This window comes from Arthrobacter oryzae, from assembly GCF_031454875.1.
GTDB classification, from domain to species: domain Bacteria; phylum Actinomycetota; class Actinomycetes; order Actinomycetales; family Micrococcaceae; genus Arthrobacter; species Arthrobacter oryzae_D.
Genome location: NZ_JAVDRQ010000005.1, coordinates 1 through 57,671 on the forward strand (window position 1 = coordinate 1; position 57,671 = coordinate 57,671).

Annotated in this window: 47 protein-coding genes, 2 tRNA genes and 1 riboswitch; of the genes, 30 read left to right on the top strand and 19 right to left on the bottom strand. The window is 66.6% G+C overall.

Features of this window, described 5'->3' with window-relative positions:
- Positions 1-114: 114 nt before the first annotated feature.
- On the bottom strand, positions 115-747 hold the full coding sequence (locus J2805_RS10045; RefSeq protein WP_104172170.1) for an O-methyltransferase: 633 nt from the start codon (positions 745-747) through the stop codon (positions 115-117).
- 313 nt (positions 748-1,060) lie between these two features.
- Here J2805_RS10045 and sigE point away from each other — a divergent pair, with 313 nt between their 5' ends.
- The 3 genes from sigE (at position 1,061) to J2805_RS10060 (ending at position 3,300) form a co-directional block, all read left to right on the top strand.
- Positions 1,061-1,690: an RNA polymerase sigma factor SigE gene (gene sigE / locus J2805_RS10050; RefSeq protein WP_309975721.1), complete on the top strand. Its 630-nt coding sequence runs from the start codon at positions 1,061-1,063 to the stop codon at positions 1,688-1,690.
- 161 nt (positions 1,691-1,851) lie between these two features.
- Positions 1,852-2,817 carry a hypothetical protein gene (locus J2805_RS10055; RefSeq protein WP_309975722.1) on the top strand — a complete coding sequence of 322 codons (966 nt, stop codon included), beginning with the start codon at positions 1,852-1,854 and terminating at the stop codon, positions 2,815-2,817.
- A gap of 81 nt (positions 2,818-2,898) precedes the next feature.
- Complete coding sequence (locus J2805_RS10060) at positions 2,899-3,300, top strand: Sec-independent protein translocase family protein (protein ID WP_309975723.1); 402 nt, start codon at positions 2,899-2,901, stop codon at positions 3,298-3,300.
- A gap of 38 nt (positions 3,301-3,338) precedes the next feature.
- Here the strand turns inward: J2805_RS10060 and J2805_RS10065 are convergent, their stop codons facing one another.
- From J2805_RS10065 to J2805_RS10075, 3 genes are read right to left on the bottom strand one after another with little or no spacing between them, the layout of a single operon-like run.
- On the bottom strand, positions 3,339-4,466 hold the full coding sequence (locus J2805_RS10065) for an Mrp/NBP35 family ATP-binding protein (RefSeq protein WP_309975724.1): 1,128 nt from the start codon (positions 4,464-4,466) through the stop codon (positions 3,339-3,341).
- An 11-nt stretch (positions 4,467-4,477) separates the two neighbouring features.
- Positions 4,478-5,194: a DUF1003 domain-containing protein gene (locus tag J2805_RS10070; protein ID WP_309975725.1), complete on the bottom strand. Its 717-nt coding sequence runs from the start codon at positions 5,192-5,194 to the stop codon at positions 4,478-4,480.
- Complete coding sequence (locus tag J2805_RS10075; protein WP_309975726.1) at positions 5,175-6,458, bottom strand: magnesium transporter MgtE N-terminal domain-containing protein; 1,284 nt, start codon at positions 6,456-6,458, stop codon at positions 5,175-5,177. Before J2805_RS10075 ends, J2805_RS10070 begins: the two co-directional genes overlap by 20 nt.
- Before the next feature lie 76 nt (positions 6,459-6,534).
- Here J2805_RS10075 and J2805_RS10080 point away from each other — a divergent pair, with 76 nt between their 5' ends.
- Positions 6,535-7,413, top strand: coding sequence for a YflT domain-containing protein (locus J2805_RS10080; RefSeq protein WP_309975727.1), 879 nt, complete (start codon positions 6,535-6,537; stop codon positions 7,411-7,413).
- A 62-nt stretch (positions 7,414-7,475) separates the two neighbouring features.
- Here the strand turns inward: J2805_RS10080 and J2805_RS10085 are convergent, their stop codons facing one another.
- Positions 7,476-9,068, bottom strand: coding sequence for an aminopeptidase P family protein (locus J2805_RS10085; RefSeq protein ID WP_309975728.1), 1,593 nt, complete (start codon positions 9,066-9,068; stop codon positions 7,476-7,478).
- Positions 9,069-9,128: 60 nt separating this feature from the next.
- Here J2805_RS10085 and J2805_RS10090 point away from each other — a divergent pair, with 60 nt between their 5' ends.
- Positions 9,129-9,977, top strand: coding sequence for a PHP domain-containing protein (locus J2805_RS10090; RefSeq protein WP_309975730.1), 849 nt, complete (start codon positions 9,129-9,131; stop codon positions 9,975-9,977).
- A 78-nt stretch (positions 9,978-10,055) separates the two neighbouring features.
- On the opposite strand, the gene J2805_RS10095 is transcribed toward J2805_RS10090, so the two are convergent.
- The 4 genes from J2805_RS10095 to thiE form a co-directional block, all read right to left on the bottom strand.
- Positions 10,056-10,928, bottom strand: a complete 873-nt coding sequence (locus J2805_RS10095; RefSeq protein ID WP_309975731.1) for a DNA-methyltransferase — start codon at positions 10,926-10,928, stop codon at positions 10,056-10,058.
- Positions 10,929-10,936: 8 nt separating this feature from the next.
- Positions 10,937-12,676 carry a DEAD/DEAH box helicase gene (locus J2805_RS10100; protein WP_309975733.1) on the bottom strand — a complete coding sequence of 580 codons (1,740 nt, stop codon included), beginning with the start codon at positions 12,674-12,676 and terminating at the stop codon, positions 10,937-10,939.
- A 288-nt stretch (positions 12,677-12,964) separates the two neighbouring features.
- Positions 12,965-14,458: an RNB domain-containing ribonuclease gene (locus J2805_RS10105; protein WP_309975735.1), complete on the bottom strand. Its 1,494-nt coding sequence runs from the start codon at positions 14,456-14,458 to the stop codon at positions 12,965-12,967.
- A gap of 60 nt (positions 14,459-14,518) precedes the next feature.
- On the bottom strand, positions 14,519-15,181 hold the full coding sequence (gene thiE / locus J2805_RS10110) for a thiamine phosphate synthase (protein ID WP_309975737.1): 663 nt from the start codon (positions 15,179-15,181) through the stop codon (positions 14,519-14,521).
- 26 nt (positions 15,182-15,207) lie between these two features.
- A riboswitch (TPP riboswitch) is annotated at positions 15,208-15,327 on the top strand.
- Here thiE and J2805_RS10115 point away from each other — a divergent pair.
- From J2805_RS10115 to J2805_RS10130, 4 genes are all read left to right on the top strand, one after another.
- Positions 15,320-16,663: an FAD-dependent oxidoreductase gene (locus J2805_RS10115; protein ID WP_309975739.1), complete on the top strand. Its 1,344-nt coding sequence runs from the start codon at positions 15,320-15,322 to the stop codon at positions 16,661-16,663. It overlaps the preceding riboswitch by 8 nt.
- Positions 16,660-16,896, top strand: a complete 237-nt coding sequence (thiS, locus tag J2805_RS10120; RefSeq protein ID WP_309975741.1) for a sulfur carrier protein ThiS — start codon at positions 16,660-16,662, stop codon at positions 16,894-16,896. The genes J2805_RS10115 and thiS overlap by 4 nt, the downstream gene beginning before the upstream one ends.
- 5 nt (positions 16,897-16,901) lie before the next feature.
- Entirely contained in the window at positions 16,902-17,726 is an 825-nt protein-coding gene (locus J2805_RS10125; RefSeq protein WP_309975743.1) for a thiazole synthase, read from the top strand.
- 28 nt (positions 17,727-17,754) lie between these two features.
- Positions 17,755-18,420, top strand: coding sequence for a 4a-hydroxytetrahydrobiopterin dehydratase (locus J2805_RS10130; protein WP_309975745.1), 666 nt, complete (start codon positions 17,755-17,757; stop codon positions 18,418-18,420).
- Between the two features lie 33 nt (positions 18,421-18,453).
- On the opposite strand, the gene J2805_RS10135 is transcribed toward J2805_RS10130, so the two are convergent.
- From J2805_RS10135 to J2805_RS10145, 3 genes are read right to left on the bottom strand one after another with little or no spacing between them, the layout of a single operon-like run.
- On the bottom strand, positions 18,454-18,756 hold the full coding sequence (locus J2805_RS10135) for a hypothetical protein (protein WP_309975747.1): 303 nt from the start codon (positions 18,754-18,756) through the stop codon (positions 18,454-18,456).
- Positions 18,757-18,805: 49 nt separating this feature from the next.
- Positions 18,806-19,030 (bottom strand): DUF3107 domain-containing protein, encoded by a 225-nt coding sequence (locus tag J2805_RS10140; protein ID WP_309975749.1) that lies wholly within the window; start codon positions 19,028-19,030, stop codon positions 18,806-18,808.
- Between the two features lie 51 nt (positions 19,031-19,081).
- Positions 19,082-19,750, bottom strand: coding sequence for a TetR/AcrR family transcriptional regulator (locus tag J2805_RS10145; RefSeq protein WP_309975751.1), 669 nt, complete (start codon positions 19,748-19,750; stop codon positions 19,082-19,084).
- Positions 19,751-19,834: 84 nt separating this feature from the next.
- Here J2805_RS10145 and moeB point away from each other — a divergent pair, with 84 nt between their 5' ends.
- The gene (gene moeB, locus J2805_RS10150; RefSeq protein WP_309975752.1) at positions 19,835-21,034 is read left to right on the top strand and encodes a molybdopterin-synthase adenylyltransferase MoeB; all 1,200 of its coding nucleotides are present in this window, start codon (positions 19,835-19,837) and stop codon (positions 21,032-21,034) included.
- 239 nt (positions 21,035-21,273) lie between these two features.
- On the opposite strand, the gene J2805_RS10155 is transcribed toward moeB, so the two are convergent.
- Positions 21,274-22,611 (bottom strand): glutamyl-tRNA reductase, encoded by a 1,338-nt coding sequence (locus J2805_RS10155; RefSeq protein ID WP_309975754.1) that lies wholly within the window; start codon positions 22,609-22,611, stop codon positions 21,274-21,276.
- A 158-nt stretch (positions 22,612-22,769) separates the two neighbouring features.
- On the opposite strand from J2805_RS10155, the gene hemE reads away from it, so the two are divergent.
- The 10 genes from hemE to hemL all read left to right on the top strand — a co-directional run bounded on the left by hemE (position 22,770) and on the right by hemL (position 33,905).
- Positions 22,770-23,891, top strand: a complete 1,122-nt coding sequence (gene hemE, locus J2805_RS10160) for a uroporphyrinogen decarboxylase (RefSeq protein ID WP_309975756.1) — start codon at positions 22,770-22,772, stop codon at positions 23,889-23,891.
- Between the two features lie 4 nt (positions 23,892-23,895).
- Positions 23,896-25,404, top strand: coding sequence for a protoporphyrinogen oxidase (gene hemG, locus J2805_RS10165; RefSeq protein WP_309975758.1), 1,509 nt, complete (start codon positions 23,896-23,898; stop codon positions 25,402-25,404).
- A 66-nt stretch (positions 25,405-25,470) separates the two neighbouring features.
- A complete protein-coding gene (locus J2805_RS10170; protein ID WP_309975759.1) occupies positions 25,471-26,394 on the top strand; it encodes a hypothetical protein in 924 nt (307 codons plus the stop codon).
- 128 nt (positions 26,395-26,522) lie between these two features.
- A complete protein-coding gene (hemQ, locus tag J2805_RS10175) occupies positions 26,523-27,224 on the top strand; it encodes a hydrogen peroxide-dependent heme synthase (RefSeq protein WP_309975760.1) in 702 nt (233 codons plus the stop codon).
- Positions 27,221-28,492 (top strand): ferrochelatase, encoded by a 1,272-nt coding sequence (locus J2805_RS10180; protein ID WP_309975762.1) that lies wholly within the window; start codon positions 27,221-27,223, stop codon positions 28,490-28,492. The genes hemQ and J2805_RS10180 overlap by 4 nt, the downstream gene beginning before the upstream one ends.
- Positions 28,489-29,487 (top strand): hydroxymethylbilane synthase, encoded by a 999-nt coding sequence (gene hemC, locus J2805_RS10185; protein ID WP_309975763.1) that lies wholly within the window; start codon positions 28,489-28,491, stop codon positions 29,485-29,487. Before J2805_RS10180 ends, hemC begins: the two co-directional genes overlap by 4 nt.
- Before the next feature lie 18 nt (positions 29,488-29,505).
- Complete coding sequence (locus J2805_RS10190) at positions 29,506-30,423, top strand: uroporphyrinogen-III synthase (RefSeq protein ID WP_309975764.1); 918 nt, start codon at positions 29,506-29,508, stop codon at positions 30,421-30,423.
- Positions 30,420-31,400: a porphobilinogen synthase gene (hemB, locus tag J2805_RS10195; RefSeq protein ID WP_309975765.1), complete on the top strand. Its 981-nt coding sequence runs from the start codon at positions 30,420-30,422 to the stop codon at positions 31,398-31,400. The genes J2805_RS10190 and hemB overlap by 4 nt, the downstream gene beginning before the upstream one ends.
- The gene (locus J2805_RS10200; RefSeq protein ID WP_309975767.1) at positions 31,400-32,548 is read left to right on the top strand and encodes an LLM class flavin-dependent oxidoreductase; all 1,149 of its coding nucleotides are present in this window, start codon (positions 31,400-31,402) and stop codon (positions 32,546-32,548) included. The genes hemB and J2805_RS10200 overlap by 1 nt, the downstream gene beginning before the upstream one ends.
- Positions 32,549-32,561: 13 nt before the next feature.
- Complete coding sequence (hemL, locus tag J2805_RS10205) at positions 32,562-33,905, top strand: glutamate-1-semialdehyde 2,1-aminomutase (protein ID WP_309975769.1); 1,344 nt, start codon at positions 32,562-32,564, stop codon at positions 33,903-33,905.
- A 104-nt stretch (positions 33,906-34,009) separates the two neighbouring features.
- Here the strand turns inward: hemL and J2805_RS10210 are convergent, their stop codons facing one another.
- From J2805_RS10210 to J2805_RS10225, 4 genes are all read right to left on the bottom strand, one after another.
- On the bottom strand, positions 34,010-34,852 hold the full coding sequence (locus J2805_RS10210; protein WP_309975771.1) for a MetQ/NlpA family ABC transporter substrate-binding protein: 843 nt from the start codon (positions 34,850-34,852) through the stop codon (positions 34,010-34,012).
- Between the two features lie 145 nt (positions 34,853-34,997).
- Entirely contained in the window at positions 34,998-35,669 is a 672-nt protein-coding gene (locus J2805_RS10215) for a methionine ABC transporter permease (RefSeq protein WP_309975773.1), read from the bottom strand.
- Positions 35,666-36,715 (bottom strand): methionine ABC transporter ATP-binding protein, encoded by a 1,050-nt coding sequence (locus tag J2805_RS10220; RefSeq protein WP_309975775.1) that lies wholly within the window; start codon positions 36,713-36,715, stop codon positions 35,666-35,668. Before J2805_RS10220 ends, J2805_RS10215 begins: the two co-directional genes overlap by 4 nt.
- Before the next feature lie 310 nt (positions 36,716-37,025).
- A complete protein-coding gene (locus J2805_RS10225; RefSeq protein WP_309976299.1) occupies positions 37,026-37,775 on the bottom strand; it encodes a 3'-5' exonuclease in 750 nt (249 codons plus the stop codon).
- A 180-nt stretch (positions 37,776-37,955) separates the two neighbouring features.
- Here J2805_RS10225 and J2805_RS10230 point away from each other — a divergent pair, with 180 nt between their 5' ends.
- From J2805_RS10230 to J2805_RS10240, 3 genes are all read left to right on the top strand, one after another.
- Positions 37,956-38,372, top strand: a complete 417-nt coding sequence (locus tag J2805_RS10230) for an MGMT family protein (protein ID WP_309975777.1) — start codon at positions 37,956-37,958, stop codon at positions 38,370-38,372.
- Between the two features lie 107 nt (positions 38,373-38,479).
- Complete coding sequence (locus J2805_RS10235; RefSeq protein ID WP_309976301.1) at positions 38,480-41,824, top strand: ATP-dependent helicase; 3,345 nt, start codon at positions 38,480-38,482, stop codon at positions 41,822-41,824.
- Positions 41,821-45,456: an ATP-dependent helicase gene (locus tag J2805_RS10240; protein WP_309975779.1), complete on the top strand. Its 3,636-nt coding sequence runs from the start codon at positions 41,821-41,823 to the stop codon at positions 45,454-45,456. The genes J2805_RS10235 and J2805_RS10240 overlap by 4 nt, the downstream gene beginning before the upstream one ends.
- Here J2805_RS10240 and J2805_RS10245 read toward each other — a convergent pair.
- Positions 45,428-46,723 carry a macrolide 2'-phosphotransferase gene (locus tag J2805_RS10245; protein ID WP_309975781.1) on the bottom strand — a complete coding sequence of 432 codons (1,296 nt, stop codon included), beginning with the start codon at positions 46,721-46,723 and terminating at the stop codon, positions 45,428-45,430. The genes J2805_RS10240 and J2805_RS10245 overlap by 29 nt on opposite strands.
- A 176-nt stretch (positions 46,724-46,899) precedes the next feature.
- On the opposite strand from J2805_RS10245, the gene nudC reads away from it, so the two are divergent.
- The 3 genes from nudC to J2805_RS10260 are packed head-to-tail and all read left to right on the top strand — an operon-like array spanning position 46,900 to position 50,902.
- Positions 46,900-47,991, top strand: a complete 1,092-nt coding sequence (gene nudC / locus J2805_RS10250) for an NAD(+) diphosphatase (RefSeq protein WP_396134290.1) — start codon at positions 46,900-46,902, stop codon at positions 47,989-47,991.
- Positions 47,992-48,047: 56 nt separating this feature from the next.
- Positions 48,048-50,228 (top strand): ATP-dependent DNA helicase UvrD2, encoded by a 2,181-nt coding sequence (locus tag J2805_RS10255; RefSeq protein ID WP_309975783.1) that lies wholly within the window; start codon positions 48,048-48,050, stop codon positions 50,226-50,228.
- Positions 50,228-50,902 carry a M48 metallopeptidase family protein gene (locus J2805_RS10260; RefSeq protein ID WP_309975785.1) on the top strand — a complete coding sequence of 225 codons (675 nt, stop codon included), beginning with the start codon at positions 50,228-50,230 and terminating at the stop codon, positions 50,900-50,902. The genes J2805_RS10255 and J2805_RS10260 overlap by 1 nt, the downstream gene beginning before the upstream one ends.
- 61 nt (positions 50,903-50,963) lie before the next feature.
- On the opposite strand, the gene J2805_RS10265 is transcribed toward J2805_RS10260, so the two are convergent.
- Positions 50,964-52,475 carry a zinc-dependent metalloprotease gene (locus J2805_RS10265; protein WP_309975786.1) on the bottom strand — a complete coding sequence of 504 codons (1,512 nt, stop codon included), beginning with the start codon at positions 52,473-52,475 and terminating at the stop codon, positions 50,964-50,966.
- A gap of 220 nt (positions 52,476-52,695) precedes the next feature.
- Here J2805_RS10265 and J2805_RS10270 point away from each other — a divergent pair, with 220 nt between their 5' ends.
- The 4 genes from J2805_RS10270 to J2805_RS10285 all read left to right on the top strand — a co-directional run bounded on the left by J2805_RS10270 (position 52,696) and on the right by J2805_RS10285 (position 57,526).
- Positions 52,696-53,856, top strand: a complete 1,161-nt coding sequence (locus J2805_RS10270) for a YlbL family protein (protein WP_309975788.1) — start codon at positions 52,696-52,698, stop codon at positions 53,854-53,856.
- Positions 53,857-54,015: 159 nt separating this feature from the next.
- Positions 54,016-57,027 carry a UPF0182 family membrane protein gene (locus J2805_RS10275; RefSeq protein ID WP_396134292.1) on the top strand — a complete coding sequence of 1,004 codons (3,012 nt, stop codon included), beginning with the start codon at positions 54,016-54,018 and terminating at the stop codon, positions 57,025-57,027.
- A gap of 167 nt (positions 57,028-57,194) precedes the next feature.
- Positions 57,195-57,268 (top strand) — tRNA-Met (locus tag J2805_RS10280).
- 181 nt (positions 57,269-57,449) lie between these two features.
- Positions 57,450-57,526, top strand: a tRNA-Met gene (locus J2805_RS10285).
- Positions 57,527-57,671 lie beyond the last annotated feature (145 nt).

Genomic DNA, 57,671 nt, shown 5'->3' on the forward strand with positions numbered 1-57,671 from the left:
GCGCTGCTCCTCGGACAACGAACTTCTTCCATGCATAAAGCTGCTCCCTAAAAGTTAGAACTGATTTCTCAGTCCAACTTTCGGGGAGCAGTTCAGAAGGCTACGGGCCCTTCTTTATTTCTTGACCGCCACCAGGAGTCCGTCGCCGGTGGGGAGCATCGCCGAGGCCAGGCGATCGTCGTCGCGGATTGACTTGCCCACCTGGCGAAGGACCGCAGTAGTGGAGTCGCGGGCCGCCGGGTTGGCCACCCGGTCCTTGTCCAGGGCGTCATTGATGATCAGGAGACCGCCGGATTTGAGCAGCCGGATGGCCTGCTCTACGTATCCGGGAATGTTCGGCTTATCCGCGTCGATGAACACCAGGTCGTAGGCGCTGTCCGTCAGGCGCGGCAGGACGTCTCCGGCCCGGCCGGAAATGGTACGGGTGCGGTTGGCCGGGCTTCCCGCTTCCTGGAAGGCCTCGCGCGCAGCCCGGAGATGTTCGACGTCGACGTCGATGGTGGTCAGCACCGCCTGGGGGCCGAGCCCGCGAAGGAGGCAGACGCCGGATACGCCCGCGCCGGTTCCGATCTCCACTGCGGTCTGCGCCTTGGATGCCGCTGCCAATACCGTCAGTACCGCGCCAACGCCGGGTCCCACAGGAGTGACGCCCAGTTCAAAGGAGCGCTCACGAGCATGCAACAGGACTTCATCCTCGGCAGGCAGATCTTCTGCGTAGGACCAGCTCGTGGACTTATCGGCGCTCATGAGGATTCGCTTTCTGGGCGGCAGGGGGATTGTTTCTAACAGCGTACTGTGTCCGGCGGTGCCGGGCCCGGAGGTGACGGCGCGGCAGGCTGTGGCTGCCCGCAGATGTGACCGGAACCACCGTTCGCCAGTGCGAAGCGAAGGTTGGTTCCGCCCAAGGCTGAAGGTTGGCGAAAGTCAGGAAATTCCCAGCCAACTTTGAAATGATGGTTATCCGCTCATCCAGGAGGTGATCGGCGCCGAAGCACTGGTGTCAGTCCGACTGGTGCCAGAACCGCCCAGGCGTTAGTACCATCCACGAGGGGAGTGGACGATGTCAGCATCAGTTGTGGCACCTGTCCCGGCAATTGAAGATCCAGTCGCCCAGCCGGAAGCCGAGTGGGTCAGGCCCACATGGGAAGAAGTGGTCACGAACCACTCCGCCAAGGTCTACCGTCTTGCCTACCGCCTGACGGGCAATAAGTACGACGCCGAGGACCTCACCCAGGAGGTGTTCGTCCGCGTCTTCCGGTCCCTGGAGAACTTCAAGCCCGGCACGCTCGATGGCTGGCTCCACAGGATCACCACCAACCTTTTCCTGGACCAGGCCCGGCGCAAGAGCCGCATCCGCTTTGATGCCCTCGCCGACGACGCCGAATCCCGGCTGCCCGGCCGCGAACCCGGCCCGGAACAGAGCTTCGAATTCAACAACCTGGACCTGGACGTGCAGGCCGCCCTGGAGGAACTGCCGCCGGATTTCCGTGCCGCCGTCGTCCTCTGTGACCTTGAAGGCCTGTCCTACGACGAGGTGGCCGAAGCGCTCGGCGTCAAACTCGGAACCGTGAGGTCACGCATCCACCGCGGCCGAACCATGCTTCGTGAGAAGCTGGCGCACCGGGACCCCCGGACCAGGCAGTCCCTCAAACCGCGGCTCAAGATGCCGCGCATCGCCGGCATCCTCTGATCGGCTCCATGGGTCAGCTGAGAAACCTGCTGCGTGGCCTTGGGGGCAACTGTTCGCGCGGATTCCTGACACGGGGCAGGCGCGGCCGCAGCGCGCAGCACATACAGTCCTGTCCTGAATGCGCGTCCCAACTTTGGCGTGAGCGCCAGTACCTGGAGCGGATGCGGCGCGCGGCCATCCCCGCCGCCAGCGACGACCTGACGGCCAGGCTGCTTGCCCGGACGCAGCAGCTCGCCATGGCGCCGTCCGCCTCGGCTTCCCGGCCGACCGTTCATGCTTCTCCCGCGGTCAAGGCGCTCGGCCTGGCAGCAGGCGGAGCTGTGGCTGCTGCCGGGGTGGTCGCCGGGGCGGCTTACTTCCTCGCCGGTGATCCCACGCCCAACGCGGCCGGGGGTTCCTCGTCCCTGTCCCAGCAGCAGGCGGCCGCTTTCGGGCTGCAGTCCTCGGAGGGAATCTTCCCGCCAGACGGTGCCGTTTCGCCCGGAACGGCAGTCACCGGCACAGGTTCCCCGGACGCCGGTGACGCGAGTGCCGCGCCGCTGGGGACAGCCGGCATGCTGACGTCCGTGGAACTTCAGGGCCTCCGCGCACAGGGGTGGTCCTGCCCGGAGCTCGGGGGCCTGGGGTTCCACGTGCTGTGGGCGCGCCGTGAGGTCGTATCAGGGCAGGGCGTCCTGGAGCTGAGGCTAACGGACGGCCGGCACTTTGCTACTGTCCTGGAACAGCACCCGCAGGCACCCCAAACAGGCGGTGCGGCAGCTGTGGCAGTCAATTCCCCGCCCACGAATATTTTGACGGGACGCCCCGCTGCCGAAGACGGATTTGTGCCTGCCCCGGAAGGCGGGGCTCCTGCCGGCGGGTCGCTGTGGATCAACCCATCAGCCCCCTGGAAAGCCATTTATCAGACCTCCGATGTGACGTTTACGTACATTTCGGATCTTCCCGCGGACGCAGCCGACGACGGTCTGGCAGAGCTGATGAGCGCGGGTTCCGCAGCAGCCGTGCGCAGCGTGGAAGGTGGCCCGGCAGGGCCCGGGACGGACAATGCCGCCGTGCACGCTGCGGAGGACCTGCCTGCGAGGCTGAAGCGCGGCCTGGGGCGCATCATGGAGCTTTTCACACCATGAGCCACCCGTCCTTTGCGCCGTCCAGGGTGCTGCCCGCGTCCGAATCGTCAGCAGCACGCCGGAGAGGGTAATCTTCCTAAAGTGTTTGGAATCAACGGCCCGGAGTTTCTCCTTCTGCTGATCATCGGCGTCCTGGTGATCGGACCCAGCCGCCTGCCCGAATACACCCAGAAACTGGCGAACCTGGTGAAGGAAGTCCGCCGGATGGCGTCCGGCGCCCGGGAACAGATCAAGGACGAAGTCGGCATCGACATCGACGAAGTTGACTGGAAGAAATACGACCCGCGCCAGTACGACCCGCGCCGGATCATCAAGGAAGCGCTGCTCGACGACGACACCAAGCCGGTGAGTGCAGGCGCCCCCGCCGCTGTTGCGGCAGTCGCCGCGGCGTCCGCCGCCTCCTACGCCGAAGAACGTCCCGCACGCGTCATCGAGCGGCTGGCCGACGGCGAGCAGGCACCGTTCGACTCCGAGGCCACCTAAGCCGGGCTCTCACAGCTCAACCACGGGTCCGTCAACAGTCACCTCGGCTGGAGGCCCAGCTTCATCCCCGTCAAACCGCGCGGCCTCGCCGCAAGCTGCCCCGCGATCCCAGTCAGTGCCTTGGCCGCCGGCGTTTCCGGCCTGCCCAGCACGATCGGTTCGCCCGCGTCGCCGCCCTCCCGCAACAGGATGTCCAGGGGAATCTGGCCCAGGAGCGGCACGTCCGCCCCAACGGTCGCGCTCAGCCGCTCGGCGAGGACAGCCCCGCCGCCGCTGCCGAACAGTTCCATCCTGCCGCCGTCGGGCATTTCAAGATAGGACATGTTCTCCACAATGCCGGCCACTGACTGACCCGTCTGCGTCGCGATGGCGCCGGCGCGTTCGGCGACGTCCGCGGCCGCCGTCTGGGGTGTAGTCACAACCAGGATCTCGGCCTTCGGCAGCAGCTGCGCCACCGAGATGGCGATGTCCCCGGTCCCCGGCGGCAGGTCCAGGAACAGGGCGTCCAGGTCGCCGAAGTAGACGTCGGTGAGGAACTGCTCAAGCGCCCGGTGCAGCATGGGCCCGCGCCAGGCCACGGGCTGGTTGCCCTTGACGAACATGCCGATGGAAATGACCTTCACCCCGTACGCGACCGGGGGGAGGATCATGTCGTCCACGCGGGTGGGGGACTGGTCGATGCCCATCAGTGCCGGCACCGAAAAGCCGTACACGTCGGCGTCGATAATGCCGACACGCAGGCCCTGGGCAGCCATGGCGCAGGCGAGGTTGACGGTGACCGAGGACTTGCCCACGCCGCCTTTGCCGCTGGCCACCGCGAACACTTTCGTCAGGGAACCGGCCTGGTTGAAGGGGATGCCGCGCTGGCCCCCGTGTCCCCGAAGCTGCTCCTTCAGGGCATCGCGCTGCGCCTGCGTCATGACTTTCAGTTCGACGTCGACGCCGGTAACGCCCGGGACTGCGGACAGCGCCGCCTCAGAGTCCGCGGTGATGGTGCCGCGCAGGGGGCAGCCGGCGATGGTGAGCAGCACCGCGAGCCGGACCCGGCCGTCGTCGGCAATGTGCACCGACTCCACCATGCCGAGTTCGGTGATGGGGCGCCGCAGTTCAGGGTCGATGACAGTGGCCAGTGCAGCGTCCACTGCCTGGGCCAGGGGGGTGTCCATGCAGTCAGTGCTCAGCTTTCGGGGGGATTGAGGTGTGCAGGATAGCCGGGGTGGTCCGGCTTGATCTTAGGGATCTGCTGGGTCCGCGGGTTGCGCTGTTTGTCGCGGCGTTCCTTCAGCTTCTCTTTGACTTTGTCCTTGGGCGACTCGTGGCTGCCGGCGCCGGACGGGTCATGGGTGCGGAGTTCCTCCTGCGCCTCAAGCATGTCCTCCAGGAGGCTGCGCAGCTCGGCGCGGACGTAGTCGCGGGTGGCAACCTCGCGCAGCGCGATGCGGAGGGAGGCCAGCTCCCTGGTGAGGTACTCGGTGTCCGAGAGATTGCGTTCGGCGCGCTGGCGGTCCTGCTGCAGCGAGACGCGGTCACGGTCATCCTGGCGGTTTTGGGCGAGCAGCAGCAGGGGAGCCGCATAGGAAGCCTGGAGGGACAGCATCAGGGTCAGCAAAGTGAATCCGAGCTCACGTGAGTCGAACTGCCACTCCAGCGGAGCCCACGTATTCCAGGCAAGCCAGACCACGACGAACACCGTCATGTAGACCAGGAACTGCGGCGTGCCCATGAAGCGGGCGAAACCTTCCGTGGCATGGCCGAAGGCGTCCGGGTTGGGAGAGAACTTGGGCAGGATCCGCTGGCGTCCGCTCAGTGGTGTGTCCAGGCCGCCAGTGATCTTTGCTCCCGGACGGTGTCCGGTGTTCCTCGTGGAGCTGAGATCAGCCAATGCGGCCTCCAAGTTTCCTTATCGGGGCGTCATCATCGTGGGCGCGCCAGTCATCCGGGAGCAGGTGATCCAGCACATCGTCAACAGTCACCGCCCCGACAAGCCGGCCGTCCTCGTTGACCACGGGGAGGGAGTTCAGGTTGTAGGTGGCCAGGGTGCGGGCCACCTCGCTGATGTGGGCCTGGTCCGAAACGGGTTCCAGATTTTTGTCCACCAGGTTGCCGAGCGGCTCAGGCGGCGGGTAGCGAAGGAGCTGCTGGATATGGACCACGCCCAGGAACCGGCCCGTGGGCGTTTCCAGCGGCGGCCGGGCAATGAAGATAGACGACGCCAGCGCCGGGGAGAGCTCCTCCCGCCGGACGTGGGCCAGGGCTTCGGCCACTGTGGCTTCGGGCGGCAGGATGACCGGAACAGGCGTCATGAGGCCGCCGGCGGTGTCTTCGTCGTACTCCAGGAGGCGGCGGACGTCCTCGGCACCTTCAGGCTCCATGAGCTGGAGCAGTTCCTCAGCCTGGGCCGACGGGAGCTCGGCGAGGAGATCCGCCGCGTCGTCCGGGTCCATCTCCTCCAGGACGTCGGCGGCGCGGTTGACATCGAGGGCGGAGAGGATCTCCACCTGGTCGCCTTCAGGCATCTCCTGCAGGACGTCCGCGAGCCGTTCATCCTGCAGTTCACTCGCCACTTCGAAGCGGCGCTTGTCGCTCATTTCCTGGAGCGCTTCGGCGAAGTCGGCGGGTTTCAGGTCCTCGTGTGTTGCTACGAACTGGGTGGCAGCCTGGGGCTCCGTCCTGGCACCCTGCTGCGCGTCAGCCCAGTCGATGATCATGGTCTCGTTGCGGCGCAGCCGGCTGAGCGGCGAGAGGGAGTGTCCGCGGCGCACGAACAGCTTGCTCACAAACCAGTCGCCAGATCGGTGCCGGTCCATCGCGATGTCCTCGATGGTGGCGTCGCCGCTGCCGTCCGCCAGGGTCACACGGCGGTCGAACATTTCGGCCACAACCAGTGTTTCCGCGCCGCGCTGTTCGAAGCGGCGCAGGTTCACCAGGCCGGTGCAGATCACCTGGGTCTGGTCGATCGAGGTGATGCGGGTCATCGGGACGAATACCCGCTTCTTGCCGGGTACTTCCACCACGATGCCCACGACGTGGGGTGCGCCCCGGGTGCCGCGGGAGAGCACGACAACATCGCGCAGCCTGCCGAGCCGGTCGCCCAGGGGGTCGAAGACATCCAGTCCGAGAAGGCGCGCAACAAACACCCGCGAAAGATTTGTGCTCACTTGTACAGGCTACCGAGTCTGCTCTCTTTTAGCTGAATTTCAGCCTGCGTACAGCCAGATGGGCAAGAATGGATGTATGTCAAACATTTTTGGTGCTCCCAAGGCCGGTGGCCCCAACGGGCCGGACGAATTCCGAACGGTTCCGACCGGGGACACCGTGGGTTCGTATACCTCCTACCTGGACGCCCAGAAAGCGGTGGACTATCTCGCGGACCAGCAGTTCCCCGTCCAGCTGGTGTCCATCGTGGGCAACGACCTGAAGATGGTGGAGCGCGTCACCGGCCGCCTCAGCTACCCCCGGGTCGCTTTGTCCGGTGCACTGAGCGGCATGTGGTTTGGCCTGTTTGTCGGCGTAATGCTGTCCTTCTTCTCGCCCACCGGCGGTTACTTCTCGATTGTCACGTCGGTACTCATGGGCGCGGCGTTCTTCATGCTCTTCGGCATCGTCACCTACGCAATGCAGCGCGGGAAGCGCGATTTCACCTCAACAAGCCAGGTGGTGGCCACCAACTATGACGTCGTGGTGGCTTTTGAGGCTTCCCATGAGGCACGGCGCATGCTGCAGCAGCTGCCCATGACCCCGTCAGACGCGTCCGTAGGGGCAGCGTCGTACGGTCAGGGCGGCTACCAGAACCAGCCGTTCCAGCAGCCCGGGCACCAGCAGGGCCCGCAGCAGGGGCCCGGACCGCAGCGTCCCGCCGGCTGGAACGATCCTTACGGCCAGAGGTCGCCTGAGCCGGGGAACCAGCCGCCCGCCGGCGCCCATGCGGCCGGCGCACCCGGCCATGAAACGCCTGCCGTCGCGGAACACCCCCAGCACCGGGCGGCTCCGGCGCCGGCCGTGCGTTACCCGGACCTGCCCGACGGCAGGCCGCAGTACGGAGTTCGCGTAACCGACGCACCCAAGGAGGAAGGCCCCAAGCAGGAGCCTTCCGACGGCAACACCCAGCAGTAGCCCGGGGGACACCTAAGGCCTCCGTTCGGACCAGATCCGGACGGAGGCCTTTTGCGTGGGCCTTACGGCTGCTGCGGGTCGATCTCCTGGTAGATACCGGCCATCCAGGACTCGACGTCGTCGGCCTTGCGGGGGAGGGCCGCGCTGAGGTTGACGGGGCCGTCCGCAGTCATCAGGATGTCATCCTCGATCCGGACGCCAATGCCGCGGTACTCCGCAGGAATCGCGAGGTCCTCGTTCTTGAAGTACAGCCCGGGTTCGATGGTGAACACCATGCCGGGCGTGAGGACGCCGTCCAGGTAGAGCTCGCGCTTGGCCTGGGCGCAGTCGTGCACATCCAGGCCAAGGTGGTGGCTGGTGCCGTGCGGCATCCAACGCCGGTGCTGCTGGCCCTCGGGGCTGATGGCCTCCTCGACGGACACCGGCAGCAGACCCCATTCGGCCAGGCGCTCAGCCAGGACCGTGGTGGCGGCGGTGTGGATGTCCCGGAACTTGGTGCCCGGCCGGGCTGCCGCGAAGCCCGCGTCAGCTGCGTCCAGGACGGCTTCATAGACCTTCCGCTGGATGTCCGTGAACGTGCCGTTCGCCGGAAGGGTCCGGGTGACGTCGGCGGTGTAGAGCGAATCAGCTTCAACGCCGGCATCCAGCAGCAGCAGTTCGCCGGACTTGACGGCACCCGTGTTCCGGGTCCAGTGCAGTACGGTGGCGTTATTGCCGGAGGCCGCGATGGTGTCGTAGCCCAGCTCGTTGCCTTCCTCCCGGGCACGGGCGAAGAAGGCGCCTTCGACCACGCGCTCGCCCCGCCGGTGCGTCAGGGCGCGTGGAAGGGCCTTGACCACTTCGGTGAACCCCTCCACAGTGGCGGCCACGGCGATCTGCATCTGCTCGACCTCCCACTGGTCCTTCAGCAGGCGGAGCTCGGAGAGGGCTTCCGTGAGCTTCTCGTCGAGGGCATCGAGCACACCCAGGTCCAGGTTGTCCGGGTCCTTGGCCGTGTTGTAGCGGGCCGTGTCCACGAGGGCGTCGATGTTCTCGTCCACCTTGCGGACCAAACGGATGGAGATCCCGCCGATTTCGGGAGCGCCCACGTTCTTGGTGATGGCGAGCTCAAGCTGCTCGATGTGCGCGGTGGCGAGGCCCAGCCTCCGCTCGAATTCCGCCAGCGTGGGGCGCGCCCCGATCCAGAATTCGCCGGAGCGGGAGTCGGCGTAGAACTGCTCGGTGTCCCGGCCGGCCAGGGGGCGGAAGTAGAGCGTGGCGCGGTGATTCCCGCCGTCGTCGCCCTTTCCTTCTTCAACCGGTTCCAGGATCAGCACGGCATCCGGCTCATGGTCCAGGCCCAGGCCTGTCAGGTGCGCGAAGCCGGAGTGCGGCCGGAAGCGGTAGTCGCAGTCGTTGGAGCGGACCTTCAGCGGCCCGGCAGGGATGACCAGGCGTTCGCCCTTGAACAGGCCGGAAATGGTGCGGCGTCGGGCGGCGGCGTGGTCGGCTACGGCGTCCCGATCGGGGAGCTCTTGTGCCGACGGCGCCCAATTGCTGGCCATAAAGGCCTTGAAAGCGTCGGAACTGGGCCGCTGCGAGCGGTTGTTGACGCGCTCATCGAGGGGCTGATTTGCTGTATTTTCACCGTTGTAGGCGTTATCTGCATCGTTCACCGTCCCATAGTCTCACCAGCGGACCGGCGCTAGCCACCGGCCATCTACTAGGCTGGGCAAGTGAGGATTGATCTGCACGCCCACTCGAACGTTTCCGACGGCACTGAGGCGCCCGCAACGGTGATGGCGGCCGCGGCAGCGGCGGGCCTGGACGTGGTGGCACTGACCGACCACGACTCCACCGACGGCTGGGCCGAGGCCTCCGTGGCGGCCCGCGCGGAAGGTGTTGCCCTGGTTCCCGGCATGGAAATTTCCTGCCGGACGGCTGAAGGCATCAGCGTCCACCTGCTCAGCTATCTCCATGACCCGTCGCATCCCGGACTGCTGGAGGAAATCACCAAGGCCAAGGACGCACGCCTCACCCGGGCCGAACGCATGGTCACCCTTCTTGCCGAGGACTATCCGCTGAGCTGGGACGATGTCATCCACCACGTGGCACCCGGCGCAACGCTGGGCCGGCCGCACATCGCCGACGCCCTGGTGGCAGCCGGTGTGGTCGGGGACCGGTCCGAGGCCTTCGCGTCGATCCTGACCTCCCATTCCCGGTATTACGTTCAGCATTACGCCCCTGATCCGGCCGTGGCTGTGGCGCTTGTCCGGGCCGCGGGCGGCGTGCCGGTGTTCGCGCACCCGGTGGCTTCCGCACGGGGCCGCGTGGTGGGCAAGCGGACCTACCTGGCAATGATCGACGCCGGCCTCGCCGGCCTGGAGATCGAACATCGCGACAACACTGAAGACGGCAGGACGTTCCTCCGGGCACTCGCCGAGGAGCATGGCCTGCTGGTGACGGGCTCCTCCGACTACCACGGGACGGGCAAGCCGAACCTGCTGGGCGAGAACCTGACCTCACCGGACGTCCTGGCCCGGATCGAAGAGCAGGCCAGGGGCACCGCCGTCGTGCGTCCGTGAACGGCCCGCCCCCTGATCTGACCCAACTGACTGGCAGTTAACGCGCCGAAAAGCCCGTTTGACGACGTTAAGTGCGAGTCAGTTGGGCGGGAACGAGGTGAACGTCGCCTTGGCGGCGAGCCGGTGAGCCATGACGTCGATGGCCGGCTGGTTCTGGTCCACGCAGACGAATTTCCGGCCAAGCTTCGCGGCCACGGCTCCCAGGGTGCCGGAGCCCGCGAAGAAGTCGAGGCACCAGTCGCCCGGACGGCTTGAGGCAGCTACCACGCGGCGGATCAGGCCTTCGGGCTTCTGCGTCGGGTACCCGGTCTTTTCCTTGCCGGTGGGCGAGACGATGGTGTGCCACCAGACGTCCGTGGGCAGCTTGCCCAGCTCCCTCTTTTCGGGAGTCACGAGTCCGGGCGCCATGTACGGTTCACGGTCCACTTCGGCGCTGTCGAAGTGGTACTTGGCCGGGTTCTTGACGTACACCAGGATGTTGTCGTGCTTGGTGGGCCAGCGGAACTTGGCGCGGGCACCGTAGTCGTAGGCCCAGATGATTTCGTTCAGGAAGCACTCGCGGCCAAAGATGGCATCCAGCATCACCTTGGCGTAGTGCACCTCCCGGTAGTCCAGGTGGAGGTACAGGGTGCCGTCATCCGCCAGCAGCCGCCAGGCTTCCACGAGCCGCGGTTCCAGGAAGGACCAGTAGTCGCTGAACGCGTCGTCGTAGCTGTGCAGGGCGCCCTTGATCGTGTCGTAGGAGCGGCCCTTGAAGCCCACGCGGTCGCCGTCGCCGTCCGCATTGCGCACCATGGTGGTCTGCTGGCGGCGCTGGGACCGGCCCGTGTTGAACGGCGGGTCGACGTAGATGAGTGTGAAGGCGCCGTCCGGCAGCGTGGGGAGGTACTCGGCGTTGTCCGCGTGTACCACCAGGTTGCTGCCGTCCGGCGCCCAGACGGTGTCAGTCATTGAGGGTTTTAGGCCTCGGTGTCGCCACGTTGTGCGCCGTCCTGCACTGCGTTTCCGCCGCCCACTACTTCGCCGTTGCGGCGCCGGGTGCGCGTGCGGCGGCGGGCGCGGGTAGCGCGGTCCACCTCGGCCGGCGCGGTAGCCGTTGCGGCCGCGGGTGCTGCCTCTGCAGCCGGAGCTGCCGCGGCGCCGCTGTCGGATGTACGACGACGGCGCTCACCTGAGCGTCCGCTGCTGTCCCGGCTGCCGGCCTCGCTGCGCCTGGAATCGCGTGCGCCTGACCGTCCGCTGTCCCGTCCGGTTCCCCGGCCGCTGTCCTTCGCACTGTCACGGCCACCGTCGCGGCTACTGCCGCGCCCGGGCTTCTTGCCGGTCTCGCCCAGGTCCTCCAGGACCTCGGCATCGACGCCGGCCAGCACGCGCTTGTCGCGGGGCAGGCGGCCCTTGGTGCCTTCGGGGATGTCCAGCTCTTCGAACAGGTGCGGCGAGGAGGAATAGGTTTCCACCGGCTCGGGCACGCTCAGGCCCAGGGCCTTGTTGATCAGTCCCCAGCGCGGCATGTCGTCCCAGTCGACGAACGTAACGGCGGTGCCCTTGTTGCCGGCGCGGCCGGTGCGGCCAACGCGGTGCAGGTAGATCTTCTCGTCTTCGACGCACTGGTAGTTGATCACGTGGGTGACGTCGTCGACGTCGATGCCGCGGGCCGCGACGTCGGTGGCCACCAGGACATCCACCTTGTTGTTGCGGAACGCGCGGAGCGCCTGCTCGCGGGCGCCCTGGCCGAGGTCGCCATGGATGGCGGCTGCGGCGAACCCGCGGTCCACGAGTTCCTCGGCAACCCTGGCGGCCGTGCGCTTGGTCTTGGTGAAGATGATGGTGCGGCCGCGGCCGCGGGCCTGCAGGATGCGGGCAACAACCTCGATCTTGTCCATGCTGTGGGCACGGTAGATGAGCTGGCGGATGTCGCGCTTGGTCAGGCCCTCGTCGTCCGGGTCGGCGGCGCGGATGTGGGTGGGCTGCGTCATGTAGCGGCGGGCCATGGCGATAACCGGGCCGGGCATCGTTGCCGAGAACAGCAGGGTCTGGCGGACGGCCGGGGTTCCGGCGATCAGCGTCTCGACGTCGGGCAGGAAACCGAGGTCAAGCATTTCGTCGGCCTCATCCAGGATGACGATCTTGACGTTCTTCAGGCTCAGGTGCTTCTGCTTGTACAGGTCGATCAGGCGGCCGGGCGTACCGACAACAACTTCGACGCCCTTCTGCAGGGCATCCACCTGCGGCTCATAGGCGCGGCCGCCGTAAATCGTGGCAATGCGGGCGTTGCGCTTCTTGGCGGCGTTTTCCAGGTCCTTGGCCACCTGGACGGCCAGTTCGCGGGTGGGCACGATCACGAGTGCCTGCGGTGCGCCCGGGACTGCCAGCTTGTCGAAGCCGGGGTCATCGCGGCCCACCACGCGCTGCAGCGCGGGAATGCCGAAGCCCAGGGTCTTGCCGGTGCCGGTCTTGGCCTGGCCGATGATGTCGTGGCCGGCAAGGGCCACAGGCAGGGTCATGGCCTGGATGGGGAAGGGGTGGGTGATCCCGGCATCGGCCAGGGATTCCACGATGTCGGCGCGGACGTTGAAGTCGGCGAAGGACTTTTCCGCTATCTCGTGCGGTTTTTCGTCCGAGATGATGGTCTCTTCGGGCTCGATCGATTCCGTGCCGGTGTCGTCGGTCAGAAGTTGGTGCGTATGCAATTCACTCACAGGGGAGTTTCCTTATTCATTTGGGCATTGGCGCTGCCTGCTCAACGGGGCCGGCCGCGAGGCCGTTCCGGAGCACGCTCGGGCGCGCAAGCAAATCCAGTGGAAGCCGATCGCGGGCTATCTAAATGCTGGCACTGGGGACCAGCGGGTGTGTCTCAAGATCGCGTAGGGGCGGGCTTGTTGAATTCGTAAATTGAGGAAATCAACGACCGGGCATCCATTACTACTCATTCAGTCTAGCCGTTGAGCGCAACTTCCCTGACTGACGCCCCGTGCACGCCGCGTAAGTCAGTCCGCCAGCTCCAGCTTGATCTCGCGCGTGGCAATGTCCGAGGAGAGCAGCCTGACCCGGACCGTGGTGCCGGATTCGAGCTCACCGGGGCACCTGGCCGTCACCGCAGGGTCGGCGATCTGGATGATACCGGACGGTCCGTTGCCGTTTCCGTTGCCGCCGTTCCCGTTAGCCTTGCCGCCGTTCCCGTTAGGTTTGCCCGGCTTCGACCCCGAGATGACCACGGCGTCGAACTCCTGCCCCACGTGGTTGATCAGCAGGGCAGCCTCCACCGTGTCGAGGGCCAACCGTTCCATCCGTGCCGCCAGCTGGTCCGAGGCTGCCATGATTTCAGGCAGGGAGGGGAGCGCCTCGCGGGCCCAGTCGGGGACAGCCGTGCCGTTGCTCAGCGCTTCACAGATCACCAGGACGAAACGGTCGATCAGCCGGCGCAGCGGGGCCGTGGTGTGCGCGTAGGCCGCCCCGATGGCCGACTGGATGGCGTCGTCCGGCACGGTGCCGTCAAAGGGTGTGTAGCCCGCGCCCCGGAACAGCATGCCCGCGGAATGCAGGATGGCAAGCTGCCGAGGGTCCATGGGATCAAGGGACCGGAGGTACTCGCCGTAGCTGGCCTGGCCGTCCCACGGCTTTCCGAGTGCGTGCGTCTGCCGCTTGAAATGCAGGAGCGAGCGTTCGTCCGGGGCCGGCATGGTGCGGAGGATGCCCACCTTGCCTTCGAGCATCAGGTCAGCGGCGGCCATGCCGGTCATCAGGGAGATCTGCGCGTTCCAGTCCTCCACCGGGAGGGAAGGTGCCGCGACAATGCGGTAGCCGCCGTCGGGCAGTTGCTGGATTTCCTGATCCGGCATGTTCAGGCTGGCGCCGCCGCGCAGTCTCTCCAATTCCACGCGCTGGAGCCCCACCTCCTTGAGGAGCTGCAGGACCGGGCCCGCTTTGCCCGAATCGAGGTCCTCCTGGACGTCCTTATAACTGAGTTTCGCCCGGCTCCGGATCCTCGCCCGACGCACCAGCACGGACTGTACCTGCGCTGCATGGTCCAGCTCGAACTCCCAGACAAACGCGGCGCACAATTGGCCTGCAAGCAGGCTGCCGGCGCTTTCGCTGATGATTTCCGGATGGAGCGGAATCCGTCCGTCCGGGGCGTAGAAGGTCTGCCCGCGGCGGCGGGTTTCGGCATCGAGTGCCCCGCCGGGCTCCACGAAGGACGGCACGTCGGCGATGGCATACAGCACCTTGTATCCCCCGCCGGACCGTTCAATGAAAAGGGCCTGGTCCAGGTCGGTGGAGGAAGGGGGATCAATGGTCACGAATTCCACATCCGTGAGGTCGAGGTCCGGCATCTTGTGCTCCGCAATGGCAGCAAGCGCATCCTGGAGGACATCATCGGGGAAGGGCCCGGGCAGTTCCAACTCCGTCCGGAGCGCGTGCAGCGCCTCGGCCAGCCGGTTGGTCTGTTCGTGGACACTTGGAGTCAGGCGATGATGTGACACGAAAGTCAGGTTAGCTCGATTTGCGCCATTAGTCTTGGACGAAGAGCGGATCCCCTGCTGCTAGGCGGCGTCGAGCGCCTCCAGCAGCGACTTGGCCGCTCCGGCCGGATCGTCAGCGTCGGTGATGGCGCGGACCACTACGATCCGCCGGGCGCCCGCTGCCACGACCTGCTCAACGTTGCCCATGTCGATGCCGCCAATGGCGAACCAGGGGAGTGGGGGACTGCCAACGGTCCCGGCTGCCGCGTAGCGGATCAGGCCGAGGCCCACGGCGGCCCGGCCAGGCTTGGTGGGAGTGGCCCACACCGGTCCGACGCAGAAGTAGTCCAGCCCGCCGGGACGCGCTGACGCGGCGATGGCCGCGTCGATCTGCTCCGGGCTGTGCGTTGACAGGCCAATCACGGCGTCATCGCCGAGGAATTTCCGTGCCGAAGCCAGGGGGAGGTCCTTTTGCCCGATGTGCAGTACGGGGGCGCCGGCGAGCGAGGCGATGTCGGCGCGGTCGTTGACCGACCAGAGCCGGCCGTGACGGCGGGCTGCAGCCTCGAGCACTTCCAGCAGCTCCAGCTCCTCGGCGGCTTCGATGCCCTTGTCGCGGAGCTGGATGATGTCGACGCCGCCGGCGTAGGCGGCATCAACGAAGTCCTCAAAATCGCCACGGTCGGTGCGGGCGTCGGTGCAGAGGTACAGGCGGGCGCTGGTGTGGAGGGCTTGCTCGGTCATGGCACAAGCCTAGTTCCTCTAAACTGGGGAGGTACCGCGGGAGCCCGCTGAAGCTGTCACAAAGCTGCAGGGCTGAGAGGGCGTCAGAGCCGACCGCTTGACCTGATCCGGTTAGTACCGGCGTAGGGAAGGATGACAATGACCCCGCAACCCGCAGCAGGCAGCGCCACTGCGCACGCCGCGCCCCCTCGGAAAATCAGCGCCGACGTCGCCGTTATCGGCGGAGGGATCATCGGCCACGGCATAGCGTGGGAAGCCCGGCAGTCGGGCAGGTCCGTGGTGGTCATCGATGACGCACCGGGAACGGGCGCGAGCTGGGCCGCCGCCGGTATGCTGGCGCCGGTAAGCGAACTCCACTACCAGGAGGAACAGCTCCTGGAACTGATGCTCCACGCATCGGCGCTGTGGCCGGCCTTCGCCGGCCGCCTGGAGCCCGGACCCGAGTCACGGCCTTCGTCACAGGATCCCGGCGCCACCGGCACCGGATACCTCACGACGTCGACCCTCGCCGTGGGTGCCGACGCCGCCGACCGCCGGGCGCTCGCAGACCTGCGCGGCGCCCAGCAGGCCAGCGGCCTCACGGTGGAACCACTGACAGTCAGGGAGGCACGGGCCCGCGAACCCTTGCTGAGCCCCGGAATCTCCTGTGCCTTCGACATTCCAACGGACCACCAAGTGGACCCCCGCAGGCTCCTCGCACGGATCGCGGAGTCCCTGGCAGGTTCCGCCGTCCGTGAACGGGCAGCCGGCCTGCTCTGGGAGGACGGCCGGGTCAGCGGCGTCAGCCTGGCCGGGGGAGGCAAAGTACTCGCCGGGGAGACCGTCGTTGCCAACGGGCTCGCGGCTGCGGCCCTGGCCGGGCTCCCGGAAGGCCTGAAGCTCCCGCTCCGCCCGGTCTACGGCGACATCCTGCGCCTGCGTGTTCCCGCCTACCTGCAGCCGCTGGTGACATCGACCCTCCGCGGCATGGTCCACGGGGTCCCGGTCTATATCGTTCCCCGGCAGGACGGCACGGTGGTGATCGGGGCAACGCAGCGGGAAGACGCCCTCTCCGCTGCGGACTTTGAAGGCGCCGGCACAGGGCCTGCGGCACCTCCCGGGGCCGCCGGTTCCGCCGTGTCAGCCGGCGGCGTCTACCAGCTGCTCCGCGACGCGCAGGCACTGGTGCCGGCAGTCGCCGAGTTGGAACTCCTGGAGGTCACGGCAAGGGCGCGTCCGGGAACGCCGGACAACGCGCCGCTGTTGGGGCGGGTCGCGGACGGTACCGGCGGGGACGTTGCGGGACTGGTCATTGCCACCGGATTCTTCCGTCACGGCGTCCTGCTGACGCCCGCGGCTGCAGCCATCTGCAGGCAGCTTATGGACGGCAACGCCGACCCGCGCTGGGCGCCGTTCCGGCCCGACCGCTTCTCCGGTCCTCCGGCAGCATCGCCATCGCCCGTGAACACAGTCACAATTGACCCGAACAAGGAAACGGCATGAACATCAAACTGAACGGCACGGTCCACGCGGTCGAGGACGGCGCGTCCGTCACCACCCTCATCAGCCAGGTCACCGGCAGGAACCTCGCCCCCAACGGGCAGGCTGCCGACGGCCAAAAACTGGGAGTCGCGGTAGCAAGGAACTCCGAGGTAGTGCCGCGCAGCCAGTGGTCCATCACGCCGCTCACCGAGGGCGACGACGTCGAACTCGTTACAGCGGTCCAGGGAGGTTGAGCAATATGACAGGAACAACGGTTGCCGGCGTGGCCAATGCGGCACAGGCACGGCAGGCGGCGGACCCGTTCATTGTGGACGGCGTCACGCTGGGATCCCGGCTGATCCTGGGCACCGGCGGTGCGCCCAGCCTGGACGGCCTGGGGGCGGCGCTGATCGCGTCCGGTACCGAGCTGACCACGGTGGCCATGCGACGCTACTCGCCGGCCGAAACAGGCTCGCTGTTCCAGCTCCTGGTGGACCACAACATCCGGGTCCTGCCCAACACCGCCGGGTGCTTCACTGCCCGGGACGCGGTCATGACGGCGGAACTGGCGCGCGAGGCGCTGGAAACGGACTGGGTCAAGCTTGAAGTGATCGCCGACGAACACACGCTCCTGCCGGACGCGGTGGAGCTGGTGGAGGCCACCGAGCAGCTGGTGAACCGCGGGTTCAAGGTGTTCGCCTACACCAATGACGATCCCGTGCTGGCGCTGCGGCTGGAGAACCTCGGAGCCACCGCTGTGATGCCGCTCGGCTCACCCATCGGTACGGGCCTGGGCATCCTGAACCCGCACAACATAGAACTCATTGTGTCCCGGGCATCCGTTCCCGTGGTGCTGGACGCAGGCGTCGGCACCGCGTCCGATGCCGCGCTCGCCATGGAACTGGGCTGCGACGCCGTCCTGCTGGCTACGGCAGTGACCCGTGCACAGAACCCGGCGATGATGGGCGAGGCCTTCAAACACGCGGTCATCGCCGGTAGGCTGGCGAAAGCGGCCGGCCGGATTCCGCGCCGTGAGCACGCTCTCGCGTCGTCGGCCATGGAGGGCCGGGCGGAGTTCCTCTAGCAGTCCGAGACCATCCAAGGGAGCCATGGTGACCGGCAAGGAAGATGTTCTTACCCGAGCCCGGATCGACGCCGCGCTGGCGGACCTGCCCGACTGGAGGTACCGGCTGGGCGGCCTGGTGACCGTCTATAAGGCGCCGACGGCGGCCGCTGCCCTCGAGCTGATTGCAGCGGTCGGCCGCCTGGCCGAGGAGCAGAACCACCACCCGGACCTGGACTGGCGCTACAACAGGGTCTTCATCCGCTTCACGTCGCACGACGCCGGCACCGAGGTGACACAGCGTGACGTCGCCGCCGCGGCAGCCGTCAGCCAGGCGGCGGCTGCCGCCGGGGCGGCAGCCGAGCCGGGGCTGTACCGGACGGTTGAGGTTGTGATCGACACTGACGATCCGGCCGGGATCTCCGAGGTCTGGCGCACGGCGCTGGGGTACCGCAAGGGCAGGTACGGGGACCTGGCCGACCCCTACGGCCGCGGACCGGGCCTCTGGTTCCAGGAAACGCCCACCCCGAACGAGAACCGCTTCCACCTGGACATCCACCGGAGCAAGGCGGAATCCGGCCCGGCGCTGGAGAAAACCGCGGCCACCGGCGCCTTAATGAACCATGACCACGCACCCAACTGGGTGGTGGTCACGGATGCGCAGGGAAACCGCCTGTGCCTCTGTACCGAGGAAGGCCACGAACCGGATCTGTAGCTGACCCGGCCTCCCGCCCTTAGAGCCGCAAACTTAGAGCCGCAGCGCGGCCGTCAGTTGCCTTGTGTCGTGCAGTGCGCGCCGCCGGCCCAGGAACACCGCGGCCGCGAGTGCCGCCCCGGTGCCCAGGACCATGGGCAGCACCCAAGGAATCCACGTCAGGCCCGGCTGGTAGCCAAGACCTGCCGCCATGAAGACAATCCAGCTCAGCATGCCCACGGTGGTGGCAACTCCCGCCGGCACGGCGATGCCGTACTTCGCATGCCGCCGGTCGTTCGCCCAGACAACAAAGCCTGCGGCCACGGTGACCAGGGCCACGATTACCAGGGAAAGCATCCGGTGAACTCCTTGCTGCAGAGCGGGTGGGTCAGAGTGAAGCGGTGGCCTAGAGCTGGCCGAAACCGACGCGTCGGGCTTCCTCGGCCCCGATTTCAACGTAGCCCAGGACGTTGGCGGGAATGATTACCACACGGCCCTTTTCGTCAGCCAGGCGAAGTTCGGCGCCCTTGGCGATGGATGCCTCGACGAGCTTTGCCACAGCGTCAGCATCCTGAGCCGATTCCAGCACAATTTCGCGGCCGATGTTCTGAATGCCGATCTTTACTTCCACAGCGAGGCCTCCCAGCCAATCAAAGTTCTAAAGGTGTTCTCTATTTGTAGTCTAGGTTTCCTTGGGGAAGCGCGAGATTCCGCGCCAAGCTAAACGATAGATCAGGTCACTGGCCACATCGAGGTCCAGGTTTCCGTCTGTTTCGAGCCAGTAGCGTGCACTGACCTGTGCCATGCCGGCGAGTCCGCGGCCCAGCAGCTGCGCCTCCAGGGGCGGCAGCTTGGTATCTTCGGCGATCACGCGGGCCACGGCGTCGGCAAATGTCTTATTGAACGTTTCCAGGCGGGAACTGACGTCGGGATCGTTGATGAGGTCCGATTCAAACACGAGGCGGTGGGCCTGGTCGTCGCTGGCTATAAAGCGGTAGTAGGCCCGCATGACCGCCTGGACGCGCTCGTCATTGTCCGTGGTCGAGCTCAGGGCACCCAGCATCAGGTCCGTCAGCGCGCTCAGGTGGCTGTCCAGGAGGGCGAGGTAGAGCTCACGCTTGGAAGGGAAATGCTGGTACAGCACCGGCTTGCTGACGTGGGCGGTTTCGGCGATCTCGTCCATGGCGGCGCCGTGGTAGCCATTGGCGACGAACACTTCCTGGGCAGCCGCCAGCAGCTGGGCGCGCCGTTCGTCACGCGGGAGCCTTGCCGAACGCGCACCGCCGGCCCGCGTCTGTCCCGCAGCTGGCTTCCCGGCTTGTGTCCGGTCAACCGGTGCCTCGTGAACCACTGTTGGCCTTCTTTCCGTTGCAGTTACCTACACTTTACGCGCGGGTAATATGACCTGGCGGCATCTTCGGGCATACATTGAAGTATGGCTTCCATGTTCACCGCAACCGCTGTCCCTGCAACCCTGGATCCGCTCGTGGAACCGGCGGAGGCACTGACTGCCGAAGAGGTCGAGCGGTATTCCCGCCACCTCATCATTCCCGAAATCGGCACAGTGGGCCAACGCCGGCTGAAGAACGCGAAGGTCCTGGTCATCGGGGCCGGCGGTCTGGGCTCGCCTGCCCTCCTTTATCTTGCCGCCGCGGGGGTGGGAACCTTGGGAATCATCGACGACGACGCCGTTGACCTGAGCAATCTGCAGCGGCAGGTGATCCACGGGGTTGCGGATGTGGGACGGTCCAAGATCGAATCGGCCCGCGACTCCATTGCGGCCCTGAACCCTTTGGTAAATGTCCGGCTTCACAATGTCCGGTTGGATGCTTCGAATGCACTGGAGCTTTTCGCGGACTACGACCTCATTCTCGACGGCGCAGACAACTTCGCTACCCGTTACCTGGTCAACGACGCCGCCGCCATCCTCGGAAAGCCCTACGTGTGGGGCTCCATCTTCCGGTTTGACGGCCAGGTCAGCGTGTTCTGGGAGAAGCATGGGCCCACCTACCGCGACCTTTACCCGGAGGCGCCGCCGGCAGGCTCGGTGCCGTCCTGCGGCGAGGGCGGGGTCTTCGGGATGCTGTGCGCTGCCGTTGGGTCGCTCATGGTGACCGAGGCAGTCAAGCTGATCACCGGCGTCGGGCGCTCCATGCTGGGGCGCGTCGCCCTGTTTGATGCCCTTGGCGGAAGCTGGCGTGAGATCAAGGTGGCGCGGGATCCGGAGGCTGAGCGGATCACCGAACTCACCGACTACGAGGCGTTTTGCGGGATCGTGCCCGAAGCTGCCACAGCCAAGGAAAACACCGTCACGGCCACGCAGCTGGCGACGATGCTGGCCTCGCGCCAAGCCGGCCTGAAGGACTTCGACCTCGTGGATGTACGTGAGCCGGGAGAGCACGACATCGTCAGCATCGACGGCTCCGTGCTCATTCCGCAGGGCAGGATCCTCGCGGGGGAGGCTTGGTCCGAGCTGCCGCAGGACAAGGACATCGTTTTCCACTGCAAAGCCGGCACTCGCTCGGCAGCTGTTATGGCCGCGGCCCGCAAGGCGGGTTACCAGCGGGTCAGCCATCTCGACGGCGGCATCCTCGCCTGGGTTCGGGAAGTGGAACCGGGCAAGCCCGTCTACTAGACGGTTACCCTATCGCGACGCTCTCTCACTTTTCGCCCGAATTTCAACGACGCTCTCTCACTCTCTTGAAAGGAGTGGGAGAGCGTCGTGTTGATGGCTGCAATAAGTGGGAGAGCGTCGTGTTGATGGCTGCAATAAGTGGGAGAGCGTCGTGTTGATGGCTGCAATAAGTGGGAGAGCGTCGTGTTGATGGCTGCCATAAGTGAGAGAGCGTCGCTCTGTGAGTCAGGCAGCGTTGCTCAGGCGGTTTCGCGCCGGGGGGCGGACACCGGAGCTGCCTGGCCGTGGTCCACCGGGCATTCTGCCACCGGGGCGGCCGCGGGCTGTTCGACGGTGATGCCGTAAAGCGCCTCGAGCGCCGCAATGTACTGTTCCTGCTGGCCGTTGGAGGCAAGTTCGCGGGCCCGGACGGTGGGCACGTGCAGAAGCTGCTTGACCATCCGGCGCAGTGCGAACTCGACTTCCTCGGCGGCGGCCGTGCAGCCGTGACGCGCCCGGACCTTCTCCATCTCAGCGTCCAGGACGTTCATCGTGTGACGGCGCAGCGCGACGATTGCCGAGTCCACGGAGCGCGCTTCGCGCTCCTGCTCAAAGGCTGCTGCGGCGCCGGTGACGATGCCGCTGGCCTGGGCCAGTGATTCCGCCTGCTCCTGCGGAGCGGCGAGCCGCACGGATTCGAGCGTGAGCAGCTCAACGCCGTCGAGCTCTCCGACCGCCGGATCGAAGTCGTGGGTGAGCGCAAGGTCGATGGCGATCAGCGTTTGCGGGGAGTCCGCCCGCACCCGGGCGAGCTCGTCCGCTTCGACGCGGGTGTCGGAGCCGCTGCACCCGATCATCACATCCGCTGCGGCCACAGCGGACGGCAGCGAGTCGGCGTCGAGGGCCTTGCCGCCCCGGGTGGCCACGAAGCCCTCGGCGCGGCCGGAGGAGGAAAAGACGGAGATGTCCTTGCAGCCGCGTTCACGGAGCAGTGACATGGTGGCGCCGGCGTAGGCGCCGGTGCCGAACACCACGGCCTTTTTGGTGGACCAGTCAGCGTTTTCGGAAAGGTCCGTGGCGAGGTCCAGGGCAACCGAGACAATGGACAGCCCGCGCGAGCCGAGGGCTGTCTGCGCGCCGACGTCCTTGGCCGTCTTGGACGCGGCCTGGAAAAGCCGGATGAGGCCTGAGCTGGCAGTGCCTTCGTGCTGGGCGGTGATGAGGGCGCGGCGCACCTGGCCGGCGATTTCGCGTTCGCCCACCACTGCCGAGTCCAGACCTGAGCTCACGGCGAAAAGGTGCTGGCTGACTTCCCCGCCGGTGCGGGTATTGAAAGACTTGGAGACCAGCTGCTCGTTGAGGCCGGTACGTTCGCTGATCTGGGCCACCAGGGCGGCCCGGGCGGCTTCCACGTCGTCTGCATGGGACGCTTCACCATAGATTTCGAAGCGGTTGCAGGTGGCAAGCACCACCGCACCCGTCACTGCCGGCGACCCGGAGAGTGCGGATGTAGCCAGCTCGGAAGCGCCGGTGCTCAGTTGAGCAACGGTCTCGAGGTCGATGTCGGCGTGTGTAGCCACCAATGAGAAAAGAACCACAGCATCACAATCATAGCTTTTTCGTTGCGGCGTAGAACAACTATCCCCAGTGGGGAACAGCACGGGGCCCTGTGATTCCTGCCACGCCGGCCCGCGGCTGGCTTAAGGTGACAGGCTGTCGTTATCTTTTGCAGGCGAATTTAGGGACAATCGGAGTCATGACTTCAAGCGCTGCAACCTCCGACGGCACGGTCTCCACCGTCCCGTCCTCCGCTGCCACCCTGGATGCAGGGCACCCGCTAATGGACGGCCGCACGGCTGACTCGCCGCTCATCACGGCCTACCGCGGCGGCAAGCCGTCCCGCCGTCCCGTCTGGTTCATGCGCCAGGCCGGCCGCTCCCTGCCCGAGTACCTGAAGGTGCGCGAAGGAGTGGCAATGCTGGACTCCTGCCTGCGTCCCGAACTGGCCTCCGAGATCACCCTGCAGCCCGTTCGCCGGCACGACGTTGACGCCGCCATCTTCTTTTCGGACATCGTGATTCCGCTGAAGCTGGCAGGCGTGGGTGTCGACATCGTTCCGGGCGTCGGCCCGGTTCTGGACAAACCCGTCCGCACTGCCGAGGACGTCGCGGCACTGCCGCAACTGACATGGGAGGCGCTGGAGCCGATCCGGGAAGCCGTCCGGCTCACCGTGGCCCAACTCGGCAAGACGCCCCTGATCGGGTTCGCCGGCGCGCCGTTCACCTTGGCCGCGTACATGGTCGAAGGCAAGCCCTCCCGCGACCACCTCGGCCCCCGCACCATGATGCACGCCGATCCCGAGACCTGGAATGCCCTGGCCAACTGGGCGGCGGACGCCTCGGGCATGTTCCTGCGCGCCCAGCTGGAAGCCGGTGCCTCCGCGGGGCAGCTGTTCGACTCCTGGGCAGGCTCTCTGGGCCTGGCAGACTACGAACGCTTCGTGGCCCCCGCCTCCGCCCGTGCCCTGGACCACGTCCGCCATCTGGGCGCACCGCTGATCCACTTCGGCACCGGCACCTCGGAGCTCCTGGTGGCAATGCGCGACGTCGGCGTCGACGTGGTGGGTGTTGACTACCGGCTTCCCCTGGACGAAGCCAACCGCCGGCTGGGCGGCACAGTCCCCCTGCAGGGCAACATCGATCCCGCGCTGCTGTCCGCCCCGTGGGCAGTCCTCGAAGCCCACGTCCGGGAGGTGATCCGGGCAGGTTCCGCGGCGCCGGGCCACGTGCTGAACCTGGGCCACGGCGTACCGCCCGAAACCGACCCCGATGTGCTGACGCGCGTCGTCGAGCTTATTCACTCGATTTCCCCGGAGTAATGCGGTGAGCGCAGCCACGCCGGAACCGTCCGTTCAAACGGCAGTGGTGGTGGGCGGCGGCATCTCCGGCCTGCTCGCGGGGCTGGAACTGGCCAAGGCCGGCCGGGACGTCACCGTCCTGGAGGCCGGCGACGCCTGGGGCGGCTGCGTGGGCAGCCACGTGGTGGGCGGCCTGACGCTGGACAGCGGGGCGGAGTCCTTCGCAACCCGCTCAAGCGCCGTGGCGGATCTCGCGGCCGAACTCGGCATCGCCGGTAACATCGTGGCGCCCCACCCGGGAGGGGCGTGGGTGCAGCTGCCCGAAGGCGCCCGGGAACTTCCCAAGACCGGTGTCCTGGGCATCCCCGCCAACCCGTGGGACCCCGAAGTGCGCAGGACCCTTGGGTTCGCGGGATCCCTCCGTGCTTCGCTGGACAGGTTCCTGCCCGCCTCCGCGGGGACCCGCGCCGCCGTCACCAGTGTTTCCGACCTGGTCCGCGCTAGGATGGGCCGCCGCGTCCTGGAACGCCTCGTTGCACCGGTGGTAGGAGGCGTGCACTCCGCCGACCCCGGGCTGCTCGACGTGGACATGGTGGCGCCCGGGCTCCGCGCCGGGATCCGGACCCACGGTTCCCTCGCCGCAGCCGTGGCCGCCCAGCGGCGCGGCGGTACGGCGCAGGATCGGGCAGCCGCGGGGGGCCGGCCCCCGGTGCAGCCCGCCAAGGCAGGTTCCGCCGTCGCCGGCCTCCAGGGCGGCATGCATACCCTGATCGCCGCCCTCGTAGCTGAACTGCGCCGGCGCGGCGTGAGGCTGCTGAACAGTACCCGGGCCGACACAGCAGCCAGGACGGCCGACGGCTGGCGGGTCTCAGCGGGGGAGCGAACGTACGACGCCGGCCTGCTGGTGGTGGCGCTTGACGGCCCGTCGGCGGTCGCGCTGATGCAGGGGTCAGTGCCGGATTTGGCCGCGCACCGGCCCGGCGCCGGGCCGGATGTAAAGCTTGTGACACTGGTTGTTGACCTTCCCGAACTGGACCGCAGGCCACGCGGAACTGGCATTCTGGTTGCTCCGCAGACTCCCGGTGTGCAGGCCAAGGCGCTGACCCATGCGACGGCCAAATGGGACTGGCTCGCGGCCGCGGCGGGGCCGGGCACCCATGTTGTCCGGTTGTCGTACGGCCGGAGCGAGGCCGCTGGAAAGGCCGGACGCGACGCACGGCAAGCCACGGCCAGCCCGCCACTCGGCACCGAAGCGGACGTCAGTGACGAGGGGCTCCTTGACGCGGCCTTACGGGATGCGTCGGCGCTCCTGACCGTACCTGTCACGTCGAATGACGTGCTGGACTGGGACGTTGTCAGCTGGGGCGGGGCGCTGCCGTTCGCCGCGGTGGGGCACCGCCAGCGGGTGGCCGAAGTTCGCCGGGTCTGCGCCCGCGAGGGAAACCTGGTGATGGTGGGCGGCTGGCTGGCAGGAAACGGCCTGGCCGCCGTCGTGGCCGACACCAAAAGGCAGCTGGCGGACGTCCTCCACTAGCCCGCGAGTACCGTGTGCAAGGCTTCTACGCAAGTTTCTAATGAGACGTAATTCTGGCTAGGGTCGATGACTATGGTCATTCAGAAGTCCGAAGAAACTCGAACGCTGACTGGTTTCCATGGGGGTCTTCGGCGCGGCACGGCAGCAGCGGCGCTCGGAGCGGTACTAGTCCTTTCCGCAGGTGTTCCTGCATCCCACGCTGTGTCCCTCGTTCCGGCTCCGGACACCACCACAGACGCAGAAGCCACCACGTCCGCGGAGGTAGGTGTTCCCTTGCTGGACGCCGTGGCGTCAGTGGTCCTCCGTCCCACGCCCGATCCCTCGGACTCGCCCGAGCCCGGCAAAAACAAGCCGACGCGGCCCGGATACCGGACCCAGCCCAGCCCGTCACCTTCTCCGACGACCGAGCCGGATTGGTCCTCACCGTCGCCCACCACTCCGACGTCGCCGTCGCCGTCGCCGTCCTACGGCACAGTGCCGCCGACGGGAACTCCCGCCCCGTCCCCCACCGGCGGTGCGGCAGCGCCGTCCACCGGTCCCACCCAGACGCCCGGCACACCCGCGCCCGCCACCGGAGCGGCTCCCGCCGACACGCCCGCAGCGCCGTCCTCAGGGCTTCCCGGAACCGCCGCCCCTGCTGCCCCCGGAACCGGAGTGGCGGCTCCCGGAGCTGCCGCCGACGCCCCTGCCGCGGGTGGCGCATCACGGCTGCCGGCCGGCAGCCCGGCCACCGGCCCCGCATCGGCGGCACCGGCGTCCGCCTGGAACACCACCAACTTTTTCGGTCCCGCCAACATGGCCACCCTGACGTCGGCAGGCGTCATCCCGTTGTCCGGCCCTGGCTACGGAGTGTCAAGCGCTCCGGTCATGCGCTCTGCCGTCAGCGTTTCGCCCGTGGGCGACGTGTCACCGCAGGTGTGGTGGGGCGCCGGACTCGTGGCAGTGGCCTGCGCCGCAGGCGTCGCGTTCGTCCGCATGCGCAGGATCTGAGGCTGTTGCCTGCCGGTTATCGGGCCGGCTCGGCCCATATTCGGTTGTAATGTGAAATTAAGCACTTCTACGCGTTGTAGAAGTTCTCGGTTTCGACTTAGCTGCATCGAAGGGGCAGACTGGTAGCTATGAGCCACACTTCTGCCGAATCTGTCAGTAAAACCGAAGAATCAGCCGAGCAGTTCTTCACTCTCTGGACCGTGTTCAAGCGCTCCGCCGACGTCCTGCGCAGCGCCGAAGCTGCCGAGGAGTTTGACGAGCTGACGGCTCGTTTGGCAGCGGCCGGGGTGGTCCTCCGGGGAAGCTACGACGTCTCGGCCATGCGTGCGGACGCGGACATCATGGTGTGGCTACACGGTCCCAAGCCGGAGGCCCTGCAGCAGGCGGTTCGCGACATCCGCCGCAGCCAGCTCTTCGCCGGTACCGAGATCGTCTGGTCAGCCATGGGTGTGCACCGCGAAGCGGAATTCGCGAAAAACCACACGCCTGCCTTCTCCCGCGGCGTGGAACCCGCCGAATGGCTTTGCGTCTACCCGTTCGTCCGCTCCTACGAGTGGTACCTGCTGCCGGACGCCGAGCGTGGTGCCATGCTTCGCGACCACGGCATGCTGGGCCGCGAATTCCCGCAGGTCATCTCGAACACGGTGTCCTCGTTCGCCCTGGGCGACTGGGAATGGATCCTGGGCCTGGAAGCCCCCGAGCTGGTGGACCTCGTTGACCTGATGCGCCACCTGCGCGCCACCGAGGCCCGCCACCACGTCCGTGAAGAAATCCCGTTCTACACCGGCCGGCGGGTCACCGCCGCCGAGATCGCCGAGGTCCTCGCATGAGTCCGCTGGAATCCCAGGCGGCGGTGACCGCCGTCAACCCCGTCACCGAAGCCGGGCGGATGGCTCCGAAGGAGTACGACGCCGTCCTGCTCGCCTCCTTCGGCGGCCCCGAGGGCCAGGACGATGTCATTCCGTTCCTCCGCAACGTCACCCGCGGGCGCGGCATTCCGGATGAACGGCTCGAAGAGGTCTCGCACCACTACCGCGCCAACGGCGGCATCAGCCCCATCAACCAGCAGAACCGGGATCTCAAGGCGGGAATCGAAGCGGAGCTCTCAGCCCGCGGCATTGACCTTCCCGTGTTCTGGGGCAACCGCAACTGGGATCCATACATCCCGCAGACCCTCCAGGACGTGTACGACGCCGGCCACCGCAAAGTGCTGATGGTCACCACGAGCGCCTACTCCTGTTACTCCAGCTGCCGCCAGTACCGCGAGGACATCGGCATGGCACTGACCGAGACCGGCCTGGACGGGAAACTGGAAGTGGACAAGGTCCGCCAGTACTTCGACCACCCGGGCTTCGTGGAGCCCTTCGTGGAAGGCACCGCTGCCGGGCTTGCCGACGTCCGCGCCCAGCTGGCCGCATCCGGCACACCGGACGCCCCGGTCCACGTCCTGTTCGCCACACACTCCATTCCCACGCGCGACGCTGATGCCGCCGGACGCTCGGAGGGTGAGCCTCGCCGGTTCGCCGAGGATTCGGCCTACGTTGCCCAGCACCTGGCGACCGGCGCCGAGGTCATCCGCCGGGTCGGAGAAGAATCCGGCCTGACGGCGCCGTGGTCGCTCGTGTACCAGTCACGGTCCGGAGCCCCGCACGTACCGTGGCTCGAACCGGACATCAACGACGCCATCGAGGAGCTCGCCGGCCAGGGCATCAAGGGAATCGTGATCGTCCCCCTGGGCTTTGTCAGCGACCACATGGAGGTTGTCTGGGACCTGGACACCGAGGCGCTGGAGACCTGCCGCAACCTCGGCCTTGCCGCAACCCGCGTTCCGACGCCCGGCACGCACACCAAGTTCGTGGGCGGCATTGTGGACCTGATTTGTGAGCGCACCGCCGCGAACAACATCGCCGACCGGCCCCACGTCACCGACCTGGGCCCCTGGTACGACGTATGCCGCCCGGGCTGCTGCTCCAACTTCCGGGGTGAGAAGCCCACCATCGCGGGAGCCGACACCACTGTGGGCACGGGCCACGACGGATACCCGTCGGAATCACCGGCCGCTCCGGCGACGCCGTCGGCGGGACAGGAAGCACTGTGACCGTCCGTATCGGGACGCGTGCCAGCAAGCTCGCGCTCACCCAGACCCAACAGACAGCAGACCAGCTGGCTGCCATCGGCGGTTTCCCGGTGGAACTGGTCCACATCAGGACCGACGGCGACGTCCTGACCGGCTCGCTGTCGCAGATGGGCGGGACCGGCGTGTTCGTTGCGGCGCTGCGCGATGCCCTCCTGCGTGACCAGTGCGACGTCGCCGTGCACTCCCTGAAGGACCTCCCCACCGGAGCCGCTCCGGGGCTCACCCTGGCCGCAACGCCGAAGCGCGTGGACGTCCGCGACGTGCTCTGCGCCCGCGACGGCTACAAGCTGGCCGACCTGCCGCAGGGCGCCCGGGTGGGCACCGGCTCGCCTCGCCGGGCGGCGCAGCTTCGGGCTGCCCGTCCGGACCTGGACATCGTGGACATCCGCGGCAACGTGGACACCCGCTTGGGCCGCGTTCCCGGACTGCCCGGCAACGCCACCGACGAAGTGGCGGCAGGAAAATCCTGCGACCTCGACGCCGTCGTCCTGGCCGCCGCCGGCCTGGAACGCATCAGCCGGCTGGACGCCATTAGCGAATACCTCGAAACCGACGTGATGCTTCCGGCCGCCGGCCAGGGGTCGCTCGCCATCGAGTGCCGCACGGCCGACGCACCGCGGAAGCCCGGATCCACCGAGGGCTCCCAGGGGCCGCTGGCCCAGGCACTCGCTGCCCTGGACGATACGGATACCCGGCTGGCGGTAACGGCCGAGCGCGCCCTGCTGGCCCGGCTCGAGGCCGGCTGCGCGGCTCCGGTGGGAGCCTACGCCTTCCGCAAGGGAAGCATGCTCTACCTGGAGGCCGTGGTCTGCGCCGTTGACGGCAAAGCCTCGGTTCGCGACAAGCGCGCCACGGACGGCCTCACCGAGGTGGGTGCCACGCTCCTTGGCATCGAACTGGCCGAAGTGCTGCTGGCGGGCGGCGCCGCCGACATTGCGGACCTTGCCGCTTCCTGAACCGGCGGACCCCGGCACATGATGGGACGGCGCAGCGCCGGCCGCACGGAGGGCCAGCCAGGCCTGCGGGTGCTTGAGGGCGCCCGCGTCCTTGTCACGCGGAGCCCGGACCGGGCCGCGTCCCTGGTGGCTGCGCTGCGGGAAACCGGCGCCGAACCGCTGCTGCTCCCGCTCATCGACTTTGAGCGTGCGCGGGACCTGCACTCGCTGGAAGTCGCGTTTGACGCCTTGGGCGCGGGCGCGTACAGCTGGCTGGTGATCAGCAGCGTCACCACCGTCCAGGCGCTCGAAGAACTTGCACGGGAACGGGGTGCCACCCTGAGCCGGTGGCTGCCCGGCACTGTCCGGGTCGCCACCATCGGGCCAGCCACGCGCCGGGAGCTGGAAGCGCGGGGGATCACCGTTGACCTGGCCCCCGCCAGGCTCCAGTCCGGCACGGGGCTCCTGGACATCTGGCCGCAGGGCCAGGGCAGTGTATTCCTGCCGCAGGCGGACATCGCAGACAGCCGGTTGGCGGCGGGTCTGGAGTCGCTTGGTGCCAGTGTCCAGGCCGTCACTGCCTATCACACCGTGGACTATCCGGCGGATCCGGCCCGCAGCCTCAGCCCGGACGGCAATTACGGCAGCAGGGAAGTGATAACCCCTTCCGAAGCGAAAGCCGAGCTGGCCGCCGGGCGGCTCCACGCCGTCGTCGCTGCCTCACCCAGCGCCGCACAGCGCATCCATGCCAGCCTTTCGCCGCTGGGCGACTGCCGCTTCGTGGCCATCGGGCGTTCAACGTCCGCCGAGGCCGAGCGGCTGGGGCTGCCGGTTGCCGCCGTCGCTGAGCAACCCACTACGTCCGGGCTGGTCTCCGCCGTCATTGAGGCGCTGGCTCCAGGACATTCCGCATCACCACCGCCCGACTCCGAGAACCACGTTAAGGACAGATCATGAGCTTTCCGACCCACCGCCCCCGCCGGCTCCGCACCACCCCGGCCATGCGTCGGATGACGGCCGAACACCGGCTGGCGGCTCCGGAACTGATCCTCCCCGCCTTCATCCGCGAGGGGCTCACGGAACCCAACCCGATCGCTTCCATGCCCGGCGTGGTGCAGCACACCACGGATTCGCTGAAGCGGGCCGCGGCCGAGGCCGTGGAGCTGGGCGTCGGCGGCATCATGCTCTTCGGCATTCCGGCTCAGCGCGATGCGCGGGGCACCGCCTCCCTTGATCCCGACGGCGTGCTGAACAAGGCCATCCGCGACGTCCGCGCAGAGGTGGGCGATGAACTCGTGGTCATGAGCGACGTCTGCCTTGACGAATTCACCGACCACGGCCACTGCGGCGTACTCGACGCCGAGGGTTATGTGGACAACGACGCAACCCTGGAAATCTACGCCGCGATGGCCGTGGCACAGGCGGATGCGGGCGCGCACATGCTTGGACCGTCCGGCATGATGGACGGCCAGATCGGCGTGATCCGGCAGGCGCTGGAAGACGCGGGGCACACCAACACGGCCGTTGTGGCCTACGCCGCCAAATACGCGTCAGCCTTCTATGGCCCGTTCCGGGAAGCCGTGGATTCGCAGCTCAAGGGTGACCGCCGCACCTACCAGATGGACGCCGCCAACCGGCGCGAAGCCATCCTCGAGGTGGAGCTGGACCTGGCCGAAGGCGCGGACCTCGTGATGGTCAAACCCGCCATGAGCTACCTCGACATCCTCGCCGACGTCGCGGCGATGAGCACCGTTCCGGTCGCCGCCTACCAGATCTCGGGCGAGTACTCCATGATTGAAGCGGCTGCCGCCAACGGCTGGATCGACCGGCGTGCCGCCATCACCGAATCGGTCCTTGGCATCAAACGCGCCGGTGCCAACATGGTCCTGACTTATTGGGCGTCCGAGCTTGCCGGCTGGCTGAAGGAATCCTGATGAGCGCGGAGTCCATTCCGGGGATCGGCAGTTCAGCGGCCCCGGCCGCAGCTGCCACGGTCACCGCCCCGGGCGCCAGCCCGACTGCGCCCGTCGGGCCGGGGAAAGTCCTGCTCGGTCTGAACACTTTCGGCGATGTCGGGGTATACCCCGATGGGCACCCGGTGCCGCATGCGCAGGTGCTGCGGCAGCTGCTGGAGCAGGCGGAACTGGCGGACGACGTCGGACTTCACGCTTTTGGCGTGGGGGAGCACCACCGCCGGGACTTCGCCGTCTCCGCCCCCGAGGTGTTCCTCGCCGCCGCAGCGGCAAAGACCAAGCACATCAGGCTCGGGTCCGCCGTGACCGTGCTCAGCTCCGATGACCCCGTGCGCGTCTTCCAGCGTTTCTCCACCGTCGACGCCATTTCCGAAGGCCGCGCCGAAGTCATGCTGGGGCGGGGCTCCTTCATTGAATCCTTCCCTCTGTTCGGCCTGGACCTGGCGGACTATGAGGTCCTGTTCGAGGAAAAACTGGAGCTCTTCGACAAGGTCCGCGCCCAGAAGCCGGTGCACTGGGAAGGACGGACCCGCCCGCCCCTCGGCGGGCTGAGCGTCTATCCGCCGTTGGAGCATCATCTGCTGCCGGCCTGGATCGGTGTTGGCGGTACCCCGGAATCGGTCCTGCGGTGCGCCGAGTACGGCTACCCGATCATCTTCGCCATCATCGGCGGGCAGCCCCGCTCCTTTGCGCCCCTGGTCAACCTGTACCGCGAGGCGATGGCCAAGTACGGCCATCCGATGCAGCAGGTCGCCACCCATTCGCCGGGCCACATCGCGGACACCGACGAAGCCGCCCGCGAGGAGCTCTTTCCGCACTGGCTGGAGCAGCGCAACCGGATCGGAGCCGAGCGCGGCTGGGGTCCGGCCAGCAGGGCTGAGTTCGATGCCATGTGCGCGCCGGAAGGCGCCCTGTATGTAGGCTCGCCCGAGACCGTGGCACAGAAAATCGTCCTGCTCAAACGCAACCTCGGCGTTGACCGTTTCGACCTCAAATACGGCAACGGCACGCTCCCGCACACCGCCATGATGCGCTGCATCGAACTGTTCGGCACCGTAGTGGCGCCCCGGGTGGCCGAGCTCCTGTCCGGGCACGCTCCCGCAAACTGAAAGAATAGGAACCATGACTTCCAGCTCTCCTCGCAATGAGGAACTCTTCGACCGTGCACGCCAGCTCATGCCGGGCGGCGTCAACTCACCCGTCCGGGCGTTTGGTTCCGTGGGCGGGACCCCGCGGTTCATGGTGTCCGCCAAGGGCCCGTACCTGAAGGATGCCGACGGCGCCGAGTACGTGGACCTGGTGTGCTCCTGGGGTCCCGCGCTGCTGGGCCACGCCCACCCCGCCGTCCTCGAAGCAGTCCACGCCGCCGTGGACCGCGGACTCTCCTTCGGCGCTTCGACGCCGGACGAAGCCAACCTCGCCGCAATTGTCAAGGAACGCGTACCTGCCGCCGAACGCGTCCGGATGGTGTCCACGGGCACCGAAGCCACCATGACCGCCATCCGCCTGGCCCGCGGCTTCACCGGACGCGACCTGGTCATCAAATTTGCCGGCTGCTACCACGGCCACCTCGACGGACTCCTGGCAGCGGCCGGGTCCGGCGTCGCCACGCTGGCACTGCCCGGTTCCGCGGGCGTCACCGCGGCCACCGCCGCCGAGACGTTGGTGCTGCCCTACAACGACCTCGCCGCGGTGGAGGCCGCCTTCGCCGCGCACGGCAGCAACATCGCCGCCGTCATCACGGAGGCTGCACCGGCCAATATGGGCGTGGTCACGCCCGGCGAGGGGTTCAACGCAGGCCTGTCGCGGATCACCCGCGACCATGGCGCCCTGCTCATCGTGGACGAAGTCCTGACTGGCTTCCGCACCGGCTACTCGGGATACTGGGGCCTCACCGGCGGTGCGGCAGATGCCGCCGAGCCGTGGAGCCCGGATCTGCTGACGTTCGGCAAAGTGATCGGCGGCGGTATGCCGACGGCGGCCCTCGGCGGCCGGGCCGACATCATGGACTACCTGGCTCCGCTGGGCCCTGTTTACCAGGCGGGCACCCTGTCCGGAAACCCCGTAGCCATGGCGGCCGGCGTGGCCACACTGACGCACGCCACCCCCGAGGTGTACTCGTTCATCGACGCACGCTCCCTGGAGCTCTCCGCGGCGCTGTCCTCGGCGCTGGACGCCGCAGGCGTGGACCACTCCATCCAGCGCGCGGGCAACCTGTTCTCGGTGGCGTTCGGCACCTCGGCCCGCGGCGTCCACAACTATGACGACGCACAGGGCCAGGAAGTGTTCCGCTACGCGCCGTTCTTCCACTCCATGCTGGACTCCGGCGTCTACCTGCCGCCGTCGGTCTTTGAAGCCTGGTTCCTCTCGGCGGCACACGACGACGCCGCCATGAACCGGATCTTTGACGCACTCCCGGCTGCAGCCCGGGCCGCGGCAGCGGCAGCCGTGCCCGCCGCACTGTAAGGCGCTTTAACAGAAATCCCCGCCTCCCGGACGAATCCCCGCCAAAAGCGAAGGGGAAATGTCCAGGAGACGGGGATTTTCTGTTCGTGCTGAGGAGCGGATGCTTAGAAAGCCACCGTCACGTCACCGTTGGGCCATTCCTTTTCGATGAAGGCCTTGACCTCGGGGGAGTGCAGGAGTTCGTCGAGCTTCTTGATCCGGACGTCATCCTTGGAATCCTCGCGCCAGGCCAGGAAGTTCGCGTACGGATTGTCTTCCACGGACTCCACTGCGAGGGCGTCCTTGGTGCTCAGGCCGGCCTTGAGGATGAAGTTGCCGTTGATCAGGGCAAGGTCCACGGAGGGGTCCTTGAGGTCGTTGATCAGCAGTTCGGGCTGGTTCTCGGAGAAATTGAGCTTCTTGGGGTTCTGCTCGTCGGTGAGGGTCAGCACGGAGGAATCGTCCTTGATATCCTTCACGAGCCCGGCTACCTGGAGAACCTTGAGTGCCCGGACCTGGTTGGACGGGTCGTTCGTGATGGCAACCTTGGCACCGTCCTGGATGTCCTGGATGTCCTTGACCTTCTCGGAGAACGCGGCGTACGGCTCGATGTGGACGCCTTCGCCGTGGCCGAACTTGTAGCCCTTGGTCTTCACCTGGTCTTCGTACCAGGGAAGGTGCTGGTAGTAGTTGGCGTCCAGCGAGCCGTCGCTCAGCGCGGTGTTCGGCGTCTGGTAGTCCTCGATCTCCTTGATGTCCAGCTTCAGGCCGGCCTTCGGGGCGAGGTCCTCATTGAGGAACTCCAGGATCTTTGCCTGCGGGACGGGGCTGGCGCCGACGGACAGGGTGGCAGGGTTGGCGGGGTCAAGGGTCTTGACGTCGGCGCTGGGGCTGGACGAACCGCCGCAGGCCGTCAGCGCCAGGGCGGTGACAATACCGGTGGCCAGAAGGGAGAGTGATTTACGCATCTGATGCGTTCCTTTCGAATTGCTGGGAGTTCGACGGCGGGCTTTCGCCCGGCACCGTCTCCGGCATAGATGCAGCCGGCGGCTACCTGCTGCAGTGAAGAGTGCCTTGGGGCCGCTGGACGGCGGGCCGGCGGTGGCGGTGGGCTTAGCGGTGGTCCAGGCTGCGGGAGATCCGTTCGCCGACCAGTTGGATGACCTGGACCAGGACAATGATCAGGACGATGGTGACGATCATGACCGTGACGTCGAATCGCTGGAAGCCGTAGTTGTACGCCAGCTTCCCGAGTCCTCCGCCGCCCACCAGGCCTGCCATGGCCGAGTATCCCACCAGGGTGACCACTGTTGTGGTGGTGGCCGCGACGAGGGCCGGAAGCGATTCGCGCAGCATCACTTTGTTGATGACCTGCATCTTGGTGGAACCCATGACCTGGGCGGCGTCGATCTTGCCGTGATGGACGTCCCGGAGACAGGTTTCCACCAGGCGGGCGAAGAACGGGATGGTGCCGATGGACAGCGATACCGACGCCGCGATGGGGCCGAGGCTGGTGCCGGTGAGCAGGCGGGCCAGCGGAATGAGCGCCACCATCAGGATTGCGAACGGGATGGACCGGGTGATGTTGACGATGACGTCGCTCATGATCCGGTTGGTGACAGGCATCGGACGGAGACCGCCCGGCGCCGTTACGTGCAGGAAGACGCCGAGGGGCAGGCCCACCAGCACCGTAAAGAAGGCCGAAATTCCGACCATCTGCAGGGTTTCAACGATTGCTTCGGGCAGGGCCTTGGCGAGGACGGGGTTGCTGAAGATGTCGTTCACGAGTTCCTTCCCGTCACGTCGTTCAATTCGGCGGCATCGCCGGCTGCCGTTGTGGTCTCGGCCAGCTTCGCGCCTATTCCGCGCCGGTGAAGGTAGGCGAGGACGGCGTCGTAGTCAGCATTTTCGGCGAGCTGTACACGAAGGTGCCCGAACTGCTGGCCGCCCAGTGTCTCCACGCTGCCGGCGAGGACATTGAGGTCGATGTCGAAATGCCGCGCGACTCCGGTGAGAACCGGCTCCTTGGCGTTGTCACCGGCGAACAGGATCTCCAGGACGGGGCCGCCCTGGAGCGCGCCCTTCAGGGGCTCGGATGCCGGCAGCGGCAGAAGTGCCTTGGCCAGTTTGCTCTCAAGGTCGCCAGCCACGTCCTGCAGTGCGCCGTGCTCGATGATGCGGCCCTTGGACAGCAGAGACACCGAGTCGCAGACACGCTTAACCACGTTCATTTCGTGCGTGATGATGAGCACGGTGAGCTGCAGCCGCCTGGTGAGGTCCTGAATGAGGTCGAGGATTTCGTCCGTGGTGGCCGGGTCCAGCGCAGACGTGGGTTCGTCACACAGCAGGACGTCGGGGTCGGCGGCCAGGGCGCGGGCGATGCCTACGCGCTGGCGCTGGCCACCGGAAAGCTGGGACGGGTAGGCGTTTTCGAAGCCTTCGAGGCCCACGAGGGAGAGCAGTTCCGCAACCTTGGACCGGATCTTGTCCTTCGGTGTCTTGACGAGCTCCAGGGGGTGCGCCACATTGCCCGCGGCGGTGCGGGAGTCCATGAGGTTGGCATGCTGGAAAACCATGCCGATGCGGCGTCGTGCCGCGCGGATTTCGGAGTCCCTGACGGAGCTGAGTTCGGTGCCGTCAATGCTGACTGACCCGGCCGTCGGACGGTCCAGTAGCGTAAGGCAACGCACCAGGGTCGATTTTCCGGCGCCGGAATGGCCAATGATTCCGTGAATGGAACCTTTGGGAACGGCAAGGGTGACGCCGTCGAGGGCCACCACTTCCTTTTTCCCCTGGCGGTAGACCTTTCGAAGGTCAGTAACTGTGATCATTTATCCTCAGGAGGTTGGCCTCGGGCAGGGCATAGCACAAGCACGCTTTTGAACTTAATTATGTCAGCGAAGCCACTGGCGAGTCACTTCCGCATAATGTTCGGCTTCAGGCCTGAATAGCTGCACTATATTGCAGCAGGATCCGTCTTGATCGTTGCTGGTGCAGCCTCGGGGCGACATGGAAAATCGCATGAGCGACTCCCGGGTCCTCCCGACCCCGCCGGCCGTGTGATCCTCATCGCAGATTGCGTGGCGTCGCGGCGTGCCGGCCTTTGCCCTGCCGGCCTTTGCCCTGCTTGCGGCCGGAGGGCTAGAAGTCGCCCCTGCTGGCGTCTTCAGGCGGGAGGACCGGCCACTCGCCTTCGATCACGGCAGCGGGCTTTGTCTTGCGCAGGTAGGTCTGGAAGTCAGCGGCCTGCGCTGCTGCCCAGCCGACCTGCAACTGGTGAAGTTGGCTCGCAGGCATGCGGAGCTTGGGGAACTTTCCTGCCATGGCATCCAGCATCCGGAGCGTGGCGAGGGCGTCCGCTGCGGAGGTGTGGGCGTTGTCAAGGTTGACGTTGTACTCCTCGCAAAGTGCGGTCAGCGTCCTCTTGCCCTTGCGGTACCGGTCCACCTGCTTGTTCATGATGTACGGATCCAGGACCGGAAAGCGGTTCAGCTGCGGAATACCGTAACGGGCGGACTCGGCAGCCAGCACCGTGAAGTCATAGCTGGCGTTGAAAGCGATCACGGGAACCCCGTCGTCGAACAGACCCTGGAGCACAGCCGCCAGTTCGCGGGTGACCTCCGCGGCCGGACGGCCTTCCTCCCTTGCCTTTTCGGTGGTCACACCATGGACTTCACTGGCTTCCGCCGGGATCTCGACGCCGGGATCGGCAAGCCATTCATGCTCCATGACGACGTTGCCCGCGGCGTCCACCACAGTGACGGACGCGGTGACGATCCTGGCGGCACGGGAGTTGCGGCCGGTGGTTTCCAAGTCGAAGGCCGCCCGGGGTCGGGTGTCCCAAGTGGTGGTGGTGTTGGTGCCGGTGTCTGTGGTGCTGCTGTTCGTCATGATGCTGGTGATCGAGGTGCTCATGTTTCAAAACTACCTGCAGGTGCCGACAGTTTTGCGCCATGCCGCTGGCGTGCCGCGTGCCATGGCGGCGCCGGTCCGGTTGGTCGCCGCCCGGTGGGTCGCCGCGTCCGCCGGGTCGCGCGTCCCCTGGGAGACCCAAGCCGTTAAGCTGGACTCATGCGCACGGAGTATGTCGAGGCGGTGCTCGCCCTGGTTGAGCTCGTCCCTCCGGGAGCCGTGGTGGCCTACGGAGATGTCGCCGAGCTCCTCGGTTCCGGTGGTGCACGGCAGGTCGGCTCGGTCATGAGCCACCATGGCAGCGGCGTTCCGTGGTGGCGCGTGCTGAGGGCCACCGGCGAGGCACCACAGGGGCTCGAAGCAGCGGCCCTGCAGTTTTACATCCAGGAAGGGACGCCGCTCGTTGGCCGGCACCAGGACTTTCTCCGTACCGGCGTTGGCCGTTGGCGCGTTGACCTCATGGCAGCCCGGTGGGCCCCCGAAGACGGTGACTTTGACCTCATCGACGCTATTGCCGAGAGGCTGGAGCGGCGGCTCCATAAATTGTCGGCCCCGGATGATGAAATGACTGTGTGACAGTTACCTTCGACTCTTCGGGAGTCCCGTCTTCGGAAATCAGGGCAGGCCAGCCAGCAGCCGGGCAGCCGGGCAAGCAACCCGTCAAGCAGCCAAACCAGCTGACGGTGGGGCGGCCGGCAGGCACTTCAGCAGGCCTCAGGCTCCTGCCTCCCCGCCAAGTCCATAGCGCAGTTCCGGTATTGTCTCCGGACCAGCAGGCCGCCGTGGATGTGCCGCATGGTTCCGGCCCCGTCCTGGTCCCTGGCGCCCCGGGAACAGGGAAGTCCACCGTTCTCATTGAAGCAGCCGTCCGCAGGGCCGAGCGCGACGGCGTGGATCCGGAACGGATGCTTGTCCTGGCGCCAAGCCGGCTCGCCGCTGATTCCCTCCGTGACCGCTTCACCGCCCGGCTCAACAGGAGCCTCAGCACCACCCCGGCCCGCACCTGGGCTTCATACGCCTTCGATCTGATCCGGCGGGCCAAAGCAGAAGGCATCCTGCCGCTGCCGCGGCCGCCGCGGCTTCTCTCGGGGCCGGAGCAGGACCTCATCATCAAGGAACTGCTCGAAGGCCACGCCCTACCGGGTCTGGAGCTTCCATGGCCGGACGATTTGGGGGCCGCGCTGGAAACCCGCGGTTTCCGCCATGAGATCCGCCAGCTCTTCGACCGGATCATTGAATCCGGCCGGACACCCGAGGACCTTGTGGCATTGGCGCAGCAGTGCAGCCGGCCGGACTGGGTCGCTGCAGCCGCGTTGTACGCCGAGTACCGAGACGTACTGGACCTGCGGATGCCGGAGGCTTTCGACCCCGCCGGAATCATCACGGCCGCCCGCCAGATTTTCCAGGACGCCCCGGAATTCCTGGCCGCAGAGCGGGACCGCCTGCAGCTGATCCTTGTTGACGATATCCAGGAGGCCAACCCGGCCGTGTTTGAGCTGCTGGCAGACATTGCCGCGGGCAAGGACGTCTATGTGACATCGTCGCCTGACACCGTGGTCCAGGGGTTTCGCGGAGCCAGGCCCGACCTCACGGCAGAGCTGCCGCATCTGCTCGCCCCTGCCGGCCCCGCCGAGGCCAGCCCGGGAGACCGGGCCGGCCAGGACCTTGTCCTGGAGCGGCCGCTCTGGGTGACCCACCGCCACCGTCCCGCCGTTGCCCAGGCGTGGCTCTCCGTGGCCGGGCGTATCTCTCAGCGGGCAGGCGGCCAGTCAGCCCGCCGGCTGGAGTGCGGGGCGCCCGCCGCCGGGCATCCCGCGCGGGGTGCTGCTCCCGACGACGGCATTGTCGAGGGCCACATCCTTCCGTCGCCGGTCCATGAACTGCGATACGTGGCGCAGCGCATACTGGACGCGCATCTGAACCACGCACGGGAGCTTGGCGACATCGCCGTCATTGTGCGGAACGGCGGGCAGCTGAATCAGCTGCAGCGGCACCTTGCCGGCCACGGCATCCCCGTGCGCGTTCCGGTGGCCGAATCCGCCGTCCGCGACGAAGTGGCGGTCCGCCCCTTGCTGGACGCCTACGCCGTTGCACTTGATCCCACGGTGCTGACGCCGGAATCGGCAGTCTCACTCCTGACTTCCCGGATCGGTGGAGCGACGTCCATCGAATTGCGCCGGCTGCGCCAATCGCTGCGCCGCGAGGAGATTCTCGGCGGCGGGGGCCGCACCAGCGATGCACTGCTTGTCGAGTCGCTGCTCGAGCCTGGCGCCCTGGCCACGATGGGGATTGAGGGGCACTCCGCCCGCCGCGTTGCCCGGATGATCCAGGCCGGACGGGTGGCGGCCCGGGAACCGGGAGGAAACGCCGAAACCGTGCTGTGGGCACTCTGGAACTCCACGGGCCTTGCCACGCGATGGACTGAAGCGGCGTTGGCCGGCGGAGCGGCCGGCGCCAGGGCAGACCGGGACCTGGATGCCATGATGGCGCTGTTCCACACCGCAGAGCGCTACGTGGACCAGTTGCCGGGTTCAGGACCGGACCAGTTCCTTGAGTACCTGCTCAGCCAGGAGCTGCCGATGGACACCCTGGCCGCCCGGGCGCAACTGGAAGACGCCGTGGAACTCATGACCCCCGCGAGTGCTGCCGGACGCGAATGGCCCGTTGTAATTGTTGCCGGCCTGCAGGAAGGAGTCTGGCCCAATACCAGGCTCCGGGGGGAGCTCCTCGGCAGTACGCTTTTCGCCGACGCCGTGGAGCACGGCGTTGACCACGCCCTGCAGCTTGGACCCATCAGCAGGTTGCGCGAGATCCGCTATGACGAACTCCGTAGCTTCTCAACGGCCGTGTCCCGTGCCCGTGAAGTGCTGATCTGCACGGCGGTTTCATCAGAGGACGAACAGCCCTCCTCGTTCCTCGACTACGTCGCACCGCTCCGGCCGGGCCAGGACCGCCGCCCCTTCACCCCGGTGGAACGGCCGCTGACTCTTCGCGCCCTCGTGGCCGAACTTCGGCAGTATGCACAGCTGGACGGGAGGTACGCCGCCGAATCGGTCGAGGCGGCCAGGGTGCTGGCCGGCCTGGCCGCTGTTGAACCCTCCGTGCCCGGAGCCCATCCGGACTCCTGGTGGGGGCTTGCGCCGCTGTCTTCCGGGGAGCGGATTGTGCCGCCCGGAGGAACCGTGTTCGTCTCCCCGTCCAAGGTCGAAACCGTCCATAAGTCGCCCCTTGACTGGTTCATCCAGGCTGCCGGCGGGGAAGCAGCCACCGACTTCGCTCGGAGCCTGGGAACCTTGGTCCACGCCATTGCGCAGGACCTGCCGGATGCCTCGGGTGCCGAATACGTGGCAGAGCTGGTCCGGCGATGGCCGACCCTCGGCATGAAGGACAACTGGGAAGGAAAACTGGATTTCCACCGCGCCGAAGCCATGGTCCGGAAGCTGGCCCAGTACATCCTGGTCATGCGAAGCGAGGGCCGAAGCCTGGTTGGCGTGGAACGGGACTTCGAAGTGAAACTGCCGGATATCGTCGAGGACCCACCTTCCGGCGCCGAAGCCTCCGAGGAAACTGGCGCTGAACCTGCGGTAAGGCTCGCGGTACTCCGCGGTCAGGTAGACCGGCTGGAGATCGATGCCGAGGGACGGCTGGTGATCGTTGACCTCAAGACGGGCAAGCGGCAGCCGTCCAAGGCCGAACTGTCCCGCCACCCCCAGCTGGGTGCCTACCAGGCCGCCGTGCTTGCCGGAGGATTCAGCGAACCGGGTACACCGGCCGGCGGCGCTCAGCCGGGAGGGGCAGTGCTTGCCCAGCTTGGAACCAGCAACAAAAGCCCCGGCATCCAGGTCCAGGAACCGCTGGACGGTGCGGACAACTGGGCGCTCGATATGGTTGATGAAGCCGCGCAGCTTATGTCCGGAAGCCATTTCGAAGCACGCCACGATCCGGCCAAGTCGGGCCATGGCGGCCACGGCTGCCGGCTGCCCGAGGTCTGTCCCCTTTGTCCGCGTGGAAAGCAGGTAACCGAATGACGACGCCCCACGACGTCCCGGCCCCCCGTTTTTCCCCGGAAGAGCTGACTGCCATGCTGGGCGAACGCAACAGCCCCACCGCCGAACAGTCCGCCATTATTTCCTCACCGCTGACGCCCCGGCTGGTGATTGCCGGGGCGGGATCCGGCAAGACTGCCACCATGGCTGACCGTGTGGTGTGGCTCGTCGCCAACGGGTGGGTCCGGCCTGAAGAGGTCCTGGGTGTCACGTTCACGCGAAAGGCTGCCGGTGAGCTGGCCAGCCGGATCCGGGCCAAGCTGGCAGCCCTGCAACGCATTGCAGGGGAGGACAAGGAACACCGCATATTTCCTGCGGGCCTGCTCAGCGAGGATGCTTTGGAACCCAAGGTTTCCACTTACCACTCCTACGCCAGCGGCATTGTGTCCGACTACGGGCTCAGGCTGGGTGTGGAGCGTGATGTTGTGCTCTTGGGCGGGGCGCAGGCCTGGCAGCTTGCCAGCGAGGTTGTGGAGGCCTTTGACGGAGAGTACGAACATTTCCGCGCTGCCAAATCCACCCTCGTCAAAGCAGTCATCCAGCTCGCGGGCGAATGCGCCGAACACCTGCGGGATCCCCGCGAGGTGCAGGGCTGGCTGATGGACCGGGTGGCCGAATTTGAAACTTTGCCGTACGTCGCCGGAGCCAAAAAGAACCCGACCCAGGCCGCAGGAGAACTTGGCGCGATGCTGCGCACCCGGGCCAGCGTTGCCGAAATGGTGGGCAGGTACTCGGAAGCCAAACGGGTTCGTGGCGCGTTGGACTTCGGCGACCTCGTGGCACTGGCGGCGCGGGTTGCCAGCGAGATTCCCTTGGCCGCAGAAGTGGAACGCCAGCGGTTCAAAGTGGTGCTTCTCGACGAATTCCAGGACACCTCCCATGCCCAGCTCGTTCTGTTCTCCAGACTCTTTGGCGGCGGCCACGCAGTGACGGCCGTGGGTGACCCCAACCAGTCGATTTACGGCTTCCGGGGTGCCTCAGCCGGCCAGCTCTTCCATTTCGTCCGGGAATTCCCGGTCCTGGTTGGCGCACACGGGAACAGTGCAGCCGGATCGGCTGCCGGTCCCGCGGGAACCCCCCAGAGTGGAGGGCCGTCAGGCGGTTCATTCGCTGTGGCGCCGACCTCGTACCTGACGACTGCCTGGCGCAACGGGCGCAACATCCTGTCCGCGGCCAACGTCATCTCGGCACCACTGAGCGCTGCGGCGGCCCGAACCGGTCCGGCGGGGGAACGGGAGTCCGGTGGGTCCGTCGAGGTCCCGCCGCTGCAGCCCAGCCCCGCTGCCGCTCAGGGGAAGGTTGTCATAGGGCGGTTCGCAACGGACGAGGACGAGGCCAAAGCCATCGCGGCGGACGTTTTGCGCTATCGCGTCACAGACTTCGAAGAAGCCGTCGGTGAGGACCGGGTTCCTCCGGCCATGGCAGTCCTCTGCCGTCGGCGTGCCCAGATGGAATGCGTCCGGCGTGAGTTCGAGGTACGAGGGATCCCGTACGAGATCGTCGGCCTTGGCGGACTCCTGGACACCCCGGAGATCGTGGATCTCGTCGCTACGCTGCGGGTTCTCGCGGATCCGGGACGTTCGGACTCCCTCATGCGGCTATTGGCCGGAGCGCGCTGGCGAATTGGTCCCGCGGACCTTATGGCCTTCCGGGACTGGTCCTCATTCCTCGCGCGGCGCCGCGGGCGTCCGGCATCCGGTGCGGATGACGTCGATGACACCGATTCCGCCGATATCCAGAGCGACATCACCGATTCGCCAAGTCTCGTGGAAGCACTGGACTGGCTGCCTCGGGAAGGCTGGACTTCGGCCCACGGCCGGACGCTGAGCCCGGAGGCGCTGGACCGCCTGCACGCCCTCTCCGCCGAACTCCGGCAACTCCGGGGCTTTATGGGTGACGACCTCACCACCCTGCTGGGCGAAGTGGAGCGGGCCATGCTCCTGGACATCGAGGTGGCCGCCCGTCCCGGCATCAGCATCCACCAGGCCCGGAGGAACCTGGACGCATTCCATGATGCCGCCGCCGGGTTCCTGCACACCTCGCACCGCGTTGACGTCCTGGCTTTCCTGGCCTGGCTGGAAGCAGCGGCTACAGAGGAAGGCGGGCTGGACGTTGCTGCCCCGGACGTCAACCATGAAGCAGTCCAACTGCTGACTGTGCACGCCTCCAAGGGCCTCGAGTGGGACGTTGTGTTCGTGCCGGGCGTGAATGCCGGAGCCTTTCCCAGCAGCAGGGATTCGCGCTGGAGCAGCGGGAGCGCCGCCTTGCCCTGGCCGCTGCGCGGGGATCGCGCAGACCTGCCGCAATGGGACCTGGACCAGCCGGATCAAAAAGGCTGGCTGGATGCGGAGAAGGACTTCAAAGCGGACGTGCAGGCGCACGGCGAGGCTGAGGAGCGCCGGCTCGCCTACGTTGCCTACACCCGGGCGAAATTCGTGCTGTGGGTTTCCAGTGCGGCCTGGGTCGGATCCCGGGCGGGAATGGCGGACATGTCGCCGTTCCTGTCAGAGCTGGCGCCCCTCGCCGGAGTCGGCCACCCCGGAGCAGGCACAACAGGCGCCGGGGAATCCCTGCCCGCAGCAGCGGTGGCGGAAGAACCGCAGGAGCTCGCCGCCGTCGTGCACCCTGCGTCGGTGGAGGAGGCGTCGCTACCGGCCGAAAGCCCCTTGACCCAGGACCTCGAACTGGCCCTGTGGCCGTATGATCCGCTCGAAGGGCCCGCCGATCCCCGCACCGGCGCAAGGCTCAGGCTGGTGCCGGGCCGGCGGGCCGCCATGGAACTGGCGGCTGCCCGGGTCCGCGGAACCATCGACGCGGGCGCCGTGGAAGCAAACGGGCATGCTGACGCTTCGGACGCCGGGACGGAAACCCGGCAGCTCCGCAGCGTCGCGGGCAATTGGGCGCACGAAGCAGCACTGTTGCTGGAACGCCGCTTCCGCCGGGCCACTGTTCAGGATGTCCACCTGCCCGGTCACATCTCCGCGTCAACCTTTGTGGATCTGGGGGACGATCCCGGGTCGGTGCTGGCGCGGCTGCGCCGGCCGGTTCCCAGGGAGCCGGGGATGTCGGCACGCAAAGGCACGGCATTCCACGCCTGGGTGGAGGAGTACTTCGGCACGGCAGGCATGCTGGACCTGGACGAGGCGCCCGGTTCGGACAACCACATTGATGAGGCCTACGGGCTGGATTCAATGGTGGAAACCTTCCGGAACTCGGAGTGGGCGCACCGCGCTCCTGCCCATGTCGAGGTGCCGGTGGAGACGCGCATTGGTGACGTGGTGGTGCGCGGCCGGATCGATGCGGTGTTCCGGGACGCCGACGGCGGCTGGGACCTGGTGGACTGGAAGACGGGCCGCCGCCCCGCAGCGGGACAGCTGAAGGTAAAGGGCGTGCAGCTGGCGGTCTACCGCCTTGCCTGGGCCAGGCTCAAGGGAGTTCCGCTCGACAGTGTCCGGGCGGCGTTTTACTACGTGGGAGAAAACCAGGTGGTCCGCCCGCACGACCTTGGCACGGCCGAGCAGCTTGAAGACATCGTTACAGCGGCCCTCGCGGGGACCACCGCCATGGCCAAAGTCTCCGGTTCAGCTAGTGGGACTTTGCGTCCACAATCCTGAGGGCGGCGGTGGACGTGTCGTCCGCTGAAAGCGCGGCCGGGGGAGTGGCCGGTTGTCCTCCGTCGGCCGCCCGGCCCGCTCTATTGTCCTTGGCTGCTCCAGGGGATGAAACGTCGTCGCCGGACGTTTCTGTATCGCGGCTCAATGAGTCCGGAACGGCATCCGGGATAGGTGCCACGTGCACCGAGGGCATGGCAGCCGCCGACGGGGCGCCCGACCAGCCCGAGATCTGTTCTGCGGCCAGCCCGGCTGAGGGTACGCCGGGTGCTGCGGCCGGTTCATCCCGCGGCACCGGTTCCACGTGCACTGCCGGGACGGCTTGCGGCAAAGGTTCCACGCTGATGGGCTGGCCGCCGTGCTCGGTGATGTCTTCCGCCAAGGAGGCCAGCATGTCTTCAGCTTCGGCGATCATTGCGTGGTCTCCTGCAGCCAGGCCCTTCACCAGGTACTGAGCCAGCGCAAACTCCGCGGAGAGCGCTGCGCGGCGCAGCAGATGGGCGTCGGGTGCGTCCCTGCGGCTCGACTTGTAGTGGTGCAGTACTGAGTCGACGAAGCTCTGTTCGTTGGAAGCAACGAGCCAGGCCATGTCGTCGGCCGGATCCCCGATGCGCAGATCGGTCCACCCCGTCACCGCTGTCACCCGGTCACCGTCCACCAGGAGGTTGTCCTCGTGCAGGTCGCCATGGACCACACAGGGATTGAAGCGCCACAGCGAGACGTCCTCCAGGGCATGTTCCCAGCGGCGCAACAGCACGGGAGGGATCTTCCCCGTGGTTGCGGCCTGATCGAGCTCGTTAAGCCTCCGCTGCCGGAACTCATTGGGGGTGTAGCTGGGGAGGTCAGCGTTGCTGACGAGGGACTGGGGGAGGTCGTGGATGGCAGCCAGCGCCGCGCCCACCTCTTTCGCCAGTCCTTCTGAACCGGCCGTCAGCTCTTCGACGCTGCGCGTGGTGCCGGCCAAGTGCGAGTAAACGAACGTGCTGAGTGCACCCTGACGGACCGTGCCCGCCACCGTGGGCATGAGGAACGGAAGTTCGGCCCTGACTCCCGGTGCAAAGGCGCGGAGAACCATAAATTCCGTTTCCAGGCGGGCGCTTGCCTCGGCGTGGCGGGGCGAACGGACCCGCCACTGCTTGCCCTCGGAATCAAGGAGAAGGGCCGAATCGAAGTCCGCCGGATCGTCGGGAGCGGAGCTCACGGCGGTGGGCGTCAGTCCGGGGACTGCCGCAGTTGCTACAGCTGCCAGTTCGATCGGTTTTCTTCTCACGCATCCACGGTAGATTGACTGGCGCCCAAGACGGCGATGTACCACGGCGAGTCTCCAGATCAGGACGATTTACCTTGGAATTTCCGCTGCCAACGACCCCAAAGAATACCTGTGCGGGGCATCGGAGGCCGCCGGAGCAAATGTCAATTGTCAGTCGGAGTCAGTACGGTGGGTACATGAGTCTTGCGGAGTCCCCGGCAGCCCAAAATAAGGCAGAGCAAAATAAGGCAGCTGAGAGTGCGGCACCGGACAGTACCGCCCCGTTGGAGCGGCTCCCGGCGAACCACCTGATGGACACTGTCCTTCCGGTCCGTCCAGCACTGATAGACCGTGGATCCGGCGCCAGGATGAAGCCGGGCATGGTCGATTCCGTTGTCAGGTCCGGACGGGCACTGGCTATGGTCCTCTCCCACCGGCAGGCCCTGGTCCGCGGTGACAGCCTTCTGCTGACGGAAGCGTCCGCGCTTGCGGAGAGCCTCGCCGAGGCCGGATCGCCGCCTGCAATGATCATCTACCTTGGTTCCGCGCTGGGCAGCTCGCACATCAATGAAGGTACGGACATCGTCCTGTTCGTCCTTGCGGAACCTTTTGAGGTCCGGGCGGAGCAGTTTGAACGCGGTATCGCCGGAATCCCTGCGGATGCCGTGTGGACAGGGTTCCGCGACGTGGCGGCCCGCCTGAATGCCACCGATACCGCCCTTTTTGTCGAGGCCAGCGCGATCGCCAACTGGCATGCCACGCACGTGCACTGTCCGAGGTGCGGTGCGGCGACGCTCGTCGAAGCCGGCGGGTGGGTCCGCCGGTGTCCGGCGGACAATTCCGAACACTACCCCCGGACGGACCCCGCCATCATCGTGACCGTCGTCGGACCGGATGACCGGCTGCTGCTGGGCGGCGGCGGTGCAATCGATGCGAAGAACTACTCCACGCTGGCCGGCTTCGTGGAGCCGGGCGAGTCACTCGAGCAGGCCGTCGTCCGCGAGATCCAGGAGGAGGTGGGCGTCCGCATTACTGCAACGCAGTACCTGGGTTCGCAGTCATGGCCGTTTCCGGCCTCCCTCATGCTGGGATTCACGGCGAGGACCCAGGATACCGAGGCAATGCCCGACGGCGTGGAGGTCACCCGGGCGCGATGGTTCAGCCGCACAGAACTCCAGGACGCCGTGCTGAGCGGGGAGATCGTCATCTCCAGCCGGCTGTCCATTGCCCGGTCATTAATTGAGCACTGGTACGGCGGCGTCATCCAGGACCGTCCCGCCGACGAATGACCTCGCCGCGCACAGCGGACCCCACCACCAGAAACCATCGATCGACTGAGCAGCAAGTGACAACTGAGAATTTTGAACGCACCGTCCCCGGCGACAGCGTGCCCGCCGATCCCGCTCCGCTGGACAACCGGTCCCTGGAAGACCGCATTCTTGGCGGCCTGGACGACGAGCAGCGGGAAGTCGCGAGCACCCTGAGCGGACCCCTGTGCGTGCTGGCCGGTGCAGGCACGGGCAAGACGCGCGCAATCACCCACCGGATTGCCTACGGCGTTCACTCGGGCGTGTACAGCCCGCAGCGGCTGCTGGCGGTGACTTTCACCTCGCGCGCCGCCGCGGAGATGCGGAGCCGGCTGCGCGACCTCGGCGTGGGCAATGTCCAGGCCCGGACCTTCCACGCCGCCGCCCTGCGGCAACTCCAGTTCTTCTGGCCGCAGGCCGTCGGCGGCGCACTGCCCAATCTCCTCGACCACAAGGCGCAGATGATCGCCGAAGCCGCCCGGCGCCTGAGGCTCAGCACGGACCGGGCGTCCATCAGGGACCTTGCCTCGGAAATCGAGTGGGCCAAGGTGTCCATGCTGACACCCGCGAACTATCTCGAGAACGCGCAGGGCCGCGGCAACCCCGGCGGATTCGACCTCACGGCTGTGGCCCGGGTGTTCCAGTCCTATGAGGACGTGAAAACCGACCGCAACGTCATTGATTTCGAGGACGTCCTGCTGATCACCGTGGGGATCCTGCAGGAGGACCCGAAAGTGGCGGCTACCGTCCGCGAGCAATATCGGCACTTTGTGGTGGATGAATACCAGGACGTTTCGCCGCTGCAGCAGCGGCTCCTGGAACTCTGGCTGGGAGGGCGCGATGAACTGTGCGTCGTGGGTGACGCCAGCCAGACCATCTACTCGTTCACCGGCGCATCGCCCAAGCACCTGCTGGGCTTCAAAGCCATGTACCCCGGCGCCAACGTCGTCAAGCTGATCCGGGACTACCGCTCCACGCCGCAGGTGGTCAAGCTCGCAAATGACCTGCTCGCCGGCCGGCGCAGCGGGGGTCCCGTCGCGGACGCCGCCTGGGCGGCGCCGCTCAAACTGGTCGCACAACGGCCGCCCGGTCCGCAGCCGCAGTTCACCGAATGCGCCGACGACGAAGCCGAGGCCGCCACCGTGGCGGTCAAGATCCGCGAACTGCTCGACGCCGGCACGCCGGCCAGCGAGATCGCGGTGCTGTTCCGCACCAACGGGCAGTCCGAGGCGTATGAACAGGCCTTGGCGTCGGCCGGGATCGGCTACCAGCTTCGCGGCGGAGAGCGGTTCTTCGCCCGCAAGGAAGTCCGTGACGCAATCCTCCAGCTCCGTGCTGCCACCCGGGCTGTTTCCGAAACCGCAGCCCCGGAGCCCCTGGGGCAGCTGGTTCGGGACATCGTGGCATCCCTCGGCTACACGGAATCCGCCCCGCATAGCGGCGGAGCGCTGCGCGAACGTTGGGAATCGCTCGCCGCGCTGGTTGCACTCGCCGATGAGCTGGTGCTGAGCCGTGGCCCGCAGTTCAGCCTCGCGGACTTCGTCAACGAGCTGCAGGAGCGTTCCCTTGCCCAGCACGCGCCCACGGTGCAAGGTGTTACGTTGGCGTCGCTGCATGCTGCCAAAGGACTTGAATGGGACGCCGTCTTCCTCGTGGGACTCTGTGAGGGGCTCATGCCGATCTCGTTCGCGGACTCCCCGGAGGACGTGGACGAGGAACGCCGCCTGCTCTACGTGGGCATCACCAGGGCGCGCGAGCACCTCTCACTTTCCTGGTCGTTGGCCCGGACCCCCGGAGGGAGGGCCAACCGTAAGCCCTCGCGTTTCCTTGACGGGCTTCGGCCGGACTCCGTGGCCAGCTCGACGACGCGCGGCAAGGGTCCCGCCCCGCGGCGGAAGGCAGCGGCCCCTGCGATGTGCCGGGTCTGCGGAAGCATGCTGTCCACCGGCGCCGAACGTAAGGTGGGCCGCTGCAGCCAGTGCCCGCCGACCTACGAGGAACAGACCTTCGATGCGTTGCGCCAGTGGCGGAAGGACGTAGCCCTGGCCGCCGAAGTGCCGGCGTTCGTGGTGTTTACCGACGCGACGCTGACGGCGATTGCCGAGGCTCGGCCCACCTCGCTTGAAGAACTGGCGCAGCTGGCCGGCATTGGCCCGTCCAAGCTGGAAAAGTATGGTGAAGCGGTCCTTGAAGTACTCACGGAAAGCGGCAGCGCCTGATGGCCGGGGGAGCAAAACCCCACGTGGTTCCGCTGACCACCGCCGACGGAGCCCCCGTCGTGGTGCGGCGTTCCGCGCGCCGCCGCCGGACGGTGGCGGCGTTCTGGGAAAACGGCACGGCGGTGGTCGCCATTCCAGCGAATTTCACCAAGGCGCAGGAAAGTGAATGGGTGCACCGGATGCTGGAGAAACTCCGGCTGCAGGGGGTCCGGCGTTCGAGCGGGGCCGGACGGCGCCGTCCGGCCACGGATGCCGCCCTCACGTCGCATGCGGCCGAGCTGTCGGGGAAGTACCTTGCCGGAAGGGCCGTGCCGTCGTCCGTTCGTTGGGTCAGCAACCAGAATTCCCGCTGGGGTTCGGCGACTCCGGCAGACGGGACCATCAGGCTTTCGGACAAGCTGCGAACCATGCCGCAGTGGGTCATCGACTATGTGCTCCTGCACGAGCTGGCGCACTTGCTGGTCGCCGGGCACAACGCCGCGTTTTGGCGTCTCCTGGAGGCTTACCCCGAGACGCAGCGCGCTAAGGCTTTCCTCGAAGGCGTAGCGTTTGCTACCTCCCGGGGGATGGCACCGGGCTCCGAATCGCCGGACTCGGACTCACTGAGCGATGACGCCGACGTGGCGTGCGGCCCGGCCACAACGTCCGGGACAGAAAAGCCAGGCACCGGCTAAACCGTGGTTTAGCCGGTGCCTGGCTTGCTCAATGCCTCGCGATTTCAGGGACTCCGCAGCGCTAGGCCTTGGGCGTCCCGCCGTCGTCGCCTTTGCCGGAGTCGTCGGTGCCGGAGGCGTTCGTCCCGCCGTTGCCGGCGTCGTTCGCGGAGTCGTCGCTGCCGGACCCGTCGCCGGAATCGTTTGTCCCGCCGTCGGTGCCGGACTCGTTCGTCCCGGACACGTCGTCGAATCCGCCGTTCAGCAGTTTCTGCAGGGCGTCATCCACCTCGGTGTCGCTTGCTTCGGCGAGTTTGCGGCGTGCGCTGAAGCCGTGCGGATCATCCAGGTCCTCGCCCGTGGGCAGGAGGTCGGGGTGCTGCCAAATGGCGTCCCGGCCTTCCGTGCCGCGCTCCTCCTTGAGGGAGGCCCACAGCGTTGCAGCTTCGCGGAGACGGCGCGGACGCAGCTCCAGTCCCACGAGGGACGAGAACGCATGTTCGGCCGGGCCGCCTGTTGCGCGCCGCCGCCGGACTGTCTCGCGGAGCGCCGACGCGGAGGGCAGGAACTTCTCCGTGGCCGCTGCGGTCAATTCGTCCACCCAGCCCTCCACGAGGGCAAGTGCTGTTTCGAGCTTTTCCAGGGCCTGTTCCTGGGCAGGGGTCCGCTGGGGCATGAAAACACCTTGTGACAGTGCCTCCTGGATGCCTTCGGGGTTGCTGGGATCAATCTCCCTGGCGAGTTCCTCAATCTTGGAGGTATCAATGTGGATGCCGCGGGCATAGGCCTCGATGGCACCCAGGAGGTGCCCGCGGAGCCAGGGCACCTGGACGAACAGCCGAGCATGGGCTGCTTCCCGGACGGCCAGGAACAGTCGGATGTCGTTTTCCGGCAGGCTCAGCCCTTCACCGAATTTGGCCACGTTGGCTGGCAGCAGGGCCATCTCCAAATCGGCCAGCGGCACTCCAATGTCCGTTGAGCTCACAACTTCCGCGGAGAGGGCACCGATGGCCTGGCCCAGCTGCATGCCGAAGATGGCCCCGCCCATGTTCTGCAGCATGGACGAAGCTCCGCCCATCATGGACTTCATTTCCTCGGGCATCTGCTCGGTCATAGCCGTGGACAGAGCCTTGGCAATGCTGTTGGCCACGGGTTCAGTGAGCCGCTTCCACGTACCGAGCGTTTCCTCGACCCATTCAGCGCGGGACCAGGCCCTGCCGATCAGGCCGGTGGCGGGAAGCTCCGTCACCTGGTCCAGCCAAAGCTCGGCCAGGCGCAGTGCTTCATCGATTTCACGTGACTGCTGGGAGGTGACAGACGGGTCGGAGCCGCTGGCGGCCACCCGGCGGGCGTTCTCATGCGCCAGCTGCCAGTTGACGGGCCCCTCGGAAGGTGCGCTCATCATGGCCTGGACCTGCGAGAACATCTGGGCGAGAAGGTTCGGATCATCGGGAAGCCCCGCGGCCTTGGCCAGTTCGGCGGGGTCGATGTTGCCCATGCCCTTGCCACCCATGAGGTTTTGAAGCATTTCCGCAAGCGGATCCTTCGGGGTGTCGTCGTCGCCATTGGACGGATTGAGTGGGTTGGAGGTCATGATCCCGCCGATCGTCGGTGTGACTGTTGATCACCTTCACGGTACCCCGGTGCGTTGGCGGCTGTCTGCCGAATCCGGCCCCGTTCGCTGTGGGCAAAGAGCGTACTGGCCAGCTCAAACGCGTAGTGTTAGTAATCGGAATATTTGCAGGCTGCCGTCACTCTGATAGGGCGCAGCCACAGTGCCGCGCACACGGGCGCAGGCGCGGAGAGGTCCTTCATTGACAATTACTCAGGGTAGCCAGATTCCCGGGGATCCCGCGGAACCGGGAAGCGACGGCGCGAACGCCCGCCCGCATTCCAGCCGGGCGAAATCCCGCCGTGCCAAAGCCCGCGACAACCGCTACCCGACGATGGTGGCCTCAGGGCTTATGGCTCTCGCGCTGGGCATCACCGCTGCCAGCCTGCCCGTGCCGTATGTCGTGGAGTCGCCGGGGCCTACTTTCAATACCCTGGCCAATGACAACGGCAAGCCGGTCATCAGTGTCACGGGCCATGAGACATTCCCGGCCAAGGGGAACCTTGACCTCACCACCGTTTACGTCGACGGCGGACCGAACGGCCCGGTCAGCGTATTCGAGGCCTTCTCAGCATGGCTGGACAGATCAAAAGCTGTCTATCCCGAGGAACTCATCTTCCCCACGGGGGTCACGAAAGAGGAGTCCCAGCAGGAGAGCGCGGTGGCCATGACCACGTCCCAAGAGAACGCCACGGCCTCCGCCCTGAAGGAACTCAGTATTCCGTTTGAACAAAAGCTCCGGGTGGCGGACCTTGCGGACCAGTCGGCCTCGGCAGGCAAGCTCCAGGCCGGCGATGTGTTTTCCACGGTAAACGGCAAGCCCGTGACGTCGCTCAGCGTCGTCCAAGAGGAACTGGCCGCCGGAAACGGCAAGCCCGCCACCGTCGTCGTCACCCGCGACGGCGCTCCGGTCACGGAGACCATCACGCCCACCGAGAACGCCGCCGGTAAGTTCGTCCTCGGCGTGCTGCTGCAGTACGACTTCACGTTCCCGTTTGAAGTGAAGATTTCCCTTGAGAAAGTTGGCGGGCCGAGCGCGGGAATGATGTTCGCCCTCGGCATCGTCGACACCGTGACACCGGGCGACCTGACCGGAGGTAAGCACATAGCCGGAACCGGCACGATCACGCCCGACGGCGTGGTGGGATCCATCGGCGGAATCGGACAGAAGATGTACGGGGCAAGGGAGGACGGAGCCACCGTGTTCCTGGCCCCGGCCGCGAACTGCGCGGAAGTGGTGGGACACATTCCTGACGGGTTGCAGGTGGTCAAAGTGGAGAACCTGGCTGAGGCCAGGGAAGCCGTCAGCGTGGTCGGTTCAGGCGGCGACACATCCGGCCTTCCGGCGTGCACCAGCAACTAGACTAATTGCAGGAACTAAGCACCACTGCCACTCGTGGCATTAATGACTGACGGTGACCCTCTTACATCCGAGGGGCAGCGGCAGTCCGAGCAACAACATCACGCGCACCCTGATAATTGACAAGACCAGTAACTGACTACCAGCTATGAGGTACCGAGTTTGTCCCGTCCTGCCAGCTCCACTCCGCCCGGAAGACCCCAGCCAAGGCGAGGTGCCTTGACGCCGACGTTGATCGTCGTCGCACTGGTTGTGGTCGGATTCATCTTCTTCGCCAACGTTTGGACCGACGTCCTCTGGTACCAGCAGCTTGGTTTCTTTGAAGTCTTCCTGACGGAAAACCTGGCCCGGATTGTCATTTTCCTGGCCGGCTTCGCCCTGATGTTCCTCGCCATGTTCTACGCCATCCGCATCGCCTACCACGCGCGCCCGGTTTATGCCCCGGATTCGGAGATCAGGGACAACCTGAACCGCTACCAGGCCCAGCTGGAACCCGTTCGCCGGGTGGTCATGGTCGGCCTGCCGGTGCTGTTTGGCCTCTTCGCCGGAAGCGCCGCCGCCAGCCAGTGGCAGAAAGTGCTCCTGTTCCTGAACCAGGAGTCCTTCGGCCAGAACGATCCGCAGTTCAACCTGGACATCAGCTTCTACCTGATGACCTTGCCGTTCCTCGGTTTCGTGACGGGCTTCCTCATCAGCGTCGTTGTGGTCGCAGGCATTGCCGGGATCCTCACGCATTACCTGTACGGCAGCATCCGCATCATGGAGCGCGGCATCTTTACCAGCCGGGCCGCCCAGATCCATCTCGCCGTGACGGGCGCGGCCTTCCTACTGCTGCTCGGTGTGAACTTCTGGCTGGACCGATATTCCGCAGTGCAGAACAGCGGCGGACGCTGGGCCGGCGCCCTGTACACGGACGTCAACGCCGTGATCCCCACGAAGTCCATCCTTGCCGTGGCTGCCGCCCTTGTCGCCATCCTCTTTATCGTCGCCGCCGTAATCGGCAAATGGCGGCTGCCCGTTATCGGCACTGCCATGCTGGTCATTACCTCCATCCTCGCCGGCGGCGTCTACCCGTGGGTCATCCAGCAGTTCCAGGTGCGCCCGTCCGAGCAGACCCTTGAGAAGCCGTTCATCGAGCGGAACATCAGCATGACCCGTGCTGCCTACGGCCTCGATAAGATCCAGGAGAAGCGGTATAACGCCACCACTACCGCCACCACGGGCGCGCTGGCCCCGGACGCACAAACCACTGCCAATATCCGGCTCCTGGACCCGAACCTGATTTCGGACGCGTTCTCCCAGCTGGAGCAGTACCGGCCCTACTACCAGTTCCCGAAAGCGCTCAACGTGGACCGGTACCAGGTTGACGGCAAGGTCCAGGACACCGTGATCGCCGTCCGTGAGCTGAACCCGGACGGCCTCAGCGCCAACCAGCAGTCCTGGCTGAACCGGCACGTGGTCTACACCCACGGCTACGGTGTGGTGGCCGCCAAGGGCAATAAGTTCACCGCAGACGGCAAGCCCGAGTTCCTGCAGGCCGGCATTCCGTCAACCGGAGTCCTCGGCAACGATACGACCTACCAGCCCCGGATCTACTTCGGCGAGAATTCCCCTGAATACTCGATCGTCGGCGCCCCGGACGGTTCACCCCATCGCGAGCAGGACCGTCCCGCCGGCAAGGAAGGTGATGGCGAAACCCAGTACACCTTTACCGGCAACGGCGGTCCGAACGTCGGCAGCTTCTTCAACAAAGTCCTTTACGCCATCAAGTTCCAATCCTCAGACCTCCTGCTGTCCGACGGCGTAAACGGCGAGTCGCAGATCCTCTATGACCGCAACCCGCGGGACCGCGTCGAAAAGGTCGCCCCGTACCTCACGGTTGACGGCAACGCCTACCCGGCAGTTGTTGACGGCCGGGTGAAATGGATTGTGGACGGCTACACCACCAGCCAGTATTTCCCTTACTCGCAGCAGGAACAGCTGTCATCGGCCACAGCGGACTCACAGACGACGGCGGGACGCACCGTAGCCTTGCCCAACAGCTCGGTGAACTACATCCGCAACTCCGTCAAGGCAACCGTTGACGCCTACGACGGCTCCGTGACGCTCTATGCGTGGGACGACCAGGATCCGGTGCTGAAGGCCTGGCAGAAGGTCTTCCCGACGTCCCTGAAGCCGTACTCGGAGATGTCCGGCGAGCTCATGAGCCACGTCCGGTACCCCGAGGACCTGTTCAAGGTCCAGCGCGAACTGCTGGGCCGCTACCACGTCACCCAGGCGGACAACTTCTACACGAACAACGATGCCTGGTCCGTGCCGAACGATCCCACGGTCACGGAGCCGGTCAAGCAGCCGCCGTTCTACATGTCGCTGCAGATGCCGGATCAGGACAAGCCTGCCTTCCAGCTCACGTCATCGTTCATTCCGCAGGTGGTCAATGGCACCGCCCGCAACGTGCTCTACGGGTTCCTTGCAGCGGATTCCGACGCCGGTAACCAGAAGGGTGTCAAGGCCGAAAGCTACGGCCAGCTCAGGCTCCTGCAGATTCCGCCGGAAGCGCAGGTTCCCGGCCCGGGCCAGGCCCAAAACAAGTTCAACTCGGATCCCACAGTGTCCCAGGCCTTGAACCTGCTCCGGCAGGGCGCGTCCGACGTCCTCAACGGCAACCTTCTAACTCTCCCGGCGGGTGGCGGCCTGCTGTACGTGCAGCCCGTCTACCTGCGCTCCACGGGCGAAACGTCCTACCCCACGCTGCAGCGCGTCCTGGTGGCCTTCGGCGACAAGATCGGCTTCGCCCCGACCCTGGACCAGGCTTTGAACCAGCTGTTCGGCGGGGACTCGGGAGCCTCGGCAGGGGATTCGGACAACAACGGCCAGACGCCGCCTCCCGCAACCGGCGAAACCCCGCCTCCCACCGGCGGCACGGACGCCAAAGCTGAACTGAAGGCCGCGCTGGAAGAGGCGAACGCAGCAATTCGGGCCGGCCAGGAAGCCCTCGCCAAGGGCGACTTTGCCGCCTACGGAGAGCAGCAGAAGAGACTGAATGCGGCTCTGCAAAAGGCCATCGACGCCGAAGCGAAGCTCGGGGCCGACGGTGCAGCACCCACGCCCACTCCGGCTCCCACAGCTGACCCGTCGGCTGCCGCGACGCCGTCGCCCACGCCGAGTAGCTGACCCGGCAGCAGGCTAGCGGTAGCCTGCCTGCCCGGTACAGGCCGGCTTCCCCCATCCGCCAGGACAGGGGAGGCCGGCCTTTGCCGTTGTCCGGGCGGCGCGGAGACGCAGATCACGCCCCCTCGATTTGGCCTGAAGTTCACTGGCGGGTAATGTTGTTCTTGCGACGCGGGGTGGAGCAGTTCGGTAGCTCGCTGGGCTCATAACCCAGAGGTCGCAGGTTCAAATCCTGCCCCCGCAACTGAAGGAAAGGCCCGGAATTCCGCAAGGAACTCCGGGCCTTTTGCTTTGTCGCCTTCGGACCGGATCACCTTCGGACCGGATTTGAGTCCGGTCATCGGGCCCGCCGGATGTCCCCGTCGGGCGCCCAAACGGGCAGTGGTCGGGACGGCCGCAAAAGTAGGGTAGTGTTGATCAAGCGACGCGGGGTGGAGCAGTTCGGTAGCTCGCTGGGCTCATAACCCAGAGGTCACAGGTTCAAATCCTGTCCCCGCAACCAATGAGAGGCCCTGACCAGGGAGTACCCGGTCAGGGCCTCTTTCTTTGTCCGCACTTTCTTTGTCCGCAGCACGCCAACTACTAGCATTTCCTAGTATTCTCATTCGCGGGGGCAACGTTCTGCGGTGCCACGCGGCTGTTCAAAG

Excerpts from the sequence above, each read along its gene's own strand:
- J2805_RS10045 (WP_104172170.1), bottom strand. The coding sequence starts at position 747 with ATGAGCGCCGATAAGTCCACGAGCTGGTCCTACGCAGAAGATCTGCCT.
- sigE (WP_309975721.1), top strand. The coding sequence starts at position 1,061 with ATGTCAGCATCAGTTGTGGCACCTGTCCCGGCAATTGAAGATCCAGTC.
- J2805_RS10055 (WP_309975722.1), top strand. The coding sequence starts at position 1,852 with ATGCGGCGCGCGGCCATCCCCGCCGCCAGCGACGACCTGACGGCCAGG.
- J2805_RS10065 (WP_309975724.1), bottom strand. The coding sequence starts at position 4,466 with ATGGACACCCCCCTGGCCCAGGCAGTGGACGCTGCACTGGCCACTGTC.
- J2805_RS10080 (WP_309975727.1), top strand. The coding sequence starts at position 6,535 with ATGTCAAACATTTTTGGTGCTCCCAAGGCCGGTGGCCCCAACGGGCCG.
- J2805_RS10095 (WP_309975731.1), bottom strand. The coding sequence starts at position 10,928 with ATGACTGACACCGTCTGGGCGCCGGACGGCAGCAACCTGGTGGTACAC.
- thiE (WP_309975737.1), bottom strand. The coding sequence starts at position 15,181 with ATGACCGAGCAAGCCCTCCACACCAGCGCCCGCCTGTACCTCTGCACC.
- J2805_RS10115 (WP_309975739.1), top strand. The coding sequence starts at position 15,320 with ATGACCCCGCAACCCGCAGCAGGCAGCGCCACTGCGCACGCCGCGCCC.
- thiS (WP_309975741.1), top strand. The coding sequence starts at position 16,660 with ATGAACATCAAACTGAACGGCACGGTCCACGCGGTCGAGGACGGCGCG.
- J2805_RS10125 (WP_309975743.1), top strand. The coding sequence starts at position 16,902 with ATGACAGGAACAACGGTTGCCGGCGTGGCCAATGCGGCACAGGCACGG.
- J2805_RS10135 (WP_309975747.1), bottom strand. The coding sequence starts at position 18,756 with ATGCTTTCCCTGGTAATCGTGGCCCTGGTCACCGTGGCCGCAGGCTTT.
- moeB (WP_309975752.1), top strand. The coding sequence starts at position 19,835 with ATGGCTTCCATGTTCACCGCAACCGCTGTCCCTGCAACCCTGGATCCG.
- hemE (WP_309975756.1), top strand. The coding sequence starts at position 22,770 with ATGACTTCAAGCGCTGCAACCTCCGACGGCACGGTCTCCACCGTCCCG.
- J2805_RS10170 (WP_309975759.1), top strand. The coding sequence starts at position 25,471 with ATGACTATGGTCATTCAGAAGTCCGAAGAAACTCGAACGCTGACTGGT.
- hemQ (WP_309975760.1), top strand. The coding sequence starts at position 26,523 with ATGAGCCACACTTCTGCCGAATCTGTCAGTAAAACCGAAGAATCAGCC.
- J2805_RS10180 (WP_309975762.1), top strand. The coding sequence starts at position 27,221 with ATGAGTCCGCTGGAATCCCAGGCGGCGGTGACCGCCGTCAACCCCGTC.
- J2805_RS10190 (WP_309975764.1), top strand. The coding sequence starts at position 29,506 with ATGATGGGACGGCGCAGCGCCGGCCGCACGGAGGGCCAGCCAGGCCTG.
- hemB (WP_309975765.1), top strand. The coding sequence starts at position 30,420 with ATGAGCTTTCCGACCCACCGCCCCCGCCGGCTCCGCACCACCCCGGCC.
- J2805_RS10200 (WP_309975767.1), top strand. The coding sequence starts at position 31,400 with ATGAGCGCGGAGTCCATTCCGGGGATCGGCAGTTCAGCGGCCCCGGCC.
- hemL (WP_309975769.1), top strand. The coding sequence starts at position 32,562 with ATGACTTCCAGCTCTCCTCGCAATGAGGAACTCTTCGACCGTGCACGC.
- J2805_RS10210 (WP_309975771.1), bottom strand. The coding sequence starts at position 34,852 with ATGCGTAAATCACTCTCCCTTCTGGCCACCGGTATTGTCACCGCCCTG.
- J2805_RS10220 (WP_309975775.1), bottom strand. The coding sequence starts at position 36,715 with ATGATCACAGTTACTGACCTTCGAAAGGTCTACCGCCAGGGGAAAAAG.
- J2805_RS10225 (WP_309976299.1), bottom strand. The coding sequence starts at position 37,775 with ATGACGAACAGCAGCACCACAGACACCGGCACCAACACCACCACCACT.
- J2805_RS10230 (WP_309975777.1), top strand. The coding sequence starts at position 37,956 with ATGCGCACGGAGTATGTCGAGGCGGTGCTCGCCCTGGTTGAGCTCGTC.
- J2805_RS10240 (WP_309975779.1), top strand. The coding sequence starts at position 41,821 with ATGACGACGCCCCACGACGTCCCGGCCCCCCGTTTTTCCCCGGAAGAG.
- nudC (WP_396134290.1), top strand. The coding sequence starts at position 46,900 with ATGAGTCTTGCGGAGTCCCCGGCAGCCCAAAATAAGGCAGAGCAAAAT.
- J2805_RS10260 (WP_309975785.1), top strand. The coding sequence starts at position 50,228 with ATGGCCGGGGGAGCAAAACCCCACGTGGTTCCGCTGACCACCGCCGAC.
- J2805_RS10265 (WP_309975786.1), bottom strand. The coding sequence starts at position 52,475 with ATGACCTCCAACCCACTCAATCCGTCCAATGGCGACGACGACACCCCG.